59 protein-coding genes and 1 tRNA gene (1 of these 60 only partly in view) are annotated in these 55,093 nt (G+C 69.9%); 24 read left to right on the top strand and 36 right to left on the bottom strand.

What is annotated here, in order from left to right; all coding sequences use genetic code 11:
* Positions 1-427 carry the 5' portion of a response regulator gene (locus tag ACGFYN_RS30080; protein ID WP_393869031.1) on the bottom strand. It extends 233 nt beyond the left edge of the window, so the window shows 427 of its 660 coding nt (coding positions 1-427); its start codon is at positions 425-427; its stop codon lies beyond the left edge, outside the window.
* Positions 424-1,584: a sensor histidine kinase gene (locus tag ACGFYN_RS30075; RefSeq protein ID WP_393869030.1), complete on the bottom strand. Its 1,161-nt coding sequence runs from the start codon at positions 1,582-1,584 to the stop codon at positions 424-426. Before ACGFYN_RS30075 ends, ACGFYN_RS30080 begins: the two co-directional genes overlap by 4 nt.
* A gap of 193 nt (positions 1,585-1,777) precedes the next feature.
* Here ACGFYN_RS30075 and ACGFYN_RS30070 point away from each other — a divergent pair, with 193 nt between their 5' ends.
* Complete coding sequence (locus ACGFYN_RS30070; RefSeq protein WP_393869029.1) at positions 1,778-2,326, top strand: GNAT family N-acetyltransferase; 549 nt, start codon at positions 1,778-1,780, stop codon at positions 2,324-2,326.
* A gap of 15 nt (positions 2,327-2,341) precedes the next feature.
* Here the strand turns inward: ACGFYN_RS30070 and ACGFYN_RS30065 are convergent, their stop codons facing one another.
* Both ACGFYN_RS30065 and ACGFYN_RS30060 read right to left on the bottom strand, forming a co-directional pair.
* On the bottom strand, positions 2,342-3,175 hold the full coding sequence (locus tag ACGFYN_RS30065; protein ID WP_393869028.1) for an SDR family NAD(P)-dependent oxidoreductase: 834 nt from the start codon (positions 3,173-3,175) through the stop codon (positions 2,342-2,344).
* 738 nt (positions 3,176-3,913) lie between these two features.
* Positions 3,914-5,119, bottom strand: a complete 1,206-nt coding sequence (locus tag ACGFYN_RS30060) for an MFS transporter (protein ID WP_393869027.1) — start codon at positions 5,117-5,119, stop codon at positions 3,914-3,916.
* A 168-nt stretch (positions 5,120-5,287) separates the two neighbouring features.
* Here ACGFYN_RS30060 and ACGFYN_RS30055 point away from each other — a divergent pair, with 168 nt between their 5' ends.
* The 3 genes from ACGFYN_RS30055 (at position 5,288) to ACGFYN_RS30045 (ending at position 8,380) form a co-directional block, all read left to right on the top strand.
* The gene (locus ACGFYN_RS30055; protein ID WP_393869026.1) at positions 5,288-6,094 is read left to right on the top strand and encodes a thioesterase family protein; all 807 of its coding nucleotides are present in this window, start codon (positions 5,288-5,290) and stop codon (positions 6,092-6,094) included.
* Positions 6,095-6,261: 167 nt separating this feature from the next.
* Entirely contained in the window at positions 6,262-6,771 is a 510-nt protein-coding gene (locus ACGFYN_RS30050) for an SRPBCC family protein (RefSeq protein ID WP_393869025.1), read from the top strand.
* On the top strand, positions 6,764-8,380 hold the full coding sequence (locus ACGFYN_RS30045) for a phytoene desaturase family protein (RefSeq protein WP_393869024.1): 1,617 nt from the start codon (positions 6,764-6,766) through the stop codon (positions 8,378-8,380). Before ACGFYN_RS30050 ends, ACGFYN_RS30045 begins: the two co-directional genes overlap by 8 nt.
* A gap of 216 nt (positions 8,381-8,596) precedes the next feature.
* Here ACGFYN_RS30045 and ACGFYN_RS30040 read toward each other — a convergent pair whose 3' ends face one another.
* Positions 8,597-9,607: a LacI family DNA-binding transcriptional regulator gene (locus ACGFYN_RS30040; protein ID WP_393869023.1), complete on the bottom strand. Its 1,011-nt coding sequence runs from the start codon at positions 9,605-9,607 to the stop codon at positions 8,597-8,599.
* Positions 9,608-9,920: 313 nt separating this feature from the next.
* Here ACGFYN_RS30040 and ACGFYN_RS30035 point away from each other — a divergent pair, with 313 nt between their 5' ends.
* The 4 genes from ACGFYN_RS30035 (at position 9,921) to ACGFYN_RS30020 (ending at position 14,808) form a co-directional block, all read left to right on the top strand.
* Positions 9,921-11,231 carry an ABC transporter substrate-binding protein gene (locus tag ACGFYN_RS30035; RefSeq protein WP_393869022.1) on the top strand — a complete coding sequence of 437 codons (1,311 nt, stop codon included), beginning with the start codon at positions 9,921-9,923 and terminating at the stop codon, positions 11,229-11,231.
* A 90-nt stretch (positions 11,232-11,321) separates the two neighbouring features.
* Positions 11,322-12,317 (top strand): carbohydrate ABC transporter permease, encoded by a 996-nt coding sequence (locus ACGFYN_RS30030; RefSeq protein ID WP_393869021.1) that lies wholly within the window; start codon positions 11,322-11,324, stop codon positions 12,315-12,317.
* 12 nt (positions 12,318-12,329) lie between these two features.
* Complete coding sequence (locus ACGFYN_RS30025; protein ID WP_393869020.1) at positions 12,330-13,250, top strand: carbohydrate ABC transporter permease; 921 nt, start codon at positions 12,330-12,332, stop codon at positions 13,248-13,250.
* A 118-nt stretch (positions 13,251-13,368) separates the two neighbouring features.
* Positions 13,369-14,808 carry a GH1 family beta-glucosidase gene (locus ACGFYN_RS30020; RefSeq protein ID WP_393869019.1) on the top strand — a complete coding sequence of 480 codons (1,440 nt, stop codon included), beginning with the start codon at positions 13,369-13,371 and terminating at the stop codon, positions 14,806-14,808.
* A 128-nt stretch (positions 14,809-14,936) separates the two neighbouring features.
* Here ACGFYN_RS30020 and ACGFYN_RS30015 read toward each other — a convergent pair whose 3' ends face one another.
* Positions 14,937-15,548 carry a zinc-binding dehydrogenase gene (locus ACGFYN_RS30015; protein ID WP_393869018.1) on the bottom strand — a complete coding sequence of 204 codons (612 nt, stop codon included), beginning with the start codon at positions 15,546-15,548 and terminating at the stop codon, positions 14,937-14,939.
* Positions 15,549-15,574: 26 nt separating this feature from the next.
* Between ACGFYN_RS30015 and ACGFYN_RS30010 the strand changes: the two genes are divergently transcribed.
* Together ACGFYN_RS30010 and ACGFYN_RS30005 are read left to right on the top strand one after the other, a co-directional pair.
* A complete protein-coding gene (locus tag ACGFYN_RS30010; protein ID WP_393869017.1) occupies positions 15,575-15,874 on the top strand; it encodes a hypothetical protein in 300 nt (99 codons plus the stop codon).
* A gap of 159 nt (positions 15,875-16,033) precedes the next feature.
* The gene (locus ACGFYN_RS30005) at positions 16,034-17,914 is read left to right on the top strand and encodes a propionyl-CoA synthetase (protein ID WP_393869016.1); all 1,881 of its coding nucleotides are present in this window, start codon (positions 16,034-16,036) and stop codon (positions 17,912-17,914) included.
* 18 nt (positions 17,915-17,932) lie between these two features.
* On the opposite strand, the gene ACGFYN_RS30000 is transcribed toward ACGFYN_RS30005, so the two are convergent.
* Entirely contained in the window at positions 17,933-18,541 is a 609-nt protein-coding gene (locus tag ACGFYN_RS30000) for a CatB-related O-acetyltransferase (RefSeq protein WP_393869015.1), read from the bottom strand.
* Positions 18,542-18,632: 91 nt separating this feature from the next.
* A complete protein-coding gene (locus tag ACGFYN_RS29995) occupies positions 18,633-19,175 on the bottom strand; it encodes a winged helix-turn-helix transcriptional regulator (RefSeq protein ID WP_393869014.1) in 543 nt (180 codons plus the stop codon).
* 71 nt (positions 19,176-19,246) lie between these two features.
* On the opposite strand from ACGFYN_RS29995, the gene ACGFYN_RS29990 reads away from it, so the two are divergent.
* The 3 genes from ACGFYN_RS29990 to ACGFYN_RS29980 are packed head-to-tail and all read left to right on the top strand — an operon-like array spanning position 19,247 to position 21,870.
* Entirely contained in the window at positions 19,247-19,486 is a 240-nt protein-coding gene (locus ACGFYN_RS29990) for a hypothetical protein (protein ID WP_393869013.1), read from the top strand.
* Between the two features lie 13 nt (positions 19,487-19,499).
* Entirely contained in the window at positions 19,500-20,267 is a 768-nt protein-coding gene (locus ACGFYN_RS29985) for an SDR family oxidoreductase (protein ID WP_393869012.1), read from the top strand.
* A gap of 43 nt (positions 20,268-20,310) precedes the next feature.
* Positions 20,311-21,870, top strand: a complete 1,560-nt coding sequence (locus ACGFYN_RS29980; RefSeq protein ID WP_393869011.1) for an MFS transporter — start codon at positions 20,311-20,313, stop codon at positions 21,868-21,870.
* Between the two features lie 31 nt (positions 21,871-21,901).
* On the opposite strand, the gene glpK is transcribed toward ACGFYN_RS29980, so the two are convergent.
* Both glpK and ACGFYN_RS29970 read right to left on the bottom strand, forming a co-directional pair.
* A complete protein-coding gene (gene glpK / locus ACGFYN_RS29975; protein ID WP_393869010.1) occupies positions 21,902-23,416 on the bottom strand; it encodes a glycerol kinase GlpK in 1,515 nt (504 codons plus the stop codon).
* Positions 23,417-23,465: 49 nt separating this feature from the next.
* Complete coding sequence (locus ACGFYN_RS29970; protein WP_393869009.1) at positions 23,466-24,233, bottom strand: IclR family transcriptional regulator; 768 nt, start codon at positions 24,231-24,233, stop codon at positions 23,466-23,468.
* Positions 24,234-24,375: 142 nt separating this feature from the next.
* Here ACGFYN_RS29970 and ACGFYN_RS29965 point away from each other — a divergent pair, with 142 nt between their 5' ends.
* Positions 24,376-24,819, top strand: a complete 444-nt coding sequence (locus tag ACGFYN_RS29965; RefSeq protein ID WP_393869008.1) for an ATP-binding protein — start codon at positions 24,376-24,378, stop codon at positions 24,817-24,819.
* A 46-nt stretch (positions 24,820-24,865) separates the two neighbouring features.
* Here the strand turns inward: ACGFYN_RS29965 and ACGFYN_RS29960 are convergent.
* From ACGFYN_RS29960 to ACGFYN_RS29900, 13 genes are all read right to left on the bottom strand, one after another.
* Positions 24,866-24,939: transfer RNA gene (locus ACGFYN_RS29960), tRNA-Pro, on the bottom strand.
* A gap of 109 nt (positions 24,940-25,048) precedes the next feature.
* Entirely contained in the window at positions 25,049-26,383 is a 1,335-nt protein-coding gene (locus ACGFYN_RS29955; protein ID WP_393869007.1) for an MFS transporter, read from the bottom strand.
* A 104-nt stretch (positions 26,384-26,487) separates the two neighbouring features.
* Positions 26,488-26,844 (bottom strand): MmcQ/YjbR family DNA-binding protein, encoded by a 357-nt coding sequence (locus ACGFYN_RS29950; RefSeq protein WP_393869006.1) that lies wholly within the window; start codon positions 26,842-26,844, stop codon positions 26,488-26,490.
* A gap of 30 nt (positions 26,845-26,874) precedes the next feature.
* Positions 26,875-27,408, bottom strand: coding sequence for a GNAT family N-acetyltransferase (locus tag ACGFYN_RS29945; protein ID WP_393869094.1), 534 nt, complete (start codon positions 27,406-27,408; stop codon positions 26,875-26,877).
* Positions 27,409-27,416: 8 nt separating this feature from the next.
* Positions 27,417-28,001 (bottom strand): helix-turn-helix domain-containing protein, encoded by a 585-nt coding sequence (locus ACGFYN_RS29940; protein ID WP_393869005.1) that lies wholly within the window; start codon positions 27,999-28,001, stop codon positions 27,417-27,419.
* A 76-nt stretch (positions 28,002-28,077) separates the two neighbouring features.
* Complete coding sequence (locus ACGFYN_RS29935; RefSeq protein WP_393869004.1) at positions 28,078-28,980, bottom strand: LysR family transcriptional regulator; 903 nt, start codon at positions 28,978-28,980, stop codon at positions 28,078-28,080.
* Between the two features lie 91 nt (positions 28,981-29,071).
* Entirely contained in the window at positions 29,072-30,265 is a 1,194-nt protein-coding gene (locus tag ACGFYN_RS29930; protein ID WP_393869003.1) for a glycine C-acetyltransferase, read from the bottom strand.
* Between the two features lie 36 nt (positions 30,266-30,301).
* Entirely contained in the window at positions 30,302-31,330 is a 1,029-nt protein-coding gene (tdh, locus tag ACGFYN_RS29925; protein WP_393869002.1) for an L-threonine 3-dehydrogenase, read from the bottom strand.
* A gap of 146 nt (positions 31,331-31,476) precedes the next feature.
* On the bottom strand, positions 31,477-32,658 hold the full coding sequence (locus ACGFYN_RS29920; RefSeq protein WP_393869001.1) for a Gfo/Idh/MocA family protein: 1,182 nt from the start codon (positions 32,656-32,658) through the stop codon (positions 31,477-31,479).
* A 48-nt stretch (positions 32,659-32,706) separates the two neighbouring features.
* Positions 32,707-33,078: a YybH family protein gene (locus ACGFYN_RS29915; protein ID WP_393869000.1), complete on the bottom strand. Its 372-nt coding sequence runs from the start codon at positions 33,076-33,078 to the stop codon at positions 32,707-32,709.
* 32 nt (positions 33,079-33,110) lie between these two features.
* Positions 33,111-33,854: an SDR family NAD(P)-dependent oxidoreductase gene (locus tag ACGFYN_RS29910; RefSeq protein ID WP_393868999.1), complete on the bottom strand. Its 744-nt coding sequence runs from the start codon at positions 33,852-33,854 to the stop codon at positions 33,111-33,113.
* A gap of 182 nt (positions 33,855-34,036) precedes the next feature.
* Entirely contained in the window at positions 34,037-35,023 is a 987-nt protein-coding gene (locus ACGFYN_RS29905) for an endonuclease/exonuclease/phosphatase family protein (RefSeq protein ID WP_393869093.1), read from the bottom strand.
* A gap of 151 nt (positions 35,024-35,174) precedes the next feature.
* Positions 35,175-35,357 carry a hypothetical protein gene (locus tag ACGFYN_RS29900; RefSeq protein WP_393868998.1) on the bottom strand — a complete coding sequence of 61 codons (183 nt, stop codon included), beginning with the start codon at positions 35,355-35,357 and terminating at the stop codon, positions 35,175-35,177.
* Positions 35,358-35,444: 87 nt separating this feature from the next.
* Between ACGFYN_RS29900 and ACGFYN_RS29895 the strand changes: the two genes are divergently transcribed.
* Positions 35,445-36,140, top strand: coding sequence for a response regulator transcription factor (locus ACGFYN_RS29895; RefSeq protein WP_393868997.1), 696 nt, complete (start codon positions 35,445-35,447; stop codon positions 36,138-36,140).
* Complete coding sequence (locus ACGFYN_RS29890) at positions 36,133-37,206, top strand: sensor histidine kinase (RefSeq protein WP_393868996.1); 1,074 nt, start codon at positions 36,133-36,135, stop codon at positions 37,204-37,206. The genes ACGFYN_RS29895 and ACGFYN_RS29890 overlap by 8 nt, the downstream gene beginning before the upstream one ends.
* Here ACGFYN_RS29890 and ACGFYN_RS29885 read toward each other — a convergent pair.
* A complete protein-coding gene (locus ACGFYN_RS29885; RefSeq protein ID WP_393868995.1) occupies positions 37,195-38,136 on the bottom strand; it encodes a LysR family transcriptional regulator in 942 nt (313 codons plus the stop codon). The genes ACGFYN_RS29890 and ACGFYN_RS29885 overlap by 12 nt on opposite strands.
* A 111-nt stretch (positions 38,137-38,247) precedes the next feature.
* Between ACGFYN_RS29885 and ACGFYN_RS29880 the strand changes: the two genes are divergently transcribed.
* From ACGFYN_RS29880 to ACGFYN_RS29865, 4 genes are read left to right on the top strand one after another with little or no spacing between them, the layout of a single operon-like run.
* Positions 38,248-38,550 carry a muconolactone Delta-isomerase family protein gene (locus ACGFYN_RS29880; RefSeq protein ID WP_393868994.1) on the top strand — a complete coding sequence of 101 codons (303 nt, stop codon included), beginning with the start codon at positions 38,248-38,250 and terminating at the stop codon, positions 38,548-38,550.
* Positions 38,547-39,749: a YbfB/YjiJ family MFS transporter gene (locus ACGFYN_RS29875; protein WP_393868993.1), complete on the top strand. Its 1,203-nt coding sequence runs from the start codon at positions 38,547-38,549 to the stop codon at positions 39,747-39,749. Before ACGFYN_RS29880 ends, ACGFYN_RS29875 begins: the two co-directional genes overlap by 4 nt.
* A gap of 53 nt (positions 39,750-39,802) precedes the next feature.
* A complete protein-coding gene (locus ACGFYN_RS29870; RefSeq protein ID WP_393868992.1) occupies positions 39,803-40,402 on the top strand; it encodes a GPP34 family phosphoprotein in 600 nt (199 codons plus the stop codon).
* Positions 40,403-40,428: 26 nt separating this feature from the next.
* Complete coding sequence (locus ACGFYN_RS29865; RefSeq protein WP_393868991.1) at positions 40,429-40,770, top strand: iron chaperone; 342 nt, start codon at positions 40,429-40,431, stop codon at positions 40,768-40,770.
* Between the two features lie 21 nt (positions 40,771-40,791).
* Here the strand turns inward: ACGFYN_RS29865 and ACGFYN_RS29860 are convergent, their stop codons facing one another.
* Positions 40,792-41,955, bottom strand: coding sequence for a metallophosphoesterase family protein (locus ACGFYN_RS29860; protein WP_393868990.1), 1,164 nt, complete (start codon positions 41,953-41,955; stop codon positions 40,792-40,794).
* Between the two features lie 217 nt (positions 41,956-42,172).
* On the opposite strand from ACGFYN_RS29860, the gene ACGFYN_RS29855 reads away from it, so the two are divergent.
* Positions 42,173-42,379, top strand: a complete 207-nt coding sequence (locus ACGFYN_RS29855; RefSeq protein WP_393868989.1) for a hypothetical protein — start codon at positions 42,173-42,175, stop codon at positions 42,377-42,379.
* Between the two features lie 83 nt (positions 42,380-42,462).
* On the opposite strand, the gene ACGFYN_RS29850 is transcribed toward ACGFYN_RS29855, so the two are convergent.
* The 10 genes from ACGFYN_RS29850 to ACGFYN_RS29805 all read right to left on the bottom strand — a co-directional run bounded on the left by ACGFYN_RS29850 (position 42,463) and on the right by ACGFYN_RS29805 (position 49,923).
* Positions 42,463-43,077, bottom strand: a complete 615-nt coding sequence (locus ACGFYN_RS29850) for a TetR/AcrR family transcriptional regulator (protein WP_393868988.1) — start codon at positions 43,075-43,077, stop codon at positions 42,463-42,465.
* A gap of 71 nt (positions 43,078-43,148) precedes the next feature.
* Entirely contained in the window at positions 43,149-43,730 is a 582-nt protein-coding gene (locus tag ACGFYN_RS29845) for a GAF domain-containing protein (protein WP_393868987.1), read from the bottom strand.
* Positions 43,731-43,790: 60 nt separating this feature from the next.
* A complete protein-coding gene (locus tag ACGFYN_RS29840) occupies positions 43,791-44,390 on the bottom strand; it encodes an ATP/GTP-binding protein (RefSeq protein ID WP_393868986.1) in 600 nt (199 codons plus the stop codon).
* Positions 44,368-44,739 carry a DUF742 domain-containing protein gene (locus ACGFYN_RS29835; protein ID WP_393868985.1) on the bottom strand — a complete coding sequence of 124 codons (372 nt, stop codon included), beginning with the start codon at positions 44,737-44,739 and terminating at the stop codon, positions 44,368-44,370. Before ACGFYN_RS29835 ends, ACGFYN_RS29840 begins: the two co-directional genes overlap by 23 nt.
* 2 nt (positions 44,740-44,741) lie before the next feature.
* Entirely contained in the window at positions 44,742-45,176 is a 435-nt protein-coding gene (locus ACGFYN_RS29830; protein ID WP_393868984.1) for a roadblock/LC7 domain-containing protein, read from the bottom strand.
* A gap of 62 nt (positions 45,177-45,238) precedes the next feature.
* Positions 45,239-47,413, bottom strand: coding sequence for a sensor histidine kinase (locus tag ACGFYN_RS29825; RefSeq protein ID WP_393868983.1), 2,175 nt, complete (start codon positions 47,411-47,413; stop codon positions 45,239-45,241).
* A gap of 398 nt (positions 47,414-47,811) precedes the next feature.
* Positions 47,812-48,222 (bottom strand): VOC family protein, encoded by a 411-nt coding sequence (locus ACGFYN_RS29820; protein ID WP_393868982.1) that lies wholly within the window; start codon positions 48,220-48,222, stop codon positions 47,812-47,814.
* Positions 48,223-48,315: 93 nt separating this feature from the next.
* Positions 48,316-48,708: a helix-turn-helix domain-containing protein gene (locus tag ACGFYN_RS29815; RefSeq protein ID WP_393868981.1), complete on the bottom strand. Its 393-nt coding sequence runs from the start codon at positions 48,706-48,708 to the stop codon at positions 48,316-48,318.
* A 43-nt stretch (positions 48,709-48,751) separates the two neighbouring features.
* Positions 48,752-49,240: a DUF4291 domain-containing protein gene (locus ACGFYN_RS29810; RefSeq protein WP_393868980.1), complete on the bottom strand. Its 489-nt coding sequence runs from the start codon at positions 49,238-49,240 to the stop codon at positions 48,752-48,754.
* A complete protein-coding gene (locus ACGFYN_RS29805) occupies positions 49,240-49,923 on the bottom strand; it encodes a DUF4389 domain-containing protein (protein WP_393868979.1) in 684 nt (227 codons plus the stop codon). Before ACGFYN_RS29805 ends, ACGFYN_RS29810 begins: the two co-directional genes overlap by 1 nt.
* A 547-nt stretch (positions 49,924-50,470) precedes the next feature.
* Between ACGFYN_RS29805 and ACGFYN_RS29800 the strand changes: the two genes are divergently transcribed.
* A complete protein-coding gene (locus tag ACGFYN_RS29800) occupies positions 50,471-50,647 on the top strand; it encodes a hypothetical protein (protein ID WP_393868978.1) in 177 nt (58 codons plus the stop codon).
* 577 nt (positions 50,648-51,224) lie between these two features.
* Here the strand turns inward: ACGFYN_RS29800 and ACGFYN_RS29795 are convergent.
* Entirely contained in the window at positions 51,225-51,533 is a 309-nt protein-coding gene (locus ACGFYN_RS29795; RefSeq protein ID WP_393868977.1) for a hypothetical protein, read from the bottom strand.
* Positions 51,534-51,796: 263 nt separating this feature from the next.
* On the opposite strand from ACGFYN_RS29795, the gene ACGFYN_RS29790 reads away from it, so the two are divergent.
* Positions 51,797-52,171 (top strand): hypothetical protein, encoded by a 375-nt coding sequence (locus ACGFYN_RS29790; protein ID WP_393868976.1) that lies wholly within the window; start codon positions 51,797-51,799, stop codon positions 52,169-52,171.
* Positions 52,171-55,093, top strand: a 2,923-nt coding sequence (locus ACGFYN_RS29785) for a tetratricopeptide repeat protein (RefSeq protein WP_393868975.1), incomplete at its 3' end; no start/stop codon positions are given. The genes ACGFYN_RS29790 and ACGFYN_RS29785, both read left to right, overlap by 1 nt.

Here is a 55,093-nt window from a genome sequence, read left to right as displayed (position 1 = left end):
GCGTGGTGCGCAGGAACCGGTCGAGGACGCGGCTGAGCACGGTGGGCGCGAGGAGCGCGTCGCCGCGCGCGGTGAGGCGGATCGCTTCGACGAGTTCGGTGGGGCGGATGTCCTTGAGCAGGAAGCCGCTCGCTCCGGCTCGCAGGGCGTTGACGACGTGCGAGTCCACGTCCCAGGTGGTCAGCACCAGCACCCGGGCCGGGCTGCCGTGGTCCACGATCCGCCGGGTCGCCTCGATGCCGTCCACGACGGGCATGCGTACGTCCATCAGCACCACGTCCGGCGCCAGGTCCCGGGTCAGCCGTACCGCCTCCTGGCCGTCGGAGGCCTCGCCGACCACCTCGAGGTCGTCCCGCGCGTCGATGATCATGCGGAAGCCGGTACGGACGAGAGCCTGGTCGTCGGCGACCACCACACGCAGCGTCATGACGCGTCCCCCGAGGGCAGCTGCGCCGCCACTTCGAATCCGCCTCCGGGCAATGGCCCGGCGTGCAGGCTGCCGCCCACGAGCCGGGCGCGCTCCTTCATCCCCACCAGCCCGCGCCCCGCTCCCCCCGTGGCCGAACTACCTTGTCGCGTACGGCCGTTGTCGACCACGGTGACCTTCACTCGTTCCCCTTCGGCCGTCACTCGCACCCTCACTTCGTCGGCACCGGCTGCATGGCGCAGGATGTTGGTGAAGGCCTCCTGGACGATCCGGTACGCCGCCAGGTCCACCGCCGCCGGGAGGACGTCGAGGGCGCCCTCGCGGTGCACGTGCACGGTGATCCCGGTGGCCCGCACGGTGTCGGCCAGCTCGTCCAGGCGCGCGAGCGAGGGCCGCAACTGTGCCAGCGACTCGTCGTTCCCCGCTTCGGGCCTGAACGCCCGCAGCAGCAGGCGCAGTTCGCCGAGCGCCGAGCGGGCGCCCGTCTCGATGGCCCGCAACGCCTCACGCGCCTGCTCGGGCCGTTCGGTGAACACGTCGTCGGCGGCGCCCGCCTGAACGACCATCACCGACAGGGTGTGCGCCACGACGTCGTGCACCTCGCGCGCGATCCGCGCCCGCTCCTCCACCACGGCCCGGCGCGCCTCCGCCCGCGTGCGTTCCTGCTGCGCCCTGCGCCACTGCCCCGCGGTCCACGCCAGGATCACCGTCAGCAGATAGACCGACAGACCCGCCGGGCCGCCCGCCCCGAACGCCAAGGGCGCCGGCAGGCACATCGCCGCCAGCGCCCACACCGAAACCCGCCGCGGCCTGGTCGCCGACAGCACGCACAACGTGACCTGCGCGGCGAGCAGCGCTCCCGTCAGGGACACGGCGGGGAGGAGCGCCCATACCGCGAGTCCTGTCACCGCGTTCACGGCCAGTACGGCGAGGGGTGCGCGCGCCTGCCACCTCAGGGCACCGGCCTGCGCGAGGACCAGGACCACCGCCACGGGCAGTCGCCGGCCGTGGTCGGCACCGGCGACGAGCACCGACGTGCCCAGCACACCCAGCACCAGACCGGCCGACCCCGACCACAACGCCCGAGCCGCCCGGGGCGACAGCTCACCCCGCGCTTCCCCGGCGAACGCGTCGTCCGGCTGCCTGCTGTGCTCCACACTCCGACCCTATCCAGCGGCGCGACCGGCTCGGTCGAACCAGTGGGCCAGGTCGGTGCGTTTGTGAGTAACGGGTGTCCGTCGATGTCGGTCGGCGGGGCGGCGCTGATGGTGATCGCGCACGACATCCCATGGCCGCATGATGCTGAGGCGTTCCGGATCGTCCGCACGGGCGTGCGATACGTTGCCCGGCATGAATGGACTCGGACCCGTCGTCTGGCCACCTGCCCCGATAGAGACCGAACGGCTCGTGCTCCGCGAGTCCGAGGCCCGAGACCGTTCGGCGTTGATCGAGCTGTTCGCCTCGCCGGAGGTGGGCACCTACGTCGGTGGACCGCGACCGCGCGAGGAGCTCGAACGCACGGTTCTTGAGGTACCCGGGCGGCGCCCCGGCTTCTTCGTGATCGACCTCGACGGAGCGGCGATCGGCATGGTCACGCTCGACCGGCGCGACGGGGAGCGACCGGGGCGCATCCGCCCGGATGCCGGTGAGGTCGAACTCGGCTACATGTTCCTGCCGCAGGCGTGGGGACACGGATACGCCGCCGAGGCGTGCACGGCGACGCTCGACTGGTTCGCCGCCGTACTCCCGGGCGAGCCGGTGGTGCTCACCACCCAGACCGCCAACGACCGCTCCATGCGCCTCGCGGCACAGCTGGGGTTCACCGAGGTGGAGCGGTTCGAGGAGTACGGCGCCGAGCAGTGGTTCGGCGTGCGGTCCTCGCCGGCACCGACCGGCTGAGCCGGGCTGTTTCCGTCAGCTCGCCGCAGCGTGCGCGCCCGCGCCCCGCTCGGGCCGCAGCGCCTTGCGGCAGATCAGCTCGCCGACCCAGGCGACCAGGGTGCGCGGGCGGCGCGGCGTGAGGTGGGCGGAGATGGCGTTGGCGAGACCGGGAGTGACGTAGGCGCGGTCGCGGTCGAGCGCCTTCAGGGCCGTGCGGACGACCGGCTCGGGAGTGGTGAAGCTGCCGGCGACGGCGGCGTTGCGGGTGCCGATGACCTCGAAGAACTTCGTCTCGACCGGGCCCGGGCACAGGGCGGTGACCTTGACGCCCCTCCCCCGGTACTCCTGCCGCAGCGCGAGCGAGAAGTTGAGCACGAAGCTCTTGGATGCGCTGTAGGTCGTCAGGTAGGGGCTGGGCTGGTAGCCGGCCGTCGAACCGACGTTGAGGACGGCGCCGTTGCCGCGCTCCAGCATGCCCGGCAGGAGTTCGTGGGTGAGGTCGACGAGGGCGACGACGTTCACCATCAGCATGTCGTGGTCGCGTTCGGGGGCGATCTCCTCGAAGCGACCTGCGGTGCCGAAACCGGCGTTGTTGACCAGCAGGTCGATGTGGAGGGACCGGTCGGCCAGTTCGCGGGCCACCCTTCGGCCCGCGTCGGGCTGCGCGAGGTCCTGCACCACCACGTGCGTCTTGACGCCGTGGGTCCTGGTCAGCTCGGCGGCGAGCTCCTCCAGCCGGTCGCGGGAGCGCGCCAGCAGCACCACATCGTGACCGAGGGCGGCGAGTTGGGAGGCGAACTCCGTGCCGAGCCCGGAGGACGCGCCGGTGACGAGGGCGGTGGTCGGGACGGTCGGGGCAGAACTCATGGCTGTTCCCTTTCGGCATGACGGCTGGCACCGCGCATTGGCAGGGCATGGCCGGCGCGTCCCGCACCTCGCCCGTGCCGACCACCGTAGTGAGCGGACCGGCTCACCGGCCCGCGCGCTGACAAGGCCTGACACGCGCGAACCCCAACTCCTCCGCGCCTCCCGCATGGTGACCTCCAGCGCGTGGCGTCCGCCGCCGCGTCCGTCGCCCTCACGGTCGTGAAGGGCAGCACGAGACGGCTCGGGTGCGCGGCGTCGCGGTAGATCCTGTGGGTGACCGGGCGGCCCACCGGCAGGTGGAACGCGTCCGGCGGCAGCAGGGAGTTGTGCGGGTCGGCCAGGGGCTCGTCGTTGGACAGCTCCGCGACCAGGCGGTGGCCCGGCCGGCAGGTGGCGGCGAAGGGGTAGAGCCGGAGCACGTACTCCTCGATCCTTCCGGGTTCGACCGGCACCGCGCGGGTGTGTGGGTGGTAGAAGGCGGCGCTGACGACGTTCGGAACGTTCGGCGTCCATGGCCGCCTGGGTGCCGAGGACGAGCTGTCCGAGGTGGCAACAGGCGGCGGGACGGTCATCCGGAGCCGGCACCCACCCTGCAGACAGCCCGGCGGTGGGCCGCCCCGTTTCGTCAACGACGCCCGGCCTTGGGCAGGGTGAGTTCGCGCAACAGCCCGATGGCCCAACGGGTATTGCCTGTAACGGCCGCGGCCGGCTCCCGCGGTGCCGGAGCCGCCCTGTCCGTCACGGCCGTTCCGCCTTCTCACGCCGCCGCCCCCACAGACCACCGACGGCAACAAGGCACGCCGGTACCGCCACCGCCGCGCCGATGTACAGCAACGCGGGGTAGTCCAGCGCATGCACCACCTGCCCACCGACGGCACCCGCCAGGGACAGTCCCACGAACAGCGCGCTGTTGTTCCATGAGAGGACGGCGGTCGCCCGCTCGGGGAAGAGATCGACGAGGTGACGCTGCTGGGCCGGAAAGAAGGCGTAGGCGACGAACGCGAACAACCCGAGCGCACAGGCCAGCGCCCACGTCACGCCGAAAACCAGCCCCACCACGGCCTCCAGGACCGCCGTCAGCGCCAGTGCCACGGCGGTGACGCGCGCGGCATCGGCCCGGTCCGCGAACCGGCCGCCCACCTGCCCGCCGACGACGGCACCGACGCCGTAGACGACGAGCAGCCAGGTCACCGTGGCGGACCGGCCGTCGGCGTGCAGCGCGACGGCAAGGAAGGTGTACAGGCTGTAGACGGAGAAGGCCCACAGCGTCGTCACCGCGACGGCGGCCGTCGCGGCACCGGGCCGCCCGACATGATGCGGCGCCCTCGCCGGGGCGACGGCCGCCGGCACCGGACGCGCACGCCAGACGAACGCGTGCGGGAACGCCAGCAGCAACGTGCCCCCGGCCAGGATGACGAAGGCGGCCTGCCATCCCACATACCGCCCCAGCAGCGATCCGGCCGGTGCCCCCACCCACAGCGCGGTCAGCAGCCCCGACCCCACCACGGCCAGCACCTGCGCCCGGGCCTGAGGCCGCGCACGGGTGCTGACCAGGGCGTACACGGTGGGGCCGGTCGCCGCGGCCGCGATACCTGCGACCACGCGCGCCAACAGCAGCACACCGAACCCGGGCGCGAGCGCGGTCCCGACGTTGGCCGCGGAGAACCAGACCAAGGCCACCGTCAGCACCGTGGCCCGGTCCCACCGGTCGGAGATCCACCCGGCAAAGGGCGAAGCCACCACGTACGCGACGGAGAAGGCCGTGATCAACAGCCCGGTACTGGTCGCGGACACATCGAACGACGCGGCGATGTGCGGCAGCAGCGGCGCCACCACGAAGAGGTCGGTGCCCACCATGAACTGCGTCAGCCAGGCCAGCGCGATCGGCCCGGCGGACAGGCCGGGCACCGTCTCCACGACCGGCTCGGCGCGGGACGAGTACATACTTCGACGCTAGATCGTCCGCCGGGGAGCGGCCATCGGGAATGCCCCTCCCCGTCCCAGCTCGGCACCGAAGTGCTTGTATTGTGCACTTTCTCACGGGAGCGAGACGGCCCGATCCCGGTAACGTGCTGACCAGCTGACGTACCCACGGCTCAGGAGAAACAGCCCTTGTCCACCTCAACCACCCCCCAGGACAGCTACTTCGAGGCCATAGACGACCACCGCTACAAGCCGACGGCCCACGCGAGCGGTGCCTGGGACCCGGACGAGCAGCACTTCAGCCCGATGGGCGGACTGATCGTCCACGCCCTCGACCGCCATCGGGCCGCGGGCCCGGGCAACGGGCTGCTGCTCTCCCGGATCAGCTACGACATCCTCGGCCGTCTCGCCCTGGACGAGTGCGAGATCGAGGTGGAAACCGTCCGTCCCGGGCGCACCATCGAGCTCCTCGAAGCGGTCGTACGGATCGCCGGCCGCCCGGTCGTCCGGGCCCGCGCCTGGTACCTCGCCGCCCTGGACACCGCCGCGATCGCGGGCGGCCCCGACGACCGCCTCGCTCCTCCCGAGTCGCTGACCCGCTGGCGTATGTCCGACGCCTGGCCCGGCGGCTACATCGCCTCCGTGGACGTCCGCCCGGTCGGCCGGCCCCAGCCGGGCCGCACGACCGCCTGGATCTCCACGCCCCTGGCCCTGGTCGCCGGCGCCGCGATCAGCCCGCTCGCGTCCTATCTCGCCCTGGTCGACACCGCCAACGGCATCGCCGTACGCCAGTCGCCCACCGCGTGGATGTTCCCCAACGTAGACCTGACCGTCCACCTTCACCGCCAGCCGCGCGGCCCCTGGACGGGCCTGGACACCACCGTCACCTTCGGCCCCACCGGCCAGGGCCTGACCAGCACGATCCTCCACGACGTCCACGGCCCGGTCGGCACGGCCGAGCAGATCCTTACGGTCCGGCCGCAGCCGGGCGTCTGACGAGCTCTGGCCACTGCCGTTCGGCACCGCCGCGGCTCGTCCGCGGTGCAGCCCCTCCCCTTCCGGTGTGACAGCCCCTGCCCGAGACTTCTGGTTTGCTCCGGTTCGCCTGTGCCGTACAGGGAACTTGGCCATGAACCGACACCGGGACGGCCTGGAGGTGTGGTGTGGCGGTACGGCATCGCTTGATCAAGGCGAGTCCGCAGACCGTGTGGTCCGTACTCGCGGACGCCAGCCGGTATGCGGAGTGGGTGGTGGGCACGTCGGGTTCCGAGCCGGTGCGGGGCGAGTGGCCGCAGGTGGGCTCGGCGATCGGCTACACCGTCCCTCTTGGCCCGCTGCGGCTGACCAACGAGACAGTCGTCCGGCACTACGAAGAGGGCTCCGAGCTGGGGCTGGAGGCGCAAGCGGGTGCGCTGGGGACGGCCCGGATCGCGATCGAGCTCCGCCCCTGGGGAGAGCATTGCCTGGTCGTCGTCGACGAGCACCCGCTGCAGGGGGCGGGAGCGAGCCCGCTGCTCCACAACGTGGGCATGGAAGCGCTGATCCAGATACGGCATCGCGCGATGCTGGCCCGTCTCGCCCGCGTTTGCGAAGGGGAGCCCCGGGCCGAGCGGTCGGAGACCCCGCGCGGACGGCGCAGGGCGGCTCACGACATCGGCGGCGGTCATGCCTGACGCCGTGGTGATCGGAGCCGGCCCCAACGGGCTCGTGGCGGCCAACCTGCTGGCCGACGCGGGATGGAGCGTGGAGGTACTGGAGGAGCAGCCCGAGCCCGGTGGCGCGGTGCGTCACAACCGGGATGTCGACCCCGACTTCATCAGCGACCTCTTCAGCTCTTTCTATCCCCTCGCCGCCGCGTCGCCGGTGATGTCACGTCTCGGCCTCGAGCACCATGGTCTGCGGTGGAGCCACGCGCCCCATGTGCTGGCCCACCCGCTCACCGACGGCAGGTGCGCGGTCCTCGACCGGCGCATCGACGCCACCGCCGACTCTCTCGACGCCTTCCACCCGGGCGACGGGGACGCCTGGCGGCGCCTGCACGACATGTGGACACGTCTTGGCCCCGACATCCTGCACGCCTTGTTCACCCCCTTCCCCCCGCTGAGCGCCACGGCCCGTCTCGCCGTACGGCTGAAGGCGGCCGGCGGCCTGCGCATGGCCCGCACCCTGGTCATGCCGGTGCGCCGGCTGGGGGACGAGGAGTTCCGGGAAGAAGGCGGCAAACTGCTGCTGGCCGGGAACGCGCTGCATGCCGATCTCGCGCCGGAGGCCGCGGGCAGTGGCGGCTTCGGCTGGCTGATGTCCATGCTCGGACAGACCTACGGCTTTCCCGTCCCGGTCGGCGGCTCCGGCGCCCTCTCGCAGGCCCTCGTCCGCCGGTTGCGGACGCGAGGTGGCGTGCTCCGCTGCGGGCGGCGGGTGCGCCGCGTCGTCGTGCGCGACGGACGAGCCGTCGGTGTGCTCACCGCCGACGGCGAGATGGTGCCCGCACGGCGCGCCGTCCTGGCCGACGTCTCCGCACCGTTCCTGTACGGCGAACTCGTCGAGGAGGAACATCTTCCGGCCCAGGTGATGACCGACCTGAAGCGCTTCGAGTGGGACTTCGCCACGTTCAAGGTCGACTGGGCGTGCGACGGTCCCGTGCCCTGGCAGGCCGAGGCGGCGGCGCGGGCCGGAACCGTTCATCTGGCCGACGGCATGGACGAACTCACCCGGTTCGCGGCGCAGATCGCCATGGGCCGGGTGCCCGACCGCCCCTTCGTCCTGTTCGGGCAGATGACGACCGCCGACCCCTCGCGCTCGCCCAAGGGCACCGAGGCCGCCTGGGCGTACACCCACGTCCCGCACGTCATCAGGTCCGACGCGGGCGACGAGGGCCTGACGGGCACCTGGAGCACGAAGGAGCAGGAGATCATGGCGGACCGGATCGAGCGCCATGTCGAACGGTTCGCCCCCGGCTTCCGCTCCCTCGTGCGGGCCCGTCGAATCCTCGCCCCGCCCACGCTCCAGTCACTCGACGGCAACCTGCACGACGGCGCCATCAACGGCGGCACCTCGGCGCTGCACCAGCAGCTCGTCTTCCGCCCCGTGCCCGGCACCGGACGTCCCGAGACGCCCGTACGCGGTCTGTATCTCGCCTCCGCCTCCGCCCACCCGGGCGGTGGGGTGCACGGGGCCCCGGGGGCCAACGCCGCCCGCGCGGCCCTGCGTCCGCGGCTTGCCGGCCTCAGCCGCGTTCAACGCGTCCTGACCCACCGGGACCGCCTGGGCCGCAAACGATGACTCCCCCGCCGACGCCACCGCCGACCCGGCGGACCTCCAACTGGACCGGGCGGTCGAGCCGTTGCGCGGGGCCGGCCACCTCCGACTGCGCCGGCCGGGTGCCCGGGAAGTGCACCACCTGCCACAACCGTCACCGCCGCTGAGGCCTCCGCCGGCCGCAAAAGCCGCCCCTGCCCCGGCACCGCTAGGAATCGTCAGACACCTGCTAGGCCACCCCTAGGCCGACTCCCGCACCACCAACTCCGTAGCCAGCATCAACTGCTGCCGCTCCGCCCCCTGTTGAGTGATCTCGCTGAGGATCCGGACCATCGCCCGCCCCAGCTCCTCCACCGGCTGACGCACCGTCGTCAGGGGCGGGTGGGCGTAGCGGGCGAGTGAGTCCTCGAAGCCGATGACGGCGACGTCGCCGGGGACCTGCCGTTGCCGGCGGCGGAGTTCTTCCAGGGCGCCGAGGGCCATGAGGTCGGAGGCGGCGAAGACGGCGTCGAGGTCGGGGACGCGTTCAAGAAGCGAATGCATGGCCTCGCGGCCGCTCTCCCAGCTGAAGTCGCCCGTCCCGACCAGGAGTTGGCTTGCCGGAATGCCCGCTTCGTGGTGGGCGGTGCGCCAGCCTTCGAGGCGGCTGCGGCCGACGTCCATGTCCTGGGGGCCGGCGATCGTGGCGATCTTGGTGCGTCCGCTGCCGAGCAGGTGCCGGACCGCTGCCGCCGCCCCACCGGCGTTGTCGGCGTGGACGTAGCTCAGCCGTTCACCGATGTCGCGGCGGCCGGCCAGGACGGTGGGCAGACCCATGTCCTCCAGCATCGCGGGCAGCGGGTCGTCGGCATGGACGGAGACCAGCAGGACGCCGTCCACGCGGCGTGCCGCCACCGACTCGGTGAGCTGCTCGCGCTCGGCCTGGTCGCGGACGAGCATCAGCTGGAGCTGCGTCCGGTTGTCGGCGAGCGCTTCGCTGACGCCTCGGATCAGTGCGGCGAAGAACGGTTCCGAGCCGAGCCGGCTCGCGGATTCCGGGATGACCAGGGCCACCGCGTTGGTGCGGCTGGTGACGAGGCCGCGGGCGACGGTGTTGGGGACGTAGTTGAGTTCCTTGATCGCCGCCAGGACCCTGGCCCGTGCGTCGGCGCTGACCAGATCCGAGCCGTTGACGACCCGGGACACCGTCGTCCTGCCCACTCCCGCACGGGCGGCGACCGTCTTGATCGTCGGACGGCGATTCCCAGCCATGCACTCCCCTCCCGGCAGTCGCGGCGGTGCCCGCCGCGCTGGTGACCAGCACCGATTCTCGCAGACGCCGCGGTCGGCCGGGCCCCGCACCGGCCAAGAAAATGAACGCGAGGCAGGGGCCAATCTCGCCTCGTTGCTTTCAAGTCATTGACAGATCGGCTCGATGCCGTGAGTCTGCCATGCATCGGTGGGAACGTGCCCACCTTTCTTTTGGGTATGGATGGGCACGTTCCCACTACCCCACCAGAGCCGCACTCGTCGTCGTAAAACGTGTCATTCCGACGCGTCTGCGCCGCCGCCTAGGAGGAGATCCATGAGCAGTCCCGTTTCGTTCGGCAGAAAGAGGCTGGCGTCAGCGCTTGCGGCCGTCGGTGCGCTGGCACTCGTCGCCGGCTGCGGCAGCGGTGACGGCTCGGCCACGGGCGGTGGCAAGAAGGACGGCAAGACCGTCATCACCATGGGCATGTTCGGCGTGATGGGCTTCAAGGAGTCGGGCCTGCTCGAGCGGTACGAGAAGGAGCACCCCGACGTCCAGATCAAGGCCGAGATAGCCGGCGACGAGCAGACCTACTACACCGCGCTGCAGACCCATCTCGCCGCGGGCAACGGCCTCAAGGACATCCAGGGCATCGAGGTCGGCCGCGCCAAGGAGATCACCGAGACGCAGGCCGCCAACTTCGCCGACTTCTCCAAGACGCCGGGCACCGACCACTTCCTGCCCTGGAAGCAGTCCCAGATCACCACCAAGGACGGCAAGGTGCTGGGCCTGGGAACCGACGCCGGCCCGATGGCCGTGTGCTACCGCAAGGACTACTTCGCCAAGGCCGGCCTGCCCACCGACCGCGAGCAGGTCAGCAAGCTGTGGGCGGGCGACTGGAAGAAGTACGTCGAGGTCGGCCGCACCTTCAAGCAGGGCTTCAAGGGCGGCCACGTGTCGTACATGGACTCCTCCAGCGGCCTGTTCAACGCCATGGTCTACGGCTACCCCCAGCAGTACTACAACGAGAACGGCGACCTGATCTACGACAAGAACCCGGTCGTCAAGCAGGCCTGGAACCTCGCCGCGGACGCCGCCGACGACGGGCTGAGCGCGAAGCTGCGCCAGTTCCAGCCCGGTTGGGACCCGGGTCTGGCCAACGGCACCTTCGCCAGCGCGGTCTGCCCGGCCTGGATGCTGAGCCACATCAGCGAGAAGGCCGGTGACAAGAACAAGGGCAAGTGGGACGTCGCCAGGGCCCCCAAGGGCGCCAACTGGGGCGGCTCCTTCCTCGGCGTGACGGAGAAGAGTCCGGTGAAGGCCGAGGCGCAGAAGCTCGTCGCCTGGCTGACCGCGCCGGAGCAGCAGGCGTACATCTTCAAGAAGCTGGGCAACTTCCCCTCCTCCCGCCAGGCGCTCGAGCAGGCCGACGTCAAGAACGTCGCCTCGCCGTACTTCAGCAACGCGCCGATCGGCCAGATCTTCGGTGCCGCCGCGCAGGAGATCCCCGACAAGCAGGTCCTCGGCCGCAAGGACGGCACGATCAAGGACACCTTCACCCAGGGCCTGGCCCTGGTCGAGCAGGGCAAGTCGCGGGACGAGGCGTGGAAGACCACCGCTGAGCGCATCGACAAGGCAGTCGGCTGACCTAGGGCTTTCGACTCCCCGGGCGCGACCGCACCCTGCCGGGCGCGCCCGGGGCCCGGCTCAGACACCCGCTCTCAGGAAGGAACTCCGGTGGCCACCTCCACCACCAACGCCCTGGCCGGCGAGGAGCGTTCGGATCCGCCCACGAAGGCCCCCGACGGTAGGACGGGTGGGCGGCGCAGTGCGCTGCTGCACCGGCTCGACCTCAAGGGCGCACCGTACGCGTTCGTCGCGCCCTTCTTCGTGGTCTTCGCCGCGTTCAGCTTCTACCCCCTGATCTACACGGCCTGGATCTCCCTGCATCACGTGGAACTGGCCACCCTCAACTCCATGCAGTGGGTGGCGTTCGACAACTACGTCAACCTGTTCAAGGACTCACGGTTCTGGAACGCGCTGCAGAACACCATCACCATCGGCGTCATCTCCACGGTGCCGCAGCTGCTGATGGCGCTCGGCATGGCGCACCTGCTCAACTACCGCATGCGCGCCTCGCTGTTCTTCCGCGTCGCGTCGCTGGTGCCGTACGCCACCTCGGTAGGCGCGGCCGCCCTCGTGTTCACCATGCTCTTCGAGCGCGACTTCGGCATGATCAACTGGGTGCTGAGCTGGTTCGGCATCCACCCGCTGGACTGGGAGGCCGACAAGTGGCCTGCCCAGGTGGCCATTTCGACCATGGTGATCTGGCGCTGGACGGGCTACAACGCGCTGCTGTATCTGGCGGCCATGCAGGCCATCCCGGCCGAGCGGTACGAGGCGGCGTCCATCGACGGCGCCTCGCGGTGGAAGCAGTTCACCAACGTCACCGTGCCCGGGATCCGGTCCACGATCGTCTTCACCATCGTGCTCTCCACCATCGGCGCCACCCAGCTCTTCGGTGAGCCGCTGATCTTCGGCCAGGGGCCCAACGGGGTCACCGGCGGCGCGGACAACCAGTACCAGACGCTGGGTCTGCTCCTGTACGAGGAGGGCTGGAAGAACTACCAGATGGGCCGCGCGGCGACCGTCGCCTGGGCGATGTTCCTGCTGCTCATCCTCGTCTTCGTGGCGCAGCGCCTGATCAGCCGGCTGCGCTCCCGCACGCCCTGACCTGGAGCCGTCATGACCGTCAACTCTCTCCCGGTCCGCACGGACACCCCGGTCCGGACCCCCGCCCCGCAAGCCCCGCGCGCCCGCCGCCGGTTGCTGCGCGTACGCGCCGGCCGCCAGCACCACGCCGGCCCGCTCGCCTACGTCCTGCTCGCCCTCATGGCGATCGTGTCGATCTTCCCGCTGTACTGGACGATGGTGGCGGCCTCCACGGACAACACCCGGGTCAGCCAGACACCGCCGCCGTTCCTGCCCGGCCCCAACCTGTTCCACAACCTCGCCCGCGCATGGAGCGAGGCGGCCATGGGCAAGGCCATGATCAACAGCCTGATCGTGGCCGGGGTCATCGCCCTGTCCACGGTGCTGTTCGCGACGCTGGCGGGTTTCGCCTTCGCCAAGCTGAAGTTCAGGGGCCGCAACATCCTGCTCACGCTGGTGATCGGCACGATGATGGTGCCGCCCCAACTCGGCGTCGTACCACTGTTCATGATGATGTCCGAGCTCGGCTGGGCGCAGCAGCTGCCCGCCGTCATCTTCCCCACCCTGGTCAGCGCGGTCGGCGTGTTCTTCATGCGGCAGTACCTCGCCGAGGCCCTGCCGGACGAGCTCGTCGAGGCCGCCCGCGTGGACGGTGCGCACTCGCTGCGGATCTTCTGGAGCATCGTGCTCCCGGTCGCACGGCCCCCGATGGCCGTCCTGTTCATGATCACGTTCGTGCACGCGTGGAACGACTTCTTCTGGCCCTTCGTGGTGCTCGACATGACGAACCCGACCGTCCCGGTCGCGCTCACCCAGCTCAGCGCCGGCTACGTCCGCGACCAGTCCCTGATCATGGCGGGCGCGCTGCTCGGCACCCTGCCGCTGCTGGCGATGTTCGTCGTCTTCGGCCGCCAGATCGTGAGCGGGATCATGGCCGGCGCGGTCAAGGGCTGACGTCGACAGACCCTCGGCCGGCCCTTCACTCCGGACCGGCGCCGTCCGGCCACCGGACCACCTCCCTTCCCGTATCTCCTCGCACCCCGCGACACACCCACCCCCTGAGAGGATCCACGTGGTCACCGCAGCACGACAAGGCGGACCTGCCCCGGACGCGGCACGCATCTTCCCCGACGGCTTCCTTTGGGGATCCGCGACCGCCTCGTACCAGATCGAGGGCGCAACCGCCGAAGATGGCCGCACCCCCTCCATCTGGGACACCTACGCCCGCACCCCCGGCCGCGTCCGCAACGGCGACACCGGCGACATCGCCACCGATCACTACCACCGCTGGCGCGAGGACGTCGCGCTGCTGGCCGAACTCGGCCTCGGCGCCTACCGGTTCTCGCTCGCCTGGCCCCGCATCCAGCCCACCGGCCGCGGCCCGGCGGTCCAGAAGGGCCTGGACTTCTACCGCCGTCTCGTCGACGCCCTGCTGGCCAAGGGCATCACGCCCGTGGCCACGCTCTACCACTGGGACCTGCCGCAGGAGTTGGAGGACGCGGGGGGCTGGCCCGAACGCGTCACGGCCGAGCGGTTCGCCGAGTACGCGGCCATCGCGGCGGACGCCCTCGGCGACCGCGTGAAGACCTGGACCACGCTCAACGAGCCATGGTGCAGCGCCTTCCTCGGCTACGGCTCCGGTGTCCACGCCCCCGGCCGCACCGACCCGGTCGCCGCCCTGCGCGCCGCCCACCACCTCAACCTCGGGCACGGGCTGGCCGTCCAGGCACTGCGCGACGTGCTTCCCGCGAACGCCCAGTGCTCGGTGACGCTCAACTTCCACGAGGTCCGCCCGCTCACCGGCAGCGACGCCGACACCGACGCGGCCCGCCGGATCGACGCCCTCGCCAACCGGGTCTTCACCGGCCCGATGCTGCGGGGCGAGTACCCGGAGGATCTGCTCAAGGACACGGTGGCACTGACCGACTGGTCCTTCGTGCAGGACGGCGACCTGGAGCGGATCCACCAGCCGCTGGACTTCCTCGGCATCAACTACTACACGCCCACCCTGGTGTCGGAGGCCGACGGCAGCGGCACGCACAACTCGGACGGACACGGCAGGAGCACCCACAGCCCCTGGCCCGGCGCGGACCTGGTCGCCTTCCACCAACCCCCCGGCGACACCACCGCCATGGGCTGGGCCGTCGACCCCACGGGCCTGTACGACCTGTTGCGCCGGCTGGCCTCCGACTTCCCGGACCTGCCGCTGGTGATCACCGAGAACGGGGCGGCGTTCGACGACTATGCCGACCCTTCCGGCCAGGTCAACGACCCCGACCGGATCGCCTACGTACGCGGTCACCTGGCCGCCGTGCACCAGGCCGTCAAGGACGGCGCGGACGTGCGCGGCTACTTCCTGTGGTCGCTGCTGGACAACTTCGAGTGGGGCTACGGCTACAGCAAGCGCTTCGGCGCCGTCTACGTCGACTATCCGACAGGCACGCGCATACCGAAGGCCAGCGCCCGCTGGTACTCCCAGGTGGCGCGCACCGGCGTCCTGCCCGGCGCCTGACCGGCCCCGGGGCGGCACCATCCTGCCCGCCCCGCACGGTGCCGCCACCGCGGAGCCTGCCCCCGCGTCCCGCTGCTCTGCGGGCCGGGGGCAGGCTCAACTCGCTCTACCGGCGGGGACATTGGGCATCACTGGTCCGTGACGAGGACGGCCTTCCCGGTGATCTCCCGGCGTTCGAGCGCGGCATGGACCTCCGCCGCCTGCATCAGCGGGTGGACGGAACCGATCCGCGGCGCGATCTCGCCACGCGCGGCCATGCCGAGCAGCCGCTCCAGTCCCGCTCGATACCAAGCATGATCCCCCTTGATCTCGGACGGCACCCTGCTCAGCGCGGTGCGCCGACCGGGCCGTAGATTCATCAGCTTCACGCGCGTCGCACCCCGTACGGTGTCGGCGACCATGTGTCCGCGACGGCCCGCGAACACGTAGCTGACCAGGACTCCCCCGGGCGCCAGGACGCGGTACGCCTTGGGCAGACCGGCACCGCCTATGTGGTCGAACACCGCGTGCACGCCGCCGGGTTCACGCTCGCGCAGGACCGTTTCCAAGTCCTGCCGGCGGTGGTCGATGAAGGTCACGCCGTGCTGGGCGAGCAGTTCGTCACCGCCCGGCGCCGAGGCCATGCCGTACATGCGCAGTCCGCGCAGGGCACCGAGGCGGCTGAGCGCCTGGCCGACGCCTCCACTCGCGCCCTGGATGAGCACCGTTCCCCCGGCCTCGCGGCGGCCGTGGGTCTCCATCCTCGGCACCCTGCTGGTCTGCGAGAGTGGCGCCAAACCCCAGCCGACTGGCGGACCGCCTGGTCACGGCGGGACTCGTACGCCGCGAGGAGAGCAGCCGCGACCGACGCCACGTGGAGCTGTCCCTCACCCCCGCAGGCCACGAGACGGCACGCTCGGTGGCCGAGGTCGAGGCCGAACTCCACAGCCGTATCGCCGCGGCGGCCACCGGCCAGGGCCTCGACGCCGTGCTCGGCTTCCTGCGCCCGCTGGTTGCGGGGCGGAGCGCGGGTGAGGCGGAGGCGCTGCGGGCCGGCCGGGCGACCGGGACGACGGGAGCGGCGTAGGACCTGTCCGGGCGGGTCGGCCACGGGACCGGCACGGCGGCGAGGACGCGGTGCCCCTGTCGGCCGCAGCACACTGTCAGTGATCGCGTCCGCACCCCACACTGTTGCAGTGGGCGGTCCGTGGCGGCGGGCCTCCGGAGTCGTGGAAAGGATCTCACCGTGGGAGAACACGCGAGGAACTACGAGCGCAGCCTGGCGGATCCGGACGGCTACTGGCTCCGGACGGCCGAGCTGATCGACTGGGACGTCAAGCCGTCCCGCGCGCTCGACGAGACACAGGCCCCCTTCTACACGTGGTTCCCCGACGGCCGGCTGAACACCTGCGCCAACGCGCTCGACCGGCACGTCGACCGCGGCTTCGGCGAGCGCACGGCACTGATCTGGGACTCGGCGATGGTGCCCGCGAAGAGGTCGTTCACCTACCGCGAACTGCGCGACGAAGTGGCCCGTGTGGCAGGCGCGTTGGTCGCGCTGGGAGTCGGCAAGGGCGATCGCGTCATCGTCTACATGCCGATGATTCCCGAGGCCGTGATGACGATGCTCGCCTGCGCCCGCATCGGCGCCGTGCACTCGGTGGTGTTCGGCGGGTTCGCGCCGAAGGAGCTGGCGGCACGTATCCAGGACGCGCGGCCCAAGGTCGTCGTGGCGGCGTCGTGCGGGATCGAGCCCACGCGTGTCGTGTCGTACCAGCCGATCCTCGACGAGGCGCTGGCGATGGGCGACCACCGCCCGGACCACACGCTGATGCTGCAACGCGATGCGCAGCGGGCGGAGTTGGGGCCCGGCTACCTCGACTGGGACGACGTGGTTCCGACCGCCGCCCCGGCGGAGCCGGTACCGGTCGCGGCCAACGACCCGCTCTACATCCTCTACACCTCCGGTACGACCGGGAAGCCCAAGGGGGTCCTGCGGGACACCGGCGGCCACGCCGTCGCGCTGGCCTGGTCGATGGGCGCGATCTACGACGTGCACGCCGGCGACGTCTTCTGGACCATCTCCGACGTCGGCTGGGTCGTCGGCCACAGTTACATCGTGTACGCCCCGCTGCTGGTCGGCGCCACCACGGTCGTCTACGAGGGCAAGCCGGTCGGCACGCCGGACGCGGGCGCGTTCTGGCGGATCGTCCAGGAGTACGGGGTCAAGACGATCTTCACGGCGCCGACCGCGATCCGGGCGATCAAGAAGGTCGACCCGAAGGCCGCCGAGGTCGCCGCGTACGACATCTCGTCCCTGGCCGCACTGTTCCTCGCGGGCGAACGGCTGGACCCGGAGACCCTCCAGTGGGCCTCGGAAGCCCTGGGTGTGCCGGTCACCGACCACTGGTGGCAGACCGAGACGGGCTGGCCGATCGCGGCGAACCCGCGCGGACTGGAGCCGATGCCGGTCAAGCCGGGGTCCGCCACCATGCCCGTCCCGGGGTGGGACGTACGCGTGGTCGACGCCGAGGGCCGGCAGCGCGAGCCGGGTCACGAGGGCGAGATCGTCATCAAACTGCCCTTGCCGCCCGGCGCGTTGACGACCTTGTGGGGCGACGACGACAGGTTCGTGGACTCCTACCTCAGCCGCTATCCCGGCTACTACCACACCGGCGACTCCGGATACATCGACGACGACGGCTACCTGTTCGTCATGGGGCGCACCGACGACGTGATCAACGTGGCCGGGCACCGGCTGTCCACCGGCTCGATCGAAGCGGCCCTCGCCACCCATCCCGCGGTGGCGGAGTGCGCGGTGATCGGCATCCCCGACCCCTTGAAGGGTCAAGTCCCCTTCGGCCTGGTCGTCCTCAAGGCCGGCGCCGCACCGGACCAGGACGACCTGCGGGCCGAACTGATCGCGGCCGTACGCCGCGACGTCGGCCCGGTGGCGGCCTTCCGCGACGTCGCGATCGTGCCCGCCCTGCCGAAGACCCGCTCGGGCAAGATCCTGCGCAGGACGATGAGGGGAATCGCCGACGGCCGCGACGAGCCCGTACCCCCGACGATCGAGGACGCCTCGGTACTCGACGCCCTGACACCCATCCTGCGGGACCGGCCCTGACCACGCTCCGCGGCGCGGTCAGGTGTCCGTCGGCCGGACCGCTTCGAGCTCGTCCACGCTGCCGGACATGATGATGCGCATGTGGCGGGTGAGGTGTTCGAGGGGCCAGTCCCACCAGGCCAGCGCGAGCAGGCGGGCGATGTCCGCCTCCGGGTGGCGGGTGCGGATCAGCCGTGCCGGATTGCCGCCGACGATGCCGTAGTCGGGGACGTCGTCGGTGACGACGGCCCCGGAGGCGACGATCGCGCCGTGCCCGATCCTGACGCCGGGCATGACCATCACCCCGTGGCCGAACCACACGTCATGGCCCACGACGGTGTCACCGCGGCCCGGGAGTCCGCTGATCAGGTCGAAGTGATCGGCCCAGGTGCCGCCCATGATGGGGAACGGAAAGGTCGAGGGGCCGTCCATGCGGTGGTTCGCCCCGTTCATGATGAACCGCACGCCGGTGGCCAGGGCGCAGAACTTCCCGATGATCAGCTTCTCGGGGCCGTAGTGATACAGCACGTTGCGCTCTTCGAAGGCTGCCGGGTCGTCCGGGTCGTCGTAGTACGAGTACTCGCCCACCTCGATCAGAGGGGACTTCACCAGCGGTTTGAGGAGCACCACACGCGGCTGGTCCGGCATGGGGTGAAGCACTGACCCATCGGGGATCTCGGAGACCACGCCGGCATCACTCCCATTGCTCCACAGATCTTCGCATCGGTCCGGGGATCCATCATCGACTACGGGCGTGCGACGTCAAGATCGGCTCAAGGAGTCGTCGCGGCGTACTGGTCGCCTCCGCCACGCGATGACGCCCGGAGCCCGGCGCCGGTTCGAACCCGGGGCCGGGTTCGTGGAGGATCTCCGGGACCGGAACCACCAGCCCGCAGTCCTCGCAGCGGCCCTCGTGATCGAGGAGACCTCCGTCGCGTTCGTGACGGAACGAACGCTTCGCCCCGGCCGGGGAGTAGTGCGCGTCCCCCCAGTTCATCAGGGTGCGCACGACGGGCCACAGCTCGATGCCCTTGGCGGTCAGCCGGTATTCGACCCCTCCGCCCGCCTCGTCGTCACGGCTGAGGACGCCTTCCTGTACGAGGGTCTTCAGCCGGCTGGTCAGGACGGCGCGCGGGATCTTGAGCCGAGTGGCGAAGTCCCCGAACCGGCGCACCCCGAAGAACGCGTCGCGGACGATCAGGAGCGTCCACCGCTCCCCCACCACTTCCAGCGTGCGCACCAGCGAGCAATTGCGGTCCGCGTAGGTGCTGGGGAGTGTCATGCGCCCCATCCTACCCTCTCCGGTTCGGTCATTGAACTGACTGTGCTACGGTCCTCACCATCGACAGTTCAGTGACTGAACCGACCACGCGCCCTACCGAGCCCGCCTGCGAGCCCCCGGAGGCCACCGCCATGTACCAGTTCCTCGTCTGCCGGAATGAGGTCTACGCGGACGTCGACGCCTTCTACACGCACGCCAACGGTGCTTGCTTCGCCGCCGTCTTCGCCGAGGCGAGCGCCTACGCCGAAGGCCCGACCTGGCTCATGCGCGGAAACGTCGTCGGCGACAACGCCGCCGCCACCACCCCGTGAACGGAGATCACCCATGTCATCGGTACTCATCACCGGAGCATCCAAAGGCATCGGCAAAGCCATGGCCCTCGAACTGTCCGACCGGGGCCACCGGGTCGTCGCCACTGCCCGCCGCCCGGAAACCCTGGCCGGCCTCCCCGTCGACCAGCGCCTGCGCCTCGACGTCACCGATCAGGAGACCGTCGACCAGGCCGTCAAGGACGCCGGTGACATCGACGTACTGATCAGCAACGCAGGCGAAACCGTCCGCGCACCCCTGGAGAGCGTCCCGCTCGCCGAGGTCGAACGGCTCTTCCAGATCAACACCCTGGGCGCGCTGCGCGTGGCGCAGGGCGTGCTCCCGGCCATGCGCGAACGAGGCGCCGGCCGCCTGATCTTCGTCTCCAGCATCCAGGGGCGCCTGGTGCTGCCGATCATCGGACCGTACGGCGCCAGCAAATGGGCACTTGAGGCACTCGCCGAGACCCTCGCCATCGAGACGCGCCGCTTCGGCATCAAGGTGAGCGTCGTACAACCCGGCGCCGTCTCCTCGGGTGGCGCCGAACGCGCCAGGTCGTTTTTCAAGGAGAACGACCCCTACGCCCCGCTGTACGAACAACTCCCCCTGCTGCGCGGCGAGTTCGTCACGCCGGAGGACGTCGCCGCCGCGTTGGCCGACACGATCGAACAAGCCGAGCCGCCGCTGCGCGTACCGGTCGGCGCACCTGCCGAACGAGCCCTGCGGTCCCGCAAAGAGGCTCCGGAGAACGAGCCTTTCCTGACGACCGAGATCAATTGGTAGCCCAGCCATGCCCGAGAACAGTCAGCCCCTCAGCGCGGGCGTCATGACAAGCCGCCCCGACGCTCCGCACCCCACCGCCACCGCAATGAGCGCGAGCGCGCCGAAGGACGCCCCCTCCCGCCCCTGGCCCGGCGTCCTCACCGTATGCCTCGGCGTGATGATGGCGTTCGTCAACGTCTCCTCCACCATCTCCGCCCTCGCCGCCATCCAGCAGGATCTACGTCCGACGACGAGCACCCTGGTCTGGGTGACGAGCGCGTACTCCCTGGTCGTCGTCAGCCTGGTGATGTCCGCCGGAACGCTCGCCGACCTGGTCGGCCGCCGCACGGTGTTCCTCGGCGGAGCCGTGGTGTTCACGGCCGGCAGCGTGCTGGCCTTCACGTCCGACAGCGCGAGCCTGCTGATCACGGCACAGGCGGTGATGGGCATCGGCGGCGCGGCGGTGCTGCCGGCCAGCCTGTCGATCGTCAGTCACTCGTTCACCGATCCGCACGAGCGCACCCGGGCGATCAGCGTGTGGGCCAGCTGTTCCGGGCTCGGCCTGGCCGTCGGACCGATCGGCGCCGGCCTGCTCATGGGCGGCTTCTCCTGGCACGCGGTCTATCTGCTCAACGTCGTCATCGGCGGCGTGGCCGTAGTCCTGACACCGCTGCTGGTGACCGAGTCCAAGCATCCGACCCGCCGACTCGACCTGCTCGGCGTCCCGTTGTGCACCGTGGCGATCGCATCGGCGACGTACGCGATCATCGAGGGCGGCTCAGCCGGCTACACGTCCGGCCGGATCGTCGTGGCGTACGCCGTCTTCGCCGTCACGCTGGTGCTGTTCCTGGCGACGGAGGCCCGTCATCGCGACCCGATGCTGGATCTGCGGCTGTTCCGCAGCCGGTCGTACTCCACGGTGATGGGCGTCGCGACGGCGACCATGTTCGGCTTCGTCGGCACCGCCCTGCTCACCGTGCTGTACATGCAGCGCGTACAACACGTGTCCGCGCTGACCACCGGCCTGCGGCTGCTCGCGATGTTCGCGACCTACATCGTGGTCAGCGCGTTCGCCGGGCCGCTCGTCAAGAAGATCGGATTCGCCCTCACCCTGACAGCGGGCCTCGTCGTCATGGGCGCCGGAGCGCTCGCGCTGCTGGCCACCGGCCCCTTCACCGGCTACGGCGCGGTGTGGCCGGGCCTGTTCGTCGCGGGCATCGGATCGGCGCTGCTGACGGCACCGTCCACGGCCGCCGCGGTCAACAGCGTCCCCCGGCAGCAGGCGGGCATGGCCAGCTCCTCGGTCAACATGTTCCGCCAGCTCGGTGCGGTCCTCGGCCCCAGCGTGCTGGGCACCATCGTCACCACCCGCTTCCCGCACTACCTGGAGGATCGCCTGACCTCCGCAGGCGTCCCCGCCCCGACCGCCGCGCACATCACGGAAGCGGCGACCCACGGCGGGAAGCAGGCTCAGTCGCCACTCGCCCACACGATCGCGGACTCCGCAGCACGCGCCTTCACGGACGCCGTCCACCTCGGACTGCTGATCGGCGGCATCGCACTGCTCGTCATGGCGATCCCCACGGCCCTCTTCGTACGCCACCGGAACGGGCCGACCGGCTAGGGGGTGTCTGACGCTCTGGTGGGCCGGTACGTCATGAGTGCTTCGGCTGCCGCACCCACCCCAGCGACCGCTCGACGGCCAGCTTCCAGCTTTCGTACTCCCAGTCCCGTCGTTCGGGTTCCATGTCCGGCAGCCACTGGGCGGCGCGGTGCCAGTTGCGGCGCAGGACCTCCAGGTCGGGCCAGTAGCCGGCCGCCAGTCCGGCCGCGTAGGCGGCGCCCAGGGACACCGTCTCGGCGACCAGGGGCCGTACGACGGGAACGTCGAGCACGTCCGCGAGGATCTGCATGAGCAGGTGGTCGGAGGTCATGCCGCCGTCGACCTTGAGTTGTTTCAGGGCGAGCCCGGCGTCGGCGTTCATGGCGTCGACGACCTCGCGGGTCTGCCAGCCGGTGGCCTCCAGCACGGCTCGGGCCAGGTGCCCCTTGGTGATGTACGAGGTGAGGCCGACGATGACGCCGCGGGCGTCGCTGCGCCAGTGGGGTGCGAACAGCCCGGAGAACGCGGGGACGATGTAGCAGCCGCCGTTGTCCTCGACGGTGCGTGCGAGCGTCTCGATCTCGGGTGCGCTGTGGATCAGGCCCAGCCGGTCGCGGAACCACTGGACCAGCGAGCCCGTGACGGCCATCGGGCCTTCCAGCGCGTAGACCGTGGGCTGGTCCGCGATCTTGTAGGCGACCGTGGTGAGCAGTCCGTGCTGGGAGCGCACGAGGTCGGTTCCGGTGTTCATCACCAGGAAACTGCCGGTCCCGTACGTGCACTTGGCCTCGCCCGGCGAGAAGCAGGTCTGCCCGAACAGGGCCGCCTGCTGGTCACCGAGGGCGGCCGTGATGGGCACACCAGGGAGCAGCGCACCGGCCTCGCCGTACCTCTCCGCGGAGGAGCGGATCTCCGGCAGCATCGAGCGCGGTACGCCGAAGAAGTCCAGCAGCGCTTCGTCCCAGGTCAGCGTGCGGATGTCCATGAGCATGGTGCGGCTTGCGTTGGTGGCGTCGGTGATGTGCACGCCGCCGTCCGGGCCCCCGGTGAGGTTCCAGATCAGCCAGCTCTCCATGGTGCCGAACAGCACCTCGCCGTCCCGGGCACGCTGCTCCAGCCCGTCGACATGGTCGAACAGCCAGCGGATGCGGGGTGCGGAGAAGTAGGTCGAAGGAGGCAGGCAGCACCGTTCGAGGAAGTACTCGTCTCCCGGCTGCACCCGTAGTTCGTCGACGAGGGGGGCGGTGCGGGTGTCCTGCCAGACGATCGCCTTGACCAGCGGGACTCCCGTCCGCCGGTCCCAGAGCACGGTCGTCTCGCGCTGGTTGGCGATCCCCATGGCCGAGATCTGTGACGCGTCGATCTGGGCGTTCGACAGTGCCTCGGGTACGACGCGCTGGAGGTTGCGCCAGATCTCGACGGCGTCGTGCTCGACCCAGCCCGGCCGGGGGAAGAACTGCTGGTGCTCCCGCTGGGCGACCGACACCATCCGCCCACCGTGGTCGAACAGGATGCATCGCGTGGAGGTGGTGCCCTGATCGATGGACATCACATACCGCTCAACCATGATCGGCCCTGCCTTCCGATGGGTCGCGGAGCTGCTGGGGGCTGGGGGCCTACCAGCGGGCCGCACCCAGGTCTCTGGAGATCGCGCGTGCCGCCTCCCGGAGCACGGTGATCAGGGCCGGCAGCGGCCGGCCTTTGGTGTCGCAGATCCGTTCCACCGCGCCGGACACTCCGAGCGCGCCCACCACCAGACCGCCCTGCCCTCGGATCGGCGCCGCGATGCCGGCTTCGCCCATGCTCATCTCCTGCACCTCGGCGCCCCAGCCGAGATCCCGTATCTCGGCCAGCGCCCGGTTGAGCACCTCCGGGTGGACCAGGGTGTGCCGGGTGTACGCCTCCGGTGCGGCTTCCAGGACGGCGTCGACGGGCGTGACCCCGTAGGCCAGGAGCACCTTGCCGAGCGAGGAGGCGTGCAACGGCAGCAGCGCTCCGACGTCCAGGGTCTGCAGGGTGTCGTCCGGCCGGAAGACATGGTGGATGACGAGCACCTTGCCCTCCAGGGGCGTGCCCAGGCGTACGGCCTCCCCGCTGCGGGCGGCCAGTGCGTCGGCCCAGTTGATGGAGCGCGAACGCAGTTCGTTCACGTCGAGGTAGCTGGTGCCGAGGTGCAGCAGAGCCGCCCCCAGCTGGTACTTCCCGGTCTCCGGGTCCTGCTCCACGAAGTCCACGTGTTGCAGGGTGCGCAGAATTCCGTGTGCGGTGCCCTTGGCCAGGCCGAGTGACGACGCCACCTCGCCAAGCCCCATCCGACGGGATCCGCCCGCGAGCAGGCGCAGAATCGCCGCGGCTCGTTCGATGGACTGGACCGGTCCGGCCATGAGGCGATGGTAGTCCGGGTCCTCACCATTTGGGACTGCCGTTCGGTAATGCCGACCGGGATTCGTTGACCGGTCGCATTTCCCTCCCTAGCGTGCCATCACGCCCGGCCCACGGCTCTCAGCGCATCCCCGAGGAGTAGACATGACGACAGCGCAGCTCACCGCCGCGCCTCGCGGGGAAGCCGAACACGTCTTCACGCTCCCGCACGACCCGGGGGCCGTCTCGGCCGTACGCCGACGCATACGTACGGTCCTCACCGACTGGCACCTGGACGCGGGTGGTGCGGAAGACGTACTGCTAGTGGTCTCGGAGCTGCTCACCAACGCGATCGTGCACGCCCTGCCCCCGGCGACCCTCAGACTCTCGCGCACCGAGCTGGACGACTGCGGAGCCGTCCGCGTCGAAGTGACCGACATGGGGCCCGTGACCCCGGCGGAGTTGTCCTCGTGCGCCCTCGACCCGGACGAGCGGGGCCGCGGCCTCGACATCGTCACCGCGCTGGCGACCCGCTGCGGTGTGGAAGTGCAGTCCGGCGAGACCAGCCGATGGGCCGAGCTGCAGGTCGGCCAGGTCGTCCGGAAATGAGAAAAGGGCCCTCCCAGGCTCTCGCCTGCGAAGACCCTTCGCACCGTCGGGACGACAGGATTTGAACCTGCGACCCCTTGACCCCCAGTCAAGTGCGCTACCAAGCTGCGCCACGTCCCGGTGCCTGTCTGACCTGGGGTTTCCCCGGGCCGGACGTGCACAGAAACCATACCGCACTCGGGTCGGTGGTCGTGAATTGCTTTTCGGGCGCGACGCCCCGTGCGAGCGGTCAGGCCGTCGGTTCCGCGCAGGGCTGTTCCCGCAGCGGACCGGGTGCCGAGATCCGCTTCGGAGCGTCGGCGCGGATCAGGTTGCGGATCGCCGGGACCGCGAGGAGGGCGACCGGGACGGCCAAACTCATCGCTCCGGAGACGAGGAGGACGTGGCCGGCGCCCAGGGCGGTGGCGGCGGGACCTGCCAGGGCCTGGCCGACCGGCATCATCGCCAGGGAGCCCGCGACGTCGTAGGCGTGGATGCGGTTGAGGACGTCCGGCTGGACCTGGGTCTGGACGCTGGTGGCCCACATGACGCCCCAGAAGGACATTCCTGCTCCGGCGACGGCTGCTCCGGCGGCCATGAGCGGTACGCCCAGGCCCGCCCCGACCGCCGCCGGGAAGCCCGCGAAGGCGAAGAGGGACATCGCGCCTGCGCGGAGCATGCGGCGGGGGCGCAGGCGCAGGGCGAGGAGGCCGCCGACCACGGTGCCGGCGCCGAGGGCCGAGTTGACCAGGCCGTAGGCGCGGGGGCCGTGCTGCTGGACCACCTCCGTGGCCACCAGCGGGACCGTCGGTCCCCATACGGCGATCATGTACACGCACCAGACGGCTATGACGCCCCAGAGCCAGGTGCGGGACCGGAATTCGCGCCAGCCTTCGACCAGGTCGGCGCGGAAGGCGCCGGAGCCGCCGTGGGACGCCGGGCCGGTGCCCGGGGCGAGCGGGGGCAGCCGGAGCAGCAGAAGACACAGGGCACTGATCGCGTAGGTGGCGGCGTGGGCTGCGAAGACGCCACCCGGTGAGGCGAAGCCGACCAGGAGGCCCGCGGTGGCGGGACCGGCGAGCTGGGCGGCTGATTCGGCGATGCGTATGGCGCCGTTCGCACCCTGGACGTCGGAGGCGAGCCGGGGCACCGTGCTGGCGACGCCGGGCTGGAAGACGGCGCCCGCGACGCCGTTGGCGAAGCCGATGGCGCAGATCTGCCAGAGGACGACGTGGCCGGAGTAGAAGAGCGCCGCGGCGACGGACTGGGTGCCGAGGCGCACCAGGTCGGCGCCGATCATCAGTCTGCGGGTGCTGAAGCGGTCGGCGATGACGCCGCCGAAGACGACCAGGCCGGCGAAGGCGGCGGCCGTCGCGGCCATGGCCAGGCCGACCGCGCCCGCCCCGTATCCGTGCTGGAGCAGGCCCGCGGCGAGGGCGACGGGGAGCATCGTGTCGCCGAGCCGGGCGACCGCGCGGGCGACGAAGAACAGGCCGAAGTCGCGGGACCACACCGGGCGTTCCTTCGTCAGCTGCCCCGCCTCGGCGTCGGCAACGATGTCACGGCTGTCATGATCTGCGCCCACCCCGTAGCTCCCCTCCCCGCCCGATGCCCGCGGGACTCCTCCACCCCGGCTCCCGCTCCCGTCCCGGAGCATGCCACGCGGAACCGACAACGCTCGAAGCCTTTTTATTCCCGCGGAATCCCCAACTCCGGGTAGACGTCGAGCAGTCGGGGCGGGGCCGCCTGGCGCCACGAGTCGGCGAGGATGTCGCGCAGTTCGGCCTCGTCCTCGATGGCGTAGAGGTGGGCCCTCACCCAGGCGAACATCGCCTCGTGGTCGGCGATCCAGAACTTCTTCGGTTCGGCCCGCACCAGTTCGTCGCGCTCCTCCTTGGGGCAGCGCACGGCGATGGAGGTCTCGTTCTCGGGCAGCGTGGCGAACATCTTGCCCGCGACCCGGAACGTGGGCATGCTCCAGGCGATCTTCTCCGTCGTGTCCGGCAGGGAGAGGCAGATACGGCGTACGTCTTCGGCGTCCGGCATGTCCAGCACCGTAGCCTCTGGCACTGACAATCACCTGGTGAGAGCGGCAGGGATCAGTTTCTTGAAGTAGATCGACGTCGGGCGCAGGACGCCGTCCGGGGCGGCCGCGTAGTCCGGTATCGCGCCGATCCGGGTCCAGCCGGCCGCGTCGTAGAGGCGTTCGGCGGGGCTGCCGGTCTCGGTGTCCAGGTGCAGGAGCGTGATGCCGGCCGTGGCCGCCGCCTCCTCGGCCGTGGTCAGGAGGCGGCGGCCGAGACCTCGGCCCCGGGCGTCCCGGTGCACCATCAGTTTGACGAGTTCGGCGCGGTGGCGGCTGTTGGGTTTGTCGGGGAAGGCGAGGGTGACGGTGCCCAGCACCCGGCCCCCGTCCTGTGCCGCCCATACGGCGAGCCGCCCTGCGGCGACGCCCGTCGCGCGCTCCTTCCACCAGGCACGGGCCTCCGCCCGGTCGAGCGGGGCGAGGAAGCCGATCGAGGCGCCGCTCTCCACGGTGTCGACGAGCAGGTCCGCCAACTGCTCCACGCGCGCGTGCAGTTCACCGGTGTCCAGCCGGTGCACGAGCAGGTCCACGCTCACGGCAGCACCACCGCCAGCGCGTAGCGCACGTCCTCGTCTCCCGCGCACCGGAACCGCGTCGGCCCCCACACCCGCAGCCGCAGGCAGTCGCCGGTGACGAGGTGGTGCTCCACGTCCTGTGCCGTCACCTCGAGCGCTCCTTCCAGGACCCAGATGTGCTGCTCGAGGCCGGGTACGGGTGGCCGGTCGTAGGCGATGTCGGCGCCCGCGGCGAGCCGTCCCTCGACGAGTTCGCCGCGCAGTCCGGCGTGCGGGGGCGAGACGGACCGCCGTACGAAACCGGAGGTCTTGTCCTGCCACACCTGCTGTTCGGCGGAGCGCACCAGTTGGGCCGGCTCCGCCTCGACCTCGCTGAGCAGTTGGGACATGGTGCGTCCGTGGACGCCGCACAGGCGGTTCAGGAGGGAGGCGGTCGGGCTGATCTCCGCGCGCTCGGCGCGGGAGAGCGTCGAGCGGCTGACGCCGCTGCGCTCCGCCAACTCGCCCAGGGACCAGCCCCGTTCGGCCCGCAGCTCGGCCAGGCGGGCGCCGAGCCGGGCGTCGACGGGGTCCGGCCCGGACTCGGCAACGTCCTGTTTCATATTCGGGATGCTATCCCAGATCAGAGACAGACGTCATGTGTCCGGTGCGTCGCCGTACCGCTTCAGGGACGAGGTCCTACGCCCGCGCCGCCTCGCCCAGTGCCTCCAACACGGGCCGGATCAGCGGATGCGTCTCCGCTCCCCGCCGTACCGCCGCGAACACGCGGCGCGTGGGCGCCACCCCGTCCACCGGCCGTACGACCACGCCGGTCAGGTCCATCCCCCGCAGCGCGGAGCGCGGGACCAGCGCCACGCCCGCATCCGCCGAGGCCAGGGCCACCACCGCGCGGAAGTCGTCCGAGGAGTGCTCCAGGCGGGGCTGGAAACCGGCGGCCTCGCAGGCCAGCACCATCACCTCGTGGCAGGGGTTGCCGGGGTAGGGGCCGATCCACGGGTCCTTGGCCAGTTCGGCGAGCGGCACCTCGACGGAGTCGGCCAGGCGGTGGGTGACCGGGACGACAGCGTCGAAGGGCTCGGCGTACAGCGACACGTGGGTCAGGCGGGGGTCGTCGGCCGGCGGCGCGCCGCGGTACTCGACGGCGACCGCGACGTCGACCTGCCGGTCCAGGACCATCGGGAGGCTGGCGTCGCCCTCGGCGTCCTGGACGCGGATGCGGATGCCGGGCGCCGACTCGGCGAGGTGGGCCACCGCGGGGGCGACGACCTGTGCGATGCCGGTCGCGAAGGAGGCGACGGTGACCGTGCCGGCGGCGCCCGAGCCGTACGCGGCGAGCTCCGCCTCGGCCCGCTCCAGCTGGGCGAGGACGGCGTTGGTGTGGCTGAGCAGGATCTCGCCGGCCGGTGTCAGCCGTACGCCCTTGGCGCCGCGCTCGACCAGACGGTGGCCCGTCTCCTGCTCCAGTGCCGTCAGCTGCTGGGAGACGGCGGAGGGCGTGAGGTACAGCGCGGCGGCAGCCGCCGTCACGGTGCGGTGGTCGGCCACCGCACGGAGGATGTGCAGCCGCCGCGCTTCGATCATGGGACCGATTATCGCAAGTCGCGCGAGGAAATCGGCCCTCCGGTTCCACCGGCCCCGGCAGGCGCTCGGCCCACCGGGTCAGCCTTCCGGCTCAGCCCTCCAGCTCGGCCCGCGCCGCGACGAATGCGTCCACCGCCCGGTTCACGTCCTGCGTGGAGTGTGCCGCCGACAGCTGGACGCGGATGCGGGCCTGGCCCTGCGGGACGACCGGGTACGAGAAGCCGATCACGTACACACCGCGCTCCAGCAGCAGCTCCGCCATGCGCCCGGCCACCGACGCGTCGCCGATCATCACGGGGGCGATGGCGTGGTCGCCGGGGAGGATCTCGAAGCCCTCCTCCACCATCCGGCGGCGGAACAGCGCCGTGTTCTCGGCGAGCCGGACCCGGAGGTCGTCCGCCGACTCCAGCAGGTCGAGGACCTTCAGGGAGGCCGCGGCGATCACCGGGGCGAGGGTGTTGGAGAAGAGGTACGGGCGCGAGCGCTGGCGCAGCAGGGCGACGATCTCGGCACGCGCGGCGACGTAGCCGCCGGAGGCGCCGCCGAGGGCCTTGCCGAGCGTGCCGGTGATGATGTCGACGCGGTCCATGACGCCGTGCAGTTCGGGGGTGCCGCGGCCACCGGGGCCGACGAAGCCGACGGCGTGCGAGTCGTCGACCATGACCATGGCGTCGTAGCGGTCGGCGAGGTCGCAGATCTCCGCGAGCGGGGCCACGTAGCCGTCCATGGAGAAGACGCCGTCGGTGACGATCAGGCGGCGCCGTGCGTCGGCGGCGTCCTTCAACTGCTTTTCCAGATCGGCCAGATCACGGTTGGCGTAGCGGAAGCGGCGGGCCTTGGACAGGCGGATGCCGTCGATGATCGACGCGTGGTTGAGGGCGTCGGAGATGACGGCGTCCTCGGCGCCGAGCAGCGTCTCGAAGACGCCGCCGTTGGCGTCGAAGCAGGAGGAGTAGAGGATCGTGTCCTCCTGGCCGAGGAAGGCCGCGAGGCGCGCCTCCAGCTCCTTGTGCACCTCCTGGGTACCGCAGATGAAGCGGACCGAGGCCATGCCGTAGCCCCAGCGGTCCAGCGCCTCGTGCGCGGCGGCGACGACCTCGGGGTGGTCGGCGAGGCCCAGGTAGTTGTTGGCGCAGAAGTTGAGGACCTCGCCGGGGCGGCCGCCCGCGGTGACGTTCACGGTCGCGGACTGCGGGCTGCCGATCACGCGCTCGGGCTTGTGCAGGCCGGCGGCGCGGATCTCGTCGAGAGTGGCGCGCAGGTCGTCGCGCACGGAGTCGAACATGGGGGAAGCTCCTAAAAAGCCGTCGCCGAAAGGGAGTTACGCGGTCCAGTCGAGGATGACCTTGCCGCCGCGGCCGCTCGCCGCGTCGGCGAACGCCGCCTCGAAGTCGCGGTGGCCGTACCGGCCGGTGATCACGGGCGACAGGTCGAGGCCGCCTTCCAGCAGTACCGACATCGCGTACCAGGTCTCGAACATCTCACGGCCGTAGATGCCCTTGATGGTGATCATCGAGGTGACGATCCGGGACCAGTCGACCGGGAACTCCGCGGCGGGCAGGCCGAGCATGGCGATCCGGCCGCCGTGCGTCATGTTGGCGATCATGTCCCGCATGGCCTCGGGGCGGCCGGACATCTCCAGGCCGATGTCGAAGCCCTCGCGCAGCCCCAACTCCTTCTGCCCGTCGGCGATTTCGGACTGCGAAACGTTCAGGGCGAGGCTGACGCCGATCTTGCGGGCCAGCTCCAGGCGCTCCTCGCTGACGTCGGTGACGACGACGTTGCGGGCGCCGGCGTGGCGGGCCACCGCGGCGGCCATCAGGCCGATCGGACCGGCGCCGGTGATCAGCACGTCCTCGCCCACCAGCGGGAAGGAGAGCGCGGTGTGGACCGCGTTGCCGAACGGGTCGAAGATCGCCGCCACGTCGAGGTCGACGGGCACGCGGTGCACCCACACGTTCGACGCGGGCAGGGCGACGTACTCCGCGAACGCCCCGTCACGGCCGACGCCGAGCCCGATGGTGGACCGGCACAGGTGGCGCCGCCCGGCCAGGCAGTTGCGGCACTTGCCGCAGACGAGGTGGCCCTCACCGCTCACCCGGTCGCCGACGGCGATGTCCGCGACGTCCCGGCCGGTCTCCACGACCTCGCCGACGAACTCGTGCCCGACCACCAGCGGGGTGCTGATCGCCTGCTGCGCCCAGCCGTCCCAGGCCCGGATGTGCAGGTCGGTGCCGCAGATACCGGTACGCAGCACCTTGATCAGTACGTCACCGTGTCCGACCGCCGGCTCCGGAACGTCCGCAAGCCACAGCCCCGGCTCCGCCTTCTCCTTGACCAGCGCCTTCACGTACGGCTCCTGTGCTCGAGGGCCCGGATGCGGGCATGCCGAAACCGCCCGCATCCGGAGGTGGGGGGTGGAATCACCCAGCAATCTGCCGCACCGCACCACCCCGGGTCCATCGAGGATTTCTTAAGCCGCGCCCCAGATCCGCTTCACACCTGCCCCCGCTCGAAGTAGGCGACCAGATCGTCGTCCAGCGGCGCCACTTCCTGCACGGCGCCTCCCGCGCGCAGCGACCGGGTCGCCCCGTATCCCGCCGCGACCGCCATCCGTGCGGCGACCGGTGAGGTGTCGGTGCGTCCGCCCTCCCGTACGAAGCGCAGGAACTCGTCGATGATCAGCGGGTCCGCGCCGCCGTGCTCGGCGTCGTTCACGGGCTCGGACACCTGGTACTCCGCGTCGGGCTCGGCGCGGTAGCCGGAGCGGCGGGCGTTCCACACCCGCACCGCTCCCCCGGGGATGTCGCCGAAGTTCTCCAGACGGCCCTCGTCGCCGATGACGGTGTAGTTGCGCCAGTAGTCGGGGGTGAAGTGGCACTGCTGGTAGGCGGCCAGCACCCCGTTGTCCAGGCGCATGTTGACCATCGAGACGTCCTCCACGTCGATCACCGGGTTGAGGGCGCGCTGGGTGTGCGGCGGCCAATGGCCGTCCTCCGTGTACCAGTCGGCGCTCTTCGGCTCGCCGGGGGCGCGGCGGTGCGGGTTGTCGCCGTACACCATGAGGTCGCCGAAGGCCTGTACCTGGCGGGTCCAGCCGCCCGCCAGCCAGTGCAGCACGTCGAGGTCGTGGGCGCCCTTCTGAAGCAACAGGCCTGTGGTGTAACGGCGTTCGGCGTGCCAGTCCTTGAAGTAGAAGTCGCCGCCAAGGCCGACGAAGTGGCGTACCCAGACCGTCTTGACCGTGCCGATGTCGCCGCGCGCGACGATCTCCCGCATCCGGCGGATCACCGGCATGTGCCGCATGTTGTGGCCGACGTAGAGGCGCGTGCCGGTCTCGCGGGCGGTGCGCAGGATCCGGTCGCAGCGCTCCACGGTGATGTCGAGGGGTTTCTCGACGAAGACGGGCTTGCCCGCGCCCAGGGCCGCGCAGGCGAGGTCGGCGTGGGTGTGGTCCGGGGTGAGGATCAGCACGGCGTCGACGTCCGGGTCCTCGGTCACCTTGCGGTGGTCCTCGACCGTCCGCACCCCGTCGATCAGCTCGGCGGCCTGGTTCCGGCACGCCGGGTCGTGGTCCGCGACGACGGTCACGCGGGCGCCCCCGCCGGGCCGGTGGGCGACCCGGGCGAGGGAACCGCGCAGTCCGAAGCCGAGAACACCGAGGCGCAGGTCGGTCATGGTGGACCCTTCCTTGGCCGTGCGCCCCGGGCTGCTCGCTGGACCGGGCTAGTCGAGGCGGGAGACCTGGTAGTGGCTGATGAGCCAATCGTCTCCCACCCGGGTGACCAGCATCGAGAGCTTCACGGGCAGGACGGGCCGGTCCGTGAAGGAGAACTCGACGTCGAGGTAGCCGAGGACGACGCCGTCGGCGGGCCGTCTGGTCTCCAGGACGCGGTAGGCCGCCTTCATCCCCAGGGGCTGGGAGTCGTAGTAGGCGACGACGCCCGGCCGCCCCACGCTGTAGGGGTGCAGCCCCTGGAAGACGGCGTCCTCGGTGAAGGTGGCGGCCACGCGCTCGGGTCGGTGTGCGTCGACCCCGGCCTTCCACCGGTCGAGGACGCTGCTGAGGATCTTCTCGTCCTCCGCTGTGGTGGTCATGTCCGCTCCTTGCTCGCTGACCTGATGGGTTGTCAGTGTCCGGCGCTCATACCGCCGTCGACATGCAGGATCTCGCCGGTGACGAAGGGGGCCGTCTCCAGGAAGAGCACCGCGTCCACAATGTCGCCGACTTCGCCCATCCGGCCGACCGGATGCAGGCCGGCGAGGACCTCGTGGGTCTCCTCCGGGTGCATGGGCGTCTTGATGGTGCCGGGTGAGACGGCGTTGACGCGCAGGCCGCGGGTGGCGTACTCGATGGCGAGGGACTTGGTCGCGGACTGCAGACCGCCCTTGGTCAGCGAGGCCAGTACGGAGGGGACGTTGGCGTCCGCGTTGTCGACCAGGCTGGTGGTGATGCTGACGATGTGCCCGCCGCCCTGGGCCAGCAGCCGCGGCACGGCCTGCTGGGTGATGTGGAAGAACCCGGCGGTGTTGATCCCGGTCACGGCGGCGTAGTCCTCGGCGGTGTAGTCCGTGAACGGCTTCGCGACGAAGACGCCTGCGTTGTTGACCAGGGTGTCGATGCGGCCGAACCGCTCGACGGCGGCCGTGATCACGCGCTCGGCGGTGGCCGGGTCGGCGATGTCGCCCTGGACGGTCAGGACGTCCGCGTCGTCGACGGGGGCGATGGTGCGCGAGGTCGCGACGACCGCGTAGCCCAGCTTGCGGTATCCCTCGACGAGTGCTGCGCCGATGCCCTGCGAGGCGCCGGTGACGATCGCGACCTTCTGGTTCTGCGTGCTGAGGTTCCGCGTGCTGAGGTTCCGCGTGCTCATGGTGACCTTCTCCGAATGCGGGACCGATCTACTAGACGACCGGTCGACTATTTGGAAAGTAGGTCGCCGGACCTGTGGCGTCAAAGGCTGAAGGGGGTCTGCGCGGGACCGGTTTCCTCCTGTCTGCGAGGCGCAGGCTCACACCGCAGATCAGGCGGATCGGGAGGTCCGGGCGACGGTGCTCACCAGCTGATCGTGGCCGCCACCGGAAGGTGGTCGCTGCCGGTGGCGGGCAGCACCCACGACCGGTCCGGCGTGACGCCCCGGACCAGGACCTGGTCGATCCGCGCCACCGGGAACTTCGCCGGCCAGCTGAAGCCGAAGCCGTCCCCGGCCACGTCCTGGGCCGAGCGCAGCCGCGAGGTGAGGCCGGCGAACGCGCGGTCGTCCAGGGTGCCGTTGAGGTCGCCGAGCAGCACCACCCGCCCGTTCTTCTCGGCGGCGACGGCCTTGCCGAGCGCCTGCGCCCCCCGGTCCCGCTGGGCCGTCGAGAAGCCCGCCCTGGGATTCACGCGTACGGACCCCAGGTGGGCCACGTACACGGCCAGCGGTCCCTGCCGCGTGGCCACCGTGGTGCGCAGCGCCCGGGTCGAGGCCAGCTTGACGTCGGCCGGCTTGGTGGCCGCCAGCGGCCCGTAGTCCATCCCGTCGTAGACCGGCCGGGTCTCCGACAGCGGCAGCTTGCTCCACAGCCCGACCGTGCCCAGCACCACGTGGTACGGGTACGCCCTCGTCAGCCCCTTCTCGTACACCGGTTTCGCCCGCTCGCTCAGCTCCACCAGGGCCAGCACGTCCGCCCCGGATGCGGCCAGGTCGCGCGCGGTGGCGGCCGGATCGGGGTTGCCGGCGTCGACGTTCTGACTGGCCACGGTGAGGTCGCCGCCCGGGCGGGACTTGTCGCCGAGCAGTCCGGCGAAGAGGTTCAGCCACACCACGACCGGCAGCAGCAGCGCGACGACCGCGGAGGCGGAGCGGCGCCACAGCGCCCCGGCCAGCAGCACCGGGACGAACAGGCCGAACCACGGCAGGAAGGTCTCCACCAGACTGCCGAGGTTGCCGATCCGGTTCGGGATCTTCGCGTGCAGCAGCATGAGCAGGCCGAGCAGCAGCGCCGGCGCCGCGAGGGCCGGGCCGCGCTTCCAGGGCCCGGGGCGGGAGCCGGCGCGGATCGCCCGGCGGATACCCGCGCGCCAGGTACCGGCTCCTCGCCCACGGTCGCCGGTGGTGGTGTCCGTGGTGGTGTCCGTATCAAAAGCGCTGGTCACTGCTGCATCCTCGGGTCCTGGGTGGGGTCGGCGTACAGGTGCGGGTTCTTGTAGATCAGTACTGGGCGACCGCCTCGCGGTGGAGCTGCGTCCGGGTCACGGCCGGAACCGTGTCGCCGAAGACCGTCACGGCGTCGGGAACGGCACCGTCCTTCGGTAACTCGTAGGCGAGGGCAGCGGTGATCGCCGTCGGCGCGACGAGCAGGCCGGGGACGAGGAGTGGGCGGGTTCGCGTCATCCCGCCAGTCAAGGCGGCGCGGTGTTGCCGGCACGTATGCGGATTTCGATATGCCCGCGATATGCGCGGGCTCGTAGCGTTGAGGGCATGCGTGTGCTGATTGTCGAGGACGAGCCCTATCTGGCGGAGGCGATCCGCGACGGCCTGCGCCTGGAAGCGATCGCGGCCGACATCGCGGGCGACGGCGACACCGCTCTGGAGCTGCTGAGCACCAACACCTACGACATCGCCGTCCTCGACCGCGACGTCCCCGGACCGTCCGGCGACGAGATCGCCAAACGCATCGTCGCTTCCGGCAGCGGCATGCCGATCCTCATGCTCACCGCGGCCGACCGTCTCGACGACAAGGCATCCGGGTTCGAACTCGGCGCCGACGATTACCTTACGAAGCCCTTCGAACTCCAGGAACTCGCGCTCCGGCTCAGGGCACTCGACCGCAGACGCGCCCACAGCAGGCCTCCCGTACGGGAGATCGCGGGCCTGCGGCTGGACCCGTTCCGCCGCGAGGTCCACCGCGACGGCCGCTATGTCGCGCTGACCAGGAAGCAGTTCGCGGTGCTCGAAGTCCTCGTCGCGGCCGAAGGCGGTGTGGTCAGCGCCGAAGAACTCCTGGAACGCGCGTGGGACGCGAACGCCGACCCGTTCACCAACGCCGTACGCATCACCGTCTCGGCACTGCGCAAGCGTCTCGGCGAACCCTGGATCATCGCCACGGTGCCCGGTGTCGGATACCGCATCGACACGGCACCGCAGGCCGGGCGTGAGGGTGCGGACCGTGGATAGGCGGCCCGGGCTGAGCGTCCGCCTCAAGCTCACCCTCAGCTACGCCGGATTCCTCGTGCTGGCCGGCTTCCTGCTGCTCGCGGCCGGGTGGGTGTTCCTGAACCGTGTGCCGCACGTCGGGCTCATCATGGTGCCCAACTACCGCCTCGCCGTCGTGCGCGAGTTCGCTCCGTTCGCGGCCGCCGCACTGGCGTTCCTGCTGGTGTTCGGCCTCGTCGGAGGCTGGCTCCTCGCCGGCCGCATGCTCGCCCCGCTGACCCGCATCACGGACGCCACCCGCATGGCCACGGACGGCTCGCTCTCCCACCGGATCCGGCTGCCGGGCCGCGAGGACGAGTTCCGCGAACTGGCGGACGCCTTCGACACGATGCTCGCGCGGCTCGAAGCGCACGTCGCCGAACAGCAGAGATTCGCGGCCAACGCCTCGCACGAACTGCGCACCCCGCTCGCGATCTCGAAGACCCTGCTCGACGTGGCCCGCACCGATCCGCACCACGACACCGGCGAGATCATCGACCGCCTCCACGCCGTCAACACCCGGGCGATCGACCTCACCGAAGCACTGCTGCTGCTCAGCCGCGCCAACCAGCGGTCCTTCGCCCGGGAGCCTGTCGACCTGTCCCTCATGGCGGAAGAGGCCACCGAAACGCTCCTCCCGCTCGCCGAGAAGCGCGGCGTCAAGATCGAGACGTCCGGCGACATCACGCGCACCGTCGGATCGCAGGCGCTGCTGCTGCAACTGGCCATGAACCTCGTGCACAACGCGATCGTCCACAACCTGCCCGATCAGGGCACCGTGTGGGTCAGCACCGGCGTCCGCGCCAGGAGTGTGCTGCTCAGGGTCGAGAACACCGGTGAGAAGCTCACCCCGCAGGTGGCCGCGACACTCACCGAGCCGTTCCAGCGCGGCACCGAGCGCGTCCACACCGACCACGTGGGCGTCGGCCTCGGCCTGGCGATCGTCAAGACCATCACCGAGGCACACGACGGAATCCTCACGCTCACCCCGCGCTCCGCCGGCGGGCTTCGCATCACCGTGGAGCTACCCGCCCCGTCAGCGATCTGACGGGGCGTGCGGGTCGTCCGCCGGGAGCCAGGCGTCCGCGGCCCGGATGCCGAGATCGCCGATGCCGTCGCAGAGGGCGTCCACGACGCCGAGGACGGCGTCGCGCTGCTCGCCGTCGCGCCACACCAGGGACCAGGTCCAGTAGACCGTCGGTGCGACGATCTCGCGGCGCACCAGGTCCGAGGGCAGCAGATTCGTCTGCCCCTTGGGGCAGTTGACGACCGGGCGGGTGCAGCGGCGGACGTGGTCGAAGAAGGCGGGGCCGGTGATCGCGCCGTCGGAGATGCGGACCGTACGGGCCCCGGTGGTCTGCGCCAGCTCCTCGCCGTAGACGTTCCACGATGCCCAGGAGGTGACGTCGTCGTCGATGAGGACGTCGGTGTCGCGGGCCGCCACATCCGGTACGTCACCGCTGTCGGCGCCCTTGGCGACGGCGTACAGCCGGTCCGCGCCGATCAGATGGGCGCGCAGCTTGAGGCGGGCGAGGTCCTCGCCGCGCACCCAGCACACCGCCAGGTCCAGGCTGCCGTCGGCGACCCGGGCGGCCTGCGTGTGCGAGGGGGCGACCCAGGCGTCGAGGTGCACCCGGGCCACCGCGGCCGTACGCGAACTCAGGTCCGGCGGGAGCCAGTTGACGTAGCCAAGGCGCACCGCTTGCGAGCCCGACAGCCGGCCGGCCCGGCGCTTCAGATCTTCGGCGCCCTCCAGCAGCTCGCGGGTGTGAGGCAGGAGAGCGGCGCCGGCCGGGGTGAGGGAGACCGAGCGGCGGTCGCGGTCGAACAGCCGCACCCCCAGGTCCCGTTCGAGGGCCTTGATCTGCTGGGAGAGCGAGGGGCCCGCGATGAGAAGGCGATCCGCGGCCCGGCCGAAGTTCAGCTCTTCGGCGACCGCGACGAAATACCGCAGCTGGCGCAGTTCCACGCGCGCCATGCTACGCGCGCTGAGAGGCTGCGCCTCTCAGTAGCGAGAAAGCCGGTCGTGGCATCGGTGCTGGTGGCGGGCGCACGATGAGAGCACGTCACCGAAGACCGGAGGGGGACCATGCGAGAGTTCCTGGTCGAGATCACCACCACCGTCCCCGAGGGCACCGGCCAGGACGAGGTCGACCGGCGGCGCGCCGCCGAGGCCGTCCGCGCCAAGGAGCTGGCCGCGACCGGACACCTGGCCCGGCTGTGGCGCCCCGTCGGCGAACTGCACAGCATCGGCGTCTGGCGGGCCGCCGGCGAGGAGGAGCTCCACGAGAAGGTGCTCGGCACCCTGCCGCTGCGCCCGTGGATGACCCTCACCGTCACCCCGCTCGAGTCCCACCCCAACGACCCGGCCCGGGGCGACGGCGTCCGATGAGCGCCACCTCTCCCTGGCGCCATGTCGCCCAGGCCGCGGCGGCACTCGCGGCGGGCATGGGCGTCGGCCGCTTCGTCTACACCCCGATCCTGCCCCTCATGCACACCCAGGCGGGCCTGTCCGCGGGCGCCGGAGCGAACCTGGCGACCGCCAACTACGCCGGCTACCTCGTCGGCGCCCTGGCCGGCATCCTCGCCCCCGCCCTGGTCCGCTCCCGCACCGTCCTGCGCGGCTCGCTGCTGTTGCTGACCACCACGCTCGCCGCGATGCCGCTCACCCACAGCGCGGTGCTGTGGGGCGCGCTGCGGCTGCTGGCGGGGGTGACGAGCGCGCTCGTCTTCGTCGTCGCGGTCGGCTCGCTCCTGCACCATCTGCGCGAGCACCCGCCGCACCTGCCCGGCTGGGCGTTCGGCGGGGTCGGAGCCGGGATAGCCCTGTCCGGGCTGCTGGTCCTCGCGCTACGGCCGGTCGCCGACTGGCGGGCGGCCTGGTGGTCGGCGGCCGCACTCGCGGCGGTGCTCGCCATCGGCTCCTGGAACCTACGGCCGGAGGACGCACCCGCCGTCCAGCAGTCCCGGAGCGGCACCGGGCCCCGCACACACCGCTGGTTCGTCGCACTGTTCGTCAGCTACACCCTGGAGGGCGTCGGCTACATCGTCGCCGGGACCTTCCTGGTCGCCGCCATCGGACAGGGCTCCCCCGGCTGGATCGGCAGCGGCGCCTGGGTGCTGGTGGGCCTCGCCGCCGTCCCGTCCTCGGCCCTGTGGGCCCGGCTCGGGCACCGCTTCTCCCGGCCCGGACTGCTGCTCACCGCCCTGGTGATCCAGGCGGCCGGCATCGCCCTGCCCGCCCTGGCCGGGACGACGGCGGCCGCGCTGGTCTCGGCGGTCCTGTTCGGCGCCACCTTCCTCGGCGTCAGCACCCTCGCCCTGGCCACCGGCGCCCACCTGCGCTTTCCCCGCTCGGTCGCGCTGCTGACCGCCGGCTACTCCGTCGGCCAGATCCTGGGCCCGCCGGCCGTCGCCCCGCTGCTGCGCCACGGCTACCACCAGGCACTGCTCCTGGCCGCCCTCGCGGTCCTCGCCGCGGCGGCGGCCGCCGCCGTGCTGCGCATCCGCTTCCCGCACCACATGGTCGTAGTACGACACACAGACCCACAACGCCAGCGAGAATCGACCAGGGACGCCCGGCCCGCGTAGGGCCGCGGCCCCGACGCTCGCCCCGCACTCGGCCGACTGACGTGGAGCCGCTCATGAACACCGCACGGGACCTTGCGATCGTCGCCCTGGACGCGACACCCGACCGCCCGGTGGAACAGGGCGACCTCTCCCTCGCCCTCGCCGGCGCCGAGATCTTCGACCTCATCGAGGCCAAGGCCCTCGTCCTGGACGGCGACCGCATCCTCCCCAACGCCCAGGCCCCCACGGGGGACCGCCTGCTGGACGAGGCCGCCGGCGCCCTCGTACGGCAGGAGCCGTACGAGTCGGCCGAGGACTGGCTGTGGCGCCGGGGCCGCGGCCTGGCCGCGGCCTACGTCGACGACCTGGAGCGCGTGGGCCTGACGACCCGCTCGCGCAGCCGCCGGCTTCCGGTGAAGTCCTGGCGCACCGAGCTGGTCGACTCGGCGGCGCGCCGCCGGGCGACCGAGCGCCTGGCGGAGGGCGAACCCGTCCTCACGGCCCTGGCGGCCGCCGCCGGCCTCCGCGACGAACCCGCCGAGCAGGACGCCGACGACGACGCCGTCACGACCGTGCTGGCCGCCGTCGGCGACTCGGTGATGGAACTGGAGGCGGTGCGCCAGCGCAAGCAGATCGAGGACGCGGCGTTCGACAACGTGTGGCGGGGCTACTGAGGGCCTCATCGACCGGAAGGAGTCGTATGGACGCCGAAGTGCGGACCTACGTCGACGGGATCGCACCCGAGCAGCGCCCCCTGTTCGACCGCGTCCACCGCTTGATCCTCGCGACGTATCCCGAGGCGGGCCTCGTGCTGTCCTACGGCATGCCGACCTACCGGGTCGGCGAACGGAAGCTCCACGTCGGAGTGTGGGCGCACGGGGTCTCGTTCTACGGCTGGGACAAGGACCGGGCCGCGGGCTTCATCGCCCGCCACCCGGACCTCGTCAGCGGGAAGGGGACGATCCGGCTGCGCTCCCGGGAGGCGGCGGACGTCTCCGACGAGGAGTTGAGCGATCTCCTTCACGCTTCGCTGGACGCCTGAGGGACGTCCAGCGAGACGGCCTCACTTGCAGGTGCCGCTGCCCGTGTCGCCGTACTTCAGCGCCGTGGAGTCGAAGCCGGGCCCGGGCAGGGTGGGCTGGTAACTCCAGTTGTAGCTGTGGGACTTGAGGGTGAGCTTCATGACGCCGAAGGCGGCGGCCTGGGCGGTGACCACGTTCGGGTTGGCGTAGTCGCCCTCGGTGCCGGCGAGGGTGTCGAGGGCCTCGCCGCCGGAGCGGACGATGAACTCCGGGATGCCGTGGGCCGGGTCGTACTCGCCGGCCGGGTTCATCGCGCGCAGCCGGGCGTAGGCGTGCTGGTGGCCGTTGAGGACGAGCGTGGCGCGGTGCCGGTAGAGGAGCTTCCACCACGCGTCGGCCGCCGCGCCCTCGATGCCGTCGGCGCCGGGCGCGGACGCAGGCACCGTCGCGGTCGAGGCCGTCGTGGCGCTGAAGGTCGGCTGGTGCCAGTACGCGATGGTGCACTGGCGCTTGTTGGCGGCCAGGTCGTGCGAGAGCCACTGGGTCTCCTGCCCGAGGAGGCCGTCGTCCGTGGTGGAGCAGTCGTGGCCGAAGGCGTCCGAGTCGCACTCGGCGTTGAGCGAGATGACGTGCCAGTTGCCGAGGTCGTAGGAGTACCAGCCCTGGGTGGCGGCGGTGTCGTCGCCTGCCTGCCCTTGGGAGTTGGGCGTACCCGCCTGGTCGTGGCCGTTGAAGTAGCCGAAGTAGCCGACGCCGTTCTGCCCGGCCTCGTTGTCGCCCTTCTTTGCGTACGGGTAGTACTCGTGGTTGCCCGGTGCCGGACGCTCGAGCATCTTCAGGCCGCCCCAGGCCTGCTCGAAGGACTTCTCGAAGTCGGTCAACTTGCCCACCTGGTACTGCTCGTCGCCCAGCAGCGCCACCGCGTCGGGGTGCATCTCCGTGGCCTGCTTCGCGGTGGCGAACTCGGCGCTCATGCCGCCCAGCGTGGGGCTGCCGCACTTGAGCGACGCCGGGGTGCCGGCGTTCTCGTCGTCGTCCGGCTCGCAGGCGATGTCGCCGACGGCAGCCAGGGTGTAGGACGCCGCGCCGTGGTGGGCGTAGGGCCAGTCGTTGCCGCGCTGGTTCGCGGCGGCGACGGCCGTGCCGGCGACCGCGAGGACGGCCAGTCCGACAGCTGCGGAGGAGATCTTGGTGGCGCGTCTCATGTGCGGTGTCCTTCCACAGGGAATCGGCCACCGCACGCTAAGCAGCCAGTGGATCAAATGACACAAACGCGCCCCAACAGCTAGGTGAACTCCGAGCGCGAAAAGGGGAGTTCAAGGGCGCGTCACACGAATGGCCCCGCCCGAAGTGAAACCTCCCGTGGGGGCAGGCAGATTGGTCCACATGAAGCACACACACAAAACCCGACTGGAGATATCCATGCCTCGAGCATTCGCGATCAGCGCCGCCCTCGGCATCGCTCTCGCAACCGGATTGGCCACGGCCGGAGCCGCGGTGGCCGCGCCCGCAGCCCCGCACCACGCGACGGTCCAGTCCAGCCCGGTCACCGCAGCCGACCACGGCGGTTGGGGCGGTTGGGACGACGACGACGGCGACTGCAACGGCACGGCCAACATCTGTGCGTGAGACCCGTCTCGCATGAGCCGGGGGTAGGCAGAGGAGGAGGGCTCATCGCCCGCGCAGTTCCTCCTCCGCCTCCCTTCTCTCTCTCAGACCGCCCGCTCCGAGGCGGCCGAAACCCCCAGCAGCGCGCGGCAGTTGTCCCACAGCGGACTCAGCCGGCCGGTGTTGTTATAGAGCTTGGCGAACAGAACCTGGCCCTCCAACTGGGCCACCACCGCACGCGCCGCCTCTCCCGTGTCCGTCACGGTGATGTCACCGCGCTCGCGTGCCTCGGCGACGACCGACTCGACCATGTCGACCTGCGCCTCGAAGATTTCCTGAAGCCGCTCGCGCACGGACTCGTTCTGATTGCTCAACTCCAGGGTGAGATTGCCGAACAGACAGCCCGCGACGGTGCCGCAGCCCTGCTGGGCCGCATGCTGTGCGGCCTCGGTCTCCTCGAACAACTGCCGCAGCCGCCCCAGGGGTTCGCCGTCGCCGCCCAGCGCACGCGTCCAGTCACGCCGCTGGGCCTCCCAGTGCTCGTCCACGACGGCGAGCGCGAGGGACTCCTTGGACTCGAAGAAATGGTAGAAGCTGCCCTTGGGCACGCCGGCCGCCGTACAGATCTCGGCCACGCCCAGCGCGGAGTAGCCACGCGCCTCGATCAGCGAGCGGGCGGCGGCGAGGATCTTCTGCCTGGCATCACTGGTGCGTCCCACAGCTCCAGGGTACGCAATTATTAGACCGGTCGGCTAACAGCCGAGGTCGAGGTGTCACCGCACCAGGCGTGTCACAGCACCGGCAGCCCGTCCGCCTCCCGCCGCTCCAGCCGGGCCACCAGCTCCGCCGCCGACGCCTTGATCGTCTCCAGGCCGGGCCTCCCCCACGGCCGCGGCTCCACGTCGACCACGCACACGGTGCCGAGCACCATCCCGGTGCTGTCGATGAGCGGTGCGCCCAGATACGAGCGGATGCCGAACTCGTCGACGACGGGATTGCCCGCGAACCGCGGATAGTCGCAGACGTCCTCCAGGACCAGCGCCTTGCGCCGCACCACCACATGCGGGCAGAAGCCGTGGTCGCGGGCCAGCGCCCGGCCCAGTACGGGCGTGGTCCCATCCGGCCTCACCACCGGGAACGGCACGTCCGACAGATGCAGCCCCGCGAAGAACTGCCGGTGCTCGTCGATGAAGTTGACCATGGCGTACGGCGTCCCGGTCAGCTCGGCGAGATGGTCCGCGTAGACGTCCAGGGCGGGGTCGGCACACTCCCCAAGACCCAGTCTGCTCAGGCGCAGGGCACGCGCGGGGGCCTCCTTGTCCTCCGGGGTGAGCAGCAGACGACCTGCCGGACGGGCCGGGTCGTACCTCATGGGCGGGCTCCGTCACTGTGGACGTGGGTCATATACGGGCTCCGTGGCGGTGTGCGGGGATCACATGTGGGCGCCGTGGCTCGGCGCGTGCGCCGGGGCGTAGGCGATGAGGTGCCGTACGAGCGTCAGCAGGGTCTGCACCCCGGAACTGGAGATCCGGGCGTCGCAGCGCACGATCGGGATCTCCGGGGGCAGGTCGATGGCGGCGCGGACCTCCTCGGGGTCGTAGCGGTAGGAGCCGTCGAACTCGTTGATCGCGACGATGAAGCCGAGGCCACGCTGCTCGAAGAAGTCGACGGCCGCGAAGCACTCCTCCAGGCGGCGGGTGTCGGCGAGGATGACCGCGCCGAGCGCGCCCTCGGACAGCTCGTCCCACATGAACCAGAACCGCTCCTGCCCGGGCGTGCCGAAGAGATACAGCACATGCTCCGGATCGAGGGTGATGCGGCCGAAGTCCATGGCCACCGTCGTCTCGATCTTGTTCTCGATCCCGTCGAGACTGTCCGTCGCGGCGCTGACCGTGGTGAGCAGCTCCTCCGTACTGAGGGGCGCGATCTCGCTGACCGCTCCCACTAAGGTCGTCTTGCCGACTCCGAACCCTCCCGCCACCAGGATCTTCAGTGCGGTCGGGAAGGGGTCAGAGCTGTCGTCGTAGTCCATCGAGCACTGCCTCCAGAAGGGCCCGGTCAGTCGGGTTGTGGTGGAACTCGGGGGGCTTGGTGGTGAGCACCCCGCAGTCGACGAGGTCCGACAGCAGCACCTTGGTGACCACCGCCGGCAGCTTGAGATGGGCGGCCACCTCGGCGACCGAGACGGGCGCGCGGCAGAGGTCGAGCGCCAGCGCGTGCTCGGGGCCCAGGTAGCCGAGCGGGGTGGCACCGGTGGCCATCACATGCGACAGGAGGTCGAGTGCGATGGTGGGCCGGGTCCGGCCGTTGCTGACCGTGAACGGGCGCACGAGCCGGCCGGCCGCGTCGTCGAGCCAGGGCCCGTCGCCGACCGCCGCCACGCTCAAGGCCTCATCGCCGACGGTTCGACGGCGTGCTGCCGGGGCGCGGTGACCAGGTAGGGGCGGACGCTCTTGACCAGCATCGCCATCTCGTAGCCGAGCACCGCCGCGTCCGCCTCGCGGCCCGCCAGCACCGCCAGACAGGTCCCGGAGCCGGCGGTGGTCACGAACAGCAGGGTCGAGTCGAGTTCGACGACGACCTGGCGGACGTCGCCGCCGTCGCCGAAGCGGACTCCGGCGCTACGGCCGAGTGAGTACAGGCCGGACGCCAGCGCGGCCATGTGGTCGGCACTGTCCGGGTCGAGGCCGTGGACCGACTTCACGAGCCCGTCGCAGGACAGGAGCACCGCACTGGTGGTGTGGGGTACGCGCTGGACGAGGCCGCTCATCAGCCAGTCGAGATCGGATACATGGCCGGTCGGCACGTCGCTCGCCATGATGGATCGACTCCTTGAGGTACGAAGGTCTGTGGGAGCGGTGGGGGTGAAGGCTGAGGTGGTCATCCGGCCGGCGCGCTCCCGTCGTGCCGGGTGGGGTGGTCGATGCCGCGCGCGGATGCGGGGCGCGCCTCGGCTATGTGGGACGCATCCATGGGGCTTACGTCGATGCGGCTTACATCCATGGGGTGCGGCGTGTGAATTGAGGTGGCGCCCATGTGGTGCGCATCAAGGGCGGAAGGCGGAAGCGTGCGGTGGGGCTCTGTGTGGGTGGGGTCCATCAGGGGGTGCAACCCGGCGTGCGCCGTCTGCTCCCCGGGCTCCGGCTCCCGGTGCGCCGCGGGCGCCGTGTGCTCCGGCACCATGTGGATGGCCCCCGTGTGCTCGGGCTCCAGGTTCTGCTGGGCCTCCGCCAGACCGATGCCGCGCTGGAAGGCCGCCATCAGACCCGGGTCGTGGCCTGCGACGTGGTCGGAGTCCTGCCGCGGCGCCGGGCCTTCGCGCAGCTGGGGCACGATGTGCTCCTGGGCGCGGCGGCGGGGCAGTCGGGGAGGCTTGCCCATGGTGCCGCGCACGGTCCCGGTGCGGGGCGCGGGCGCCTCGGCCGTGTTCTCCGCGACGCGCCGCCGCTCGTCGGGGCGGATGCCGGGCAGGGCCTCGGCCGGGTTGGCACGCTCGCCGTGGGTGCCGCGCATGGGCAGCGGTCCGCCCCCGCCCGGTGAACTGCCGTTGAGGGGGCTGCCGTTGGGCGGGGGTGGCGACGGCTGGGTCTCCTGCTGCTGCGCACGCCGCGAGGACCGCGGCTCGGGCACGACATGCAGTCCGGCCGTCTCGGATGCGGGCGCCGAGGGCTCCGACGGCTGCGCTTGCGGATGGGGTTGCGGCCGCGACTGCGGCTGCGGTGGAAGGTGCGGGGAGGGCGCCGGCGACTGCGCGAGGGACATGGGCGCGGACAGCCCCACCGCGCCCATCGCTCCCGTTGCCCCCGTACCGCCCTGCCCCTGCGACGTGGCGTCTCCGGGCACCCCCGGTCCCGAGCCCAACAGCGCCTGGGGCACGACGAGGACGGCCTGCACACCGCCGTAGATATTGGTCTGCAGGCGGACGTTGATGCCGTGCCGACGGGCGAGTTGGGAGACGACGAACAGTCCGATACGGCCGTCCGCGAGCAGGCTCGCGACGTTGACCTGGTCGGGGTCGGCGAGCAGGGCGTTCATCTTCTTCTGCTCGCCGACCGGCATGCCCAGGCCCCGGTCCTCGACCTCGACCGCGAGACCGGAGGTGACGAGGTTGGCGCGCAGCAGGACCTGGGTGTGCGGGGCGGAGAACACCGAGGCGTTCTCGACGAGTTCGGCCAGCAGGTGGATCACGTCGGCGACGGCGTGGCCGCGCAGGGTGCCGTCGATCGGCGGCACCAGCTTGACCCGGGAGTACTGCTCGACCTCGGCGATGGCCGAGCGCAGCACCTCGGTCATGGAGACGGGGTGGCTCCACTGCCGGCGCGAGACGGCACCGCCGAGGACGGCGAGGTTCTCGGCGTGCCGGCGGATACGGGTGGCGAGGTGGTCGACGTGGAAGAGCCCCTTGAGCAGATCGGGGTCCTCGATCTCGTTCTCCAGCTCGTCGAGGATCGAGATCTCCCGGTGCACCAGCGACTGCAGCCGCCGGGCGAGATTGACGAAGACCTCGAGCTTCTGCTCGCTGCCCGCCTGGCTGGAGAGCTGCGCTGCCTGCACGACGGCGGTGACGGCCCCGTCGTGCGCACGGGTCAGGTCGGCGGCCAGCAGTTCGAAGTCGTCGGCGCCGTCGCGCGGACCACTGCGCGGCTTGCGCTGGGGCGGAGCCTCGCCGCGGCGCAGCGCCTCCACGAGGGCGCTCAGGTCGGCCTCCCCGCGCGCGCTGCTGCGGCGCAGGGCGGCGACGCGGTCGCTGACCGAACGGGCGGCGCGGTCGGCGGCCACGACGGCGATCAGGATGCCCGCGAGCGTGACCGCGGCGGCACCGGCCATCACCCCCCACAGGGTCAGGCCCGGCCGCGCTCCGGTGGACCGGACGGTGAACAGCACGGCCGCGGCTGCGCTCAGGGCCACCGCGATCGGTGGCAGCACCGCGAGCCGCATCAACTGGGGCCGTATATGGGCCTCGGGCAGAGAGGGCACGGGACGGGCGACCGGCCGTCCGTGCCGCCCGCCTTCGCGGCGGTCTGCGCGTGCGGCCGGGGCGCGGAGGTGAGACATCGGTGTCCTCGTCGTACTGGTCCGTCGGTGCCGAAGCGCGGGCTGCGCTTTTCGGGCAGGCGGGCGCCCGATGGACACTCACAGTAGTCGCCAACGCATCATGTGCGGTGGGCAGTTGACAAAGTCCCACGCACAGCGTCCCGCTCTGGTATGAGCCCTCGTACGACAGACCGATAAACCGAGCGAGGCCATGAACTTGCCAGGCATAGGAACGATCAGAGCTGGTCAGAAGCGGTCACGACGAAACGGTGAAGGCCGGGGAGCAACTTCTCCCCGGCCTTCACCGGCCGATCTCCACCACCCGCCGCCCGCTCCCCGAGGACCGCTTCAAAGCCATCCGGGGACCCCCGCGACCCCTCCCCCAAACGTCACTCAGAGTATCGACGACAGGCGTCTGGTCACCCCTTCGGCTGGGTGAAACGGATGCTGTTGCCGAAGGGGTCGCGCAGGCCGCAGTCGATGCCGTACTCGCGCTCGGTCGGCTCCTCGGTGAACTCGACGCCCTTGGCCCGCAGCTCCTCGTACGTCTTGCGGCAGTCGTCCGTGCTGAAGATGAGGTAGCCGCCCGTCGCTCCCTTGGTCAGCAGGTCGCGGACCTGCTCCGCGATCTCGTCGGAGAGCCGCGGCGGGCCGGGCTTCTCCAGCAGGACCTCGCGGTCGGGTTGGCCGGGGACGTTGAGGGTCAGCCAGCGCATGAAGCCGAGGTCGGCGTCGGTGTTGACCTCCAGGCCGAGCTTGCCGACGTAGAAGTCGAGGGCCTGGTCCTGGTCGAGGACGTAGATCTGCGAGTGCGTGATTCCTGTGAACATGCACCTCACGCTACGAGCCCGGCGGCACGAAAACTTATCCAGAACTGCTCTGTCGGCCGAGGCCGCCGTCCGAGCAGACCCTCACACACCCCCTCACGCACCCGGCCGCATCCACGCCATCGTGAAACAGGTCGGCACGTCCAGGGCGACGGCCTGCTTGCGGTACTCCCGCGGCGAGCGGCCCACGATGTCCCTGAACGTACGGCTGAAGGTTCCTGGGCTGCCGAAGCCGACCTCGAAGCAGATGTCGGTGATGCTGCGGTCGCTCTCCCGCAGCAGAAACATCGCCCGCTCCACGCGCCGCCGCTGCAGATAGCGGTGCGGCGTCTCGCCGAACGTGGCCCGGAAGGTGCGCGCGAAGTGGGCCGGGGAGACATGGGCGATCCGCGCCAGGGCCGGCACGTCCAGCGGCTGCGCATAGGCGCGGTCCATCGCGTCCCGGGCCCGGAGCATGCGGCGGTTGGTCTCTTCGGAGGCGCGGCTCACGGGGCCATCACACCATGGCCGGAGGCTCTCCCCGGAGGAGCCCTCACCGGTGGAGGTGGGCCAGGCCCCCTTCGTTCACGGGGTAGGGGCGTTCCTCGGGCAGGAGCCGCCGTGCCGCGTCCAGGTCTCCGTCGCGTACCTGCGCATGGACGGTGTGGGCGAGCGGTGTGACGTCGGTGATGGAGACGGTCCACTCGTCGGCATAGAGACGCGAGGCTTCACCGGCGAGGCCGAGCTGGACCGAACGGTGGGCGCGCGGCCGGAGGTGCAGGTCGCGTTCGGGGTCCCACTGCACCCGGGCCGGCGCCCGCTTCAACTCGCGCTTCCACCCAGCCTGGTCGGCGTGCAGACCATGCTCGTAGTGGGACAGGCAGGCGTGCCGCAGTGCCCACTCGAATCCGCCACGGGAGATCTCGACGGCGAGGACGGCCTCCTGCCCCTCCTTGGCGCCCCATCCGCAGCGGTACATCATCCACTGGAACGACGGTTTGATCCAGGTCAAGCCGTGTTCACAGCCCCATATTGGTTGCACTACCTACCGGAACCGCTCGCCGGAGTCCTTGTCAGCGGGGAGTCCTGCCCGCCCAGGTCGATGCGGAATGGCGGGTACTCATCGGTCATCAGCGCGGCATAGGCAGCCACTCGTGCGACCCAGCGGGCCAGGCCTAGCAGGAAGTCGAAAAGGTGAACCGGGTAACGGGCGGTGAACGCCAGGATGATCACGGCGACCAGGGAGAGGAAGGGGATCAGACCGCCGTAACGCCAACTGTCCCCACTCCCTTCTGCCCAGCCACCGACGAACATCCCGACGACGATGTACTGCGGGATCGCTAGCAGCCACCACTTCACCAGGACCAGGCCGCGGGAGAGGCGCTCGGGATAGGCGACGTCGAAGTGCGCTGGGTAGTCGGGCACATCCGCGAGGGTGAACGGCGGGTACCGGTCGGTGCCGAGCACGGTGTGGGCGTAATAGCTGACACGCCAGTTCCAGCGCAGTACGCCGACATTGAAGTCGAAGAGGGACCGGGGGAAGCGGCCGGTGAACAGGATGGCGAAGAACGCGACGACGGTCACGAAGACGAACGCAATCCACAGGAAGAAGAGCACGATGTAGTGCGGGACGGCGAGGAGCCACTTCACCAGCCACAGCCATCTGGACAGCCCGGGATCGACAGACGCCTCGATACGTACAGTGGACGCGGCAACAGGAATCATGTGGACCAACTCCTTTCGAGCGTCCCCGGCCGGCGGCCATCCGACCGTGCAAGCACCCGAACGGGTAGGGGGCAAGGCGGTCGCCTGATCATGAGTTCAGGCTGACACGCGAGGTGGAAGGCCGCGACTCGGGCGGGCGCGCTTGCCCCGGAAAGAACAGCGGCCAGGGGCGTCATTGCCACCAGCCAAACGAGCCTGGCAACGGCATCCTTGCTCATCATCGACAGGGCACGGCTGGGAGATCCATGTCAAGCCGCGCTCATGTCCCTTTTGGAAACCGGGTCAACCGTTTTGGAACCGGCTCGACCATCCCGCGCCGACGTGGAGCGGCTGGTTCTCGCAGTTCGAGTGCATGCGAACGGCGGTAGCGTGCTTCCGGAACCGGACACCGGGAAGGGCGCAGAGCGACCAAGGCGTGGTGGCTCATGCTCACAGACCATTTGACCCATGTTCGGCAGTGCGCGAACCGGCTCGGAGCCAACATTTTGGCCTCGCGCTTCGCGCCGCTTGGACTCGATCCAGGTTTCTGTTCGTTTCTGTTCGCCGAGTGGACGACTCAGTCGGCGCCGTCGGCCCTCACGCCGCTCTCGATACCGAGGGCCTGGCGCATCTGCTGCTGCACGACAGCCAGATGGCTCCACGACTCGTCGACTCCTGCCGCGCGGCGCTCAGTTCGTCCTGGTCGTACGGCGTGGTCGCAGCTGTGCGCTTGAGCAGTCCGTAGCCCGTGTTCAGCCGGTGACCAGCAGTTGTAGCTGCCGCCAGCGTCAGGTACCACCGTCTCGGCCTCTGCATAGCTGTCCCGTTGAGCAATGCGACTGGCTTCGAGCCGCTCCAGGCATAGGTTGACAGCGGTGTCCCTCCGCAGGGCGTGCAGGAGGTTGACCTGGGCGGTCATGTACTGCCGTGAGGCCGTATTCAGCGCTATGTAGCAGGAACGGAGCAGCACGACGAGCGCCTCGGCCTTCTGCTCTGCGCACTCTGCCTCCAGAAGCTCCTCGGCCTGCTCGCGCTCCTCACGTCTCTGCGCGCGCTGCTTCCAGCTCCATCCGGTTCGTCCGGTTCGGCCAGACTCTGGGTCAGGAGTGCCGCGGCGAGCGTGCCGCCAACTCCCACGATGGCAACCACCAGCGCGGACCATCCCCCGCTCATGCCCTCACGCTCCTTGCTTACGCAGGTCCCCGAGAGGTCTGCCCGAACGCACACACCCGGCCGGAGCGGGCTTGTTCCGACTCAGCGCAGGCCTTGGAAAGTGCGCTCACAAGGGCTCAAGGCCTACTCGCCGCGGACCCTACCGCTCCTCACAGCAGGCTTTCGTCCCGAACGATCCACCCCGCACCCAACTCGCGGCGCAGCACGTCCAATGTGCTGAGCGCCTGCTGCTTGAACCGTTGGAGCTCCTGGTCGGACCACGGTGACGGATCCGGCGGATAGTCCCAGTCGATCGACGACTGGTACCACTCGCTCAACCTGGCCAGCTCGGCCCGTGTCTCCGGACTGATCGGCAGGCGCGCCAGATCACAGGGGTAGCCGTACGGGCTGTCCATGTCTTCCGGCCACAGCGGGGTGTCCACGCCGGCCTCGAAGAAGAACCGCAGATGGTGGATCATGCCGCACCTTCTCATGGACCTGCCCATTCGCATCTGGTCAGCCGTGTCCACCAGACCGCACGAGCAGCGTGTTTGAGGTCTGTGAGCGCGGCTTGATGACCCAGGTCAAGCCACGTTCGTAGCCCTTTTTGTGCAACTTCAGTCCAGTACGGATCGCTGCGCGGATACTGGATCAGGTGGGCACAGCGCGGATGCATCTGTTTGTTGCATATCAGTTACCTAAAAAGGGCTTCCGTGCGTGATGGTTTCGGAATCATGCGTACATGACTTTGTGGCAGATATTGCGCTGGGTGGGGGCTGCTGTCGGTCTGGGTGCTCTGATCTTGTTCTTCGCCCTGCTGGGGCTGGATCGCGCGGATCAGTTGAGCAGCGTGCTGAGTCTGTTCTTCACGGTGGCCGGCTTCGTGCTGGCAGTGGTGAGCCATCTCCGGCAGCAGCCTGCGAATGGGCCCTCGCCTGTCGCCCGTGGTGGGTCGATCGCCTCGCGTGGAAGCGTGCGCGGCTCAAAGGCCATCGACACCGCTTCGACTTCCGCTTCGTCCGGTTGGCCGTCCACGGGGACGGGACCGTCGGCCGACAGTGGTTCGATCGCGGCAGACGGTGACGTCCGGGATTCCGAGGCCCGGCGGGGTTCGTAGTGGGCCGCCGGAAACCGAGTCGCACGAAGCGCGGCGGAGGCACACCGGGCCTGTCGGCCGACAAGGGCTCGATCGTGGCGGGCCGGGATGTCAAGAGCGCCACGTCTTTCCATACGCACAACACGGTGTTGCCTACAGGAGCACTAAAGAGCGCTCCGAGGGTAAAGGCGCCGGCAGGACTGAGTAATATACCTAGACCACACGGGTTCGTCGGACGTGGTCGCCAGCTCGCCGCGCTGGATGCAGCATTCTCCGCGTCTGGGGAATCCGTAACGCAGGTTCTTCACGGTCTGGGCGGGGTAGGCAAGTCCACGCTGGCCGCGTATTGGGCGGCAACAAAGTCGCGAACTTCCCTCCGGTGGTGGATCACTGCCGAGTCCGCTGCCGCCGTGGACTCCGAGCTTGCGGAGTTCGCGAAGGCTGTCCACCCCGCCCTCATGACTATGGAGCTGGGAACCGCCGAACTGCGCGAGTGGGCTCTGTTATGGCTGGCCGCTCATCGGAATTGGCTGATAGTTCTGGATAACGTCAACGATCCCCAGGATGTTCGCGAGATCATCGAACGGGCTGGCATTCGTGGACGGTTTCTTATCACCACTCGCCGCGCGACAGGCTGGCATCACTTGTCTCCGACGGTAATTCTCGACGTTCTGGAAATGTCCGAAGCAATCCAGCTGTTCACTCGCATCTTGAATCATCAAAAAGAGCGGAACAGTGACGGTGCTGCCGAGGTCTGCGAGGAAGTAGGTTTTCTTCCTTTGGCGGTCGAACAGGCTGCCTCTTATTGCGTCGAAACGGGGGTCTCCCCGCGAGAGTATTTGGACCTGCTTACTAGTAAGCCAGCTCAAATGTTTGCTGGAGCCCTGGAAGACGGCGAAGCTGACCGCACGATCGCCCGCATTTGGAACATCACTCTAGATCAGCTCGTTGACACTCCGCTGGCGGGAGACGTACTTCGAGTGCTGGCCTGGTATGGCTCTCATAGCATCCCACGGAGCCTACTCGACGATCTCGCCTATCCATCCTTTGCACGCGAAAAGATTCCAGGGCTGCGGTCAGAATGCTCGCATAGCCCAAAAGCGCTGCACGTGAGAATTCGCAACATTTCACGTCGACAAATGGAGAAACTGGCCGACCCGCTCGCACTTAATGAGGCAATCGGTAGACTCGCCGCCTATAACATGATAAGCGAGAAGAATGGCACTATAACGGTCCATCGACTAGTTCAAGCCATCGCGCGAACCCCTGATCGCAAAGATCCGCATCGCCAAGAAAAGGACATCAGGAATGCGCAGCGAGTGGCAGCGAGCAGCCTGAAGAACCATCTTATCACCGGCACACACAAGCCCAGTAAGTTGCCGACGTGGGCCGCGCTACTGCCCCACATAACTGCGCATACCGATCGAACCACGCCAGAATTGGAAACGGTTACCACGGCTTGGCTTCTGAGGGAGGTCTCGATTTTCCTCTGCCACGAGGGAGGCGTAGCCCGAGCTATTGCGAAAGGTAGTCGCGCGGTTGATATTTATGAACGCCTGCTTGGTGAGAAGCACGACGCCACACTCGTTAGCCGTGACAGGCTCGCGGCAAACTACCTTGCGGCGGGCGATCTCATGCGTGCCATTCCATTGCTGGAGTCTGTCCTTGTCGACACAGAGCGCAACCTAGCCTGGGATCATCCAGATGCTTTGAAACGTCGCAATAATCTCGCCGCCGCCTACAAGGAGGCTGGTGATCTAGGTCGCGCTATCCCTCTGCTGGAGTCCAATCTGGCTAACGTAGATAATTCAAATCACAGCGACCGCAACTACGTCATGATCTTTCGCAATAGTCTCGCCGATGCATACCAGAATGCTGGCGACCTTGAGCGTGCCATCGCCTTGTACGAGTCCAATCTCGCTGATGCCGAGCGCCTCCTCGGGAGCGATCACCTCAACACCTTGTTCCAACGCAGCAGTCTCGCGGGTGCCTATCAGGAGGCTGGCGACCTTGAGCGTGCCATCCGGTTGCTCGAGTCCAGTCTCTCTGACGCTGAACGTCTTTTGGACAGCAACGACCCTAGAACTTTCATGTGCCGACGCAACCTCGCGGCCGCTTATCAAGATGCGGGGGATCTCGAGCGAGCGATTCCCTTGTTCGCCTCGAATCTTACTGACTCAGAGCTTGCTCTTGGTAGGGACCACTTCATGAGCTTGGTCCACCGTGATGCACTAGCGGCTGCTCACCAGGCCGACGGGGATCCTAAGCGCGCCTTGAGATTGCTCAAGTCCGCCCTTGCAGCCACAGAACGCGTTCACGGTATTGATCACCCGGAAACACTCAGGCGCCGCAATAATCTCGCTGGCGCTCACCAAGAGGCGGGAGAACTTGGGTGCGCCATCAGCTTGTATGAGTTCAATCTCACCGAAACCGAACGCCTCCTCGGCAGGGACCATAGAAATGCTCTGATCCATCGTAATAATCTTGCTGGCGCCTACCGAGAGGGGGGAGAACTTGAGCGCGCCATCAGCTTGCATGAGTTCAATCTCACCGAAACCGAACGCCTCCTCGGCGGGGACCACCGATATATCCTGATCCATCGGAACAGCCTCGCGATTGCTTGTCAGGAGGCGGGGCACCTTGAGCGAGCCATCTCTTTGTTCGAGTTGAACCTTGCCGCAGCAGAACGCGTTCTCGGTAGCGACCACATCGACACGCTGGAGAGCCGCAACGATCTCGCGATTGCTTGTCAGGAGGCGGGGGACCTTGAGCGAGCCATCTCTTTGTTCGAGTTGAACCTTGCCGCAGCAGAACGCGTTCTCGGTAGCGACCACATCGACACGCTGGGGAGCCGCAACGATCTCGCGATTGCTTGTCAGGAGGCGGGGGACCTTGAGCGAGCCATCTCTTTGTTCGAGTTGAACCTTGCCGCAGCAGAACGCG

Source organism: Streptomyces sp. NPDC048419 (assembly GCF_043200415.1).
Classification (GTDB): domain Bacteria; phylum Actinomycetota; class Actinomycetes; order Streptomycetales; family Streptomycetaceae; genus Streptomyces.
The sequence above is the reverse complement of the archived record's forward strand: the minus strand, read 5'-3'. Positions and strand labels throughout refer to the sequence as shown.

Coding starts and splice junctions, on each gene's coding strand:
- ACGFYN_RS29965 (WP_393869008.1), top strand. CDS start 24,376: ATGACGACAGCGCAGCTCACCGCCGCGCCTCGCGGGGAAGCCGAACAC.
- ACGFYN_RS29805 (WP_393868979.1), bottom strand. CDS start 49,923: ATGATTCCTGTTGCCGCGTCCACTGTACGTATCGAGGCGTCTGTCGAT.
- ACGFYN_RS29880 (WP_393868994.1), top strand. CDS start 38,248: ATGCGAGAGTTCCTGGTCGAGATCACCACCACCGTCCCCGAGGGCACC.
- ACGFYN_RS29900 (WP_393868998.1), bottom strand. CDS start 35,357: ATGACGCGAACCCGCCCACTCCTCGTCCCCGGCCTGCTCGTCGCGCCG.
- ACGFYN_RS29795 (WP_393868977.1), bottom strand. CDS start 51,533: ATGATCCACCATCTGCGGTTCTTCTTCGAGGCCGGCGTGGACACCCCG.
- ACGFYN_RS30025 (WP_393869020.1), top strand. CDS start 12,330: ATGACCGTCAACTCTCTCCCGGTCCGCACGGACACCCCGGTCCGGACC.
- ACGFYN_RS30015 (WP_393869018.1), bottom strand. CDS start 15,548: ATGGAGACCCACGGCCGCCGCGAGGCCGGGGGAACGGTGCTCATCCAG.
- ACGFYN_RS30065 (WP_393869028.1), bottom strand. CDS start 3,175: ATGAGTTCTGCCCCGACCGTCCCGACCACCGCCCTCGTCACCGGCGCG.
- ACGFYN_RS29865 (WP_393868991.1), top strand. CDS start 40,429: ATGGACGCCGAAGTGCGGACCTACGTCGACGGGATCGCACCCGAGCAG.
- ACGFYN_RS29910 (WP_393868999.1), bottom strand. CDS start 33,854: ATGAGCACGCGGAACCTCAGCACGCGGAACCTCAGCACGCAGAACCAG.
- ACGFYN_RS29790 (WP_393868976.1), top strand. CDS start 51,797: ATGACTTTGTGGCAGATATTGCGCTGGGTGGGGGCTGCTGTCGGTCTG.
- ACGFYN_RS29840 (WP_393868986.1), bottom strand. CDS start 44,390: ATGGACTACGACGACAGCTCTGACCCCTTCCCGACCGCACTGAAGATC.
- ACGFYN_RS29875 (WP_393868993.1), top strand. CDS start 38,547: ATGAGCGCCACCTCTCCCTGGCGCCATGTCGCCCAGGCCGCGGCGGCA.
- glpK (WP_393869010.1), bottom strand. CDS start 23,416: ATGGTTGAGCGGTATGTGATGTCCATCGATCAGGGCACCACCTCCACG.
- ACGFYN_RS29940 (WP_393869005.1), bottom strand. CDS start 28,001: ATGAAACAGGACGTTGCCGAGTCCGGGCCGGACCCCGTCGACGCCCGG.
- ACGFYN_RS29870 (WP_393868992.1), top strand. CDS start 39,803: ATGAACACCGCACGGGACCTTGCGATCGTCGCCCTGGACGCGACACCC.
- ACGFYN_RS29860 (WP_393868990.1), bottom strand. CDS start 41,955: ATGAGACGCGCCACCAAGATCTCCTCCGCAGCTGTCGGACTGGCCGTC.
- ACGFYN_RS29970 (WP_393869009.1), bottom strand. CDS start 24,233: ATGGCCGGACCGGTCCAGTCCATCGAACGAGCCGCGGCGATTCTGCGC.
- ACGFYN_RS30035 (WP_393869022.1), top strand. CDS start 9,921: ATGAGCAGTCCCGTTTCGTTCGGCAGAAAGAGGCTGGCGTCAGCGCTT.
- ACGFYN_RS29920 (WP_393869001.1), bottom strand. CDS start 32,658: ATGACCGACCTGCGCCTCGGTGTTCTCGGCTTCGGACTGCGCGGTTCC.
- ACGFYN_RS29845 (WP_393868987.1), bottom strand. CDS start 43,730: ATGAGGTACGACCCGGCCCGTCCGGCAGGTCGTCTGCTGCTCACCCCG.
- ACGFYN_RS29935 (WP_393869004.1), bottom strand. CDS start 28,980: ATGATCGAAGCGCGGCGGCTGCACATCCTCCGTGCGGTGGCCGACCAC.
- ACGFYN_RS29995 (WP_393869014.1), bottom strand. CDS start 19,175: ATGACACTCCCCAGCACCTACGCGGACCGCAATTGCTCGCTGGTGCGC.
- ACGFYN_RS29930 (WP_393869003.1), bottom strand. CDS start 30,265: ATGTTCGACTCCGTGCGCGACGACCTGCGCGCCACTCTCGACGAGATC.
- ACGFYN_RS29830 (WP_393868984.1), bottom strand. CDS start 45,176: ATGGCGAGCGACGTGCCGACCGGCCATGTATCCGATCTCGACTGGCTG.
- ACGFYN_RS29980 (WP_393869011.1), top strand. CDS start 20,311: ATGACAAGCCGCCCCGACGCTCCGCACCCCACCGCCACCGCAATGAGC.
- ACGFYN_RS29820 (WP_393868982.1), bottom strand. CDS start 48,222: ATGTTCACAGGAATCACGCACTCGCAGATCTACGTCCTCGACCAGGAC.
- ACGFYN_RS30070 (WP_393869029.1), top strand. CDS start 1,778: ATGAATGGACTCGGACCCGTCGTCTGGCCACCTGCCCCGATAGAGACC.
- ACGFYN_RS29895 (WP_393868997.1), top strand. CDS start 35,445: ATGCGTGTGCTGATTGTCGAGGACGAGCCCTATCTGGCGGAGGCGATC.
- ACGFYN_RS30000 (WP_393869015.1), bottom strand. CDS start 18,541: ATGCCGGACCAGCCGCGTGTGGTGCTCCTCAAACCGCTGGTGAAGTCC.
- ACGFYN_RS29825 (WP_393868983.1), bottom strand. CDS start 47,413: ATGTCTCACCTCCGCGCCCCGGCCGCACGCGCAGACCGCCGCGAAGGC.
- ACGFYN_RS29855 (WP_393868989.1), top strand. CDS start 42,173: ATGCCTCGAGCATTCGCGATCAGCGCCGCCCTCGGCATCGCTCTCGCA.
- ACGFYN_RS29885 (WP_393868995.1), bottom strand. CDS start 38,136: ATGGCGCGCGTGGAACTGCGCCAGCTGCGGTATTTCGTCGCGGTCGCC.
- ACGFYN_RS29985 (WP_393869012.1), top strand. CDS start 19,500: ATGTCATCGGTACTCATCACCGGAGCATCCAAAGGCATCGGCAAAGCC.
- ACGFYN_RS30060 (WP_393869027.1), bottom strand. CDS start 5,119: ATGTACTCGTCCCGCGCCGAGCCGGTCGTGGAGACGGTGCCCGGCCTG.
- ACGFYN_RS29950 (WP_393869006.1), bottom strand. CDS start 26,844: ATGCCGGACGCCGAAGACGTACGCCGTATCTGCCTCTCCCTGCCGGAC.
- ACGFYN_RS30040 (WP_393869023.1), bottom strand. CDS start 9,607: ATGGCTGGGAATCGCCGTCCGACGATCAAGACGGTCGCCGCCCGTGCG.
- ACGFYN_RS29915 (WP_393869000.1), bottom strand. CDS start 33,078: ATGACCACCACAGCGGAGGACGAGAAGATCCTCAGCAGCGTCCTCGAC.
- ACGFYN_RS30045 (WP_393869024.1), top strand. CDS start 6,764: ATGCCTGACGCCGTGGTGATCGGAGCCGGCCCCAACGGGCTCGTGGCG.